At 73.8% G+C, this 54,881-nt stretch carries 55 protein-coding genes (2 of these 55 running past the window's edge); 25 read left to right on the forward strand and 30 right to left on the reverse strand.

What is annotated here, in order from left to right; all coding sequences use genetic code 11:
• The 3 genes from ACZ4TW_RS04205 to ACZ4TW_RS04215 form a co-directional block, all read left to right on the forward strand.
• Positions 1–284, forward strand: partial view of an SHOCT domain-containing protein gene (locus ACZ4TW_RS04205; protein WP_465540476.1) — the 3' portion only. 1 nt of this gene lie to the left of the window's left edge; 284 of the gene's 285 nt are visible here — the last part of the coding sequence; the start codon is cut by the window's left edge — 2 of its three bases fall inside, at positions 1–2; its stop codon occupies positions 282–284.
• Between the two features lie 79 nt (positions 285–363).
• A complete protein-coding gene (locus tag ACZ4TW_RS04210; protein WP_465540477.1) occupies positions 364–1,338 on the forward strand; it encodes an arginase family protein in 975 nt (324 codons plus the stop codon).
• A 37-nt stretch (positions 1,339–1,375) separates the two neighbouring features.
• Positions 1,376–1,858 (forward strand): SixA phosphatase family protein, encoded by a 483-nt coding sequence (locus ACZ4TW_RS04215; protein WP_465540479.1) that lies wholly within the window; start codon positions 1,376–1,378, stop codon positions 1,856–1,858.
• 30 nt (positions 1,859–1,888) lie between these two features.
• Here ACZ4TW_RS04215 and ACZ4TW_RS04220 read toward each other — a convergent pair whose 3' ends face one another.
• The 5 genes from ACZ4TW_RS04220 to ACZ4TW_RS04240 are packed head-to-tail and all read right to left on the reverse strand — an operon-like array spanning position 1,889 to position 5,380.
• Positions 1,889–2,626, reverse strand: a complete 738-nt coding sequence (locus ACZ4TW_RS04220; protein WP_465540482.1) for an ABC transporter ATP-binding protein — start codon at positions 2,624–2,626, stop codon at positions 1,889–1,891.
• Positions 2,623–3,447, reverse strand: coding sequence for an ABC transporter permease (locus ACZ4TW_RS04225; RefSeq protein WP_465540484.1), 825 nt, complete (start codon positions 3,445–3,447; stop codon positions 2,623–2,625). The genes ACZ4TW_RS04220 and ACZ4TW_RS04225 overlap by 4 nt, the downstream gene beginning before the upstream one ends.
• Positions 3,447–4,238, reverse strand: a complete 792-nt coding sequence (modA, locus tag ACZ4TW_RS04230; RefSeq protein WP_465540486.1) for a molybdate ABC transporter substrate-binding protein — start codon at positions 4,236–4,238, stop codon at positions 3,447–3,449. Before modA ends, ACZ4TW_RS04225 begins: the two co-directional genes overlap by 1 nt.
• A gap of 5 nt (positions 4,239–4,243) precedes the next feature.
• On the reverse strand, positions 4,244–4,660 hold the full coding sequence (locus ACZ4TW_RS04235) for a TOBE domain-containing protein (protein WP_465540488.1): 417 nt from the start codon (positions 4,658–4,660) through the stop codon (positions 4,244–4,246).
• A gap of 60 nt (positions 4,661–4,720) precedes the next feature.
• Positions 4,721–5,380, reverse strand: coding sequence for a GNAT family N-acetyltransferase (locus ACZ4TW_RS04240; protein ID WP_465540490.1), 660 nt, complete (start codon positions 5,378–5,380; stop codon positions 4,721–4,723).
• Between the two features lie 217 nt (positions 5,381–5,597).
• Here ACZ4TW_RS04240 and ACZ4TW_RS04245 point away from each other — a divergent pair, with 217 nt between their 5' ends.
• From ACZ4TW_RS04245 to ACZ4TW_RS04260, 4 genes are read left to right on the forward strand one after another with little or no spacing between them, the layout of a single operon-like run.
• Positions 5,598–6,686: a ThiF family adenylyltransferase gene (locus tag ACZ4TW_RS04245; RefSeq protein WP_465540493.1), complete on the forward strand. Its 1,089-nt coding sequence runs from the start codon at positions 5,598–5,600 to the stop codon at positions 6,684–6,686.
• Entirely contained in the window at positions 6,686–7,888 is a 1,203-nt protein-coding gene (locus tag ACZ4TW_RS04250) for a molybdopterin molybdotransferase MoeA (protein WP_465540494.1), read from the forward strand. Before ACZ4TW_RS04245 ends, ACZ4TW_RS04250 begins: the two co-directional genes overlap by 1 nt.
• Positions 7,885–9,015 (forward strand): bifunctional molybdenum cofactor biosynthesis protein MoaC/MoaB, encoded by a 1,131-nt coding sequence (gene moaCB / locus ACZ4TW_RS04255; RefSeq protein WP_465540496.1) that lies wholly within the window; start codon positions 7,885–7,887, stop codon positions 9,013–9,015. The genes ACZ4TW_RS04250 and moaCB overlap by 4 nt, the downstream gene beginning before the upstream one ends.
• On the forward strand, positions 9,008–9,439 hold the full coding sequence (locus ACZ4TW_RS04260) for a molybdenum cofactor biosynthesis protein MoaE (protein ID WP_465540498.1): 432 nt from the start codon (positions 9,008–9,010) through the stop codon (positions 9,437–9,439). The genes moaCB and ACZ4TW_RS04260 overlap by 8 nt, the downstream gene beginning before the upstream one ends.
• A gap of 450 nt (positions 9,440–9,889) precedes the next feature.
• On the opposite strand, the gene ACZ4TW_RS04265 is transcribed toward ACZ4TW_RS04260, so the two are convergent.
• From ACZ4TW_RS04265 to ACZ4TW_RS04285, 5 genes are read right to left on the reverse strand one after another with little or no spacing between them, the layout of a single operon-like run.
• The gene (locus ACZ4TW_RS04265; RefSeq protein WP_465540500.1) at positions 9,890–10,198 is read right to left on the reverse strand and encodes a MoaD/ThiS family protein; all 309 of its coding nucleotides are present in this window, start codon (positions 10,196–10,198) and stop codon (positions 9,890–9,892) included.
• A complete protein-coding gene (moaA, locus tag ACZ4TW_RS04270; protein ID WP_465540501.1) occupies positions 10,191–11,258 on the reverse strand; it encodes a GTP 3',8-cyclase MoaA in 1,068 nt (355 codons plus the stop codon). Before moaA ends, ACZ4TW_RS04265 begins: the two co-directional genes overlap by 8 nt.
• A 43-nt stretch (positions 11,259–11,301) precedes the next feature.
• Positions 11,302–11,577 (reverse strand): DUF6457 domain-containing protein, encoded by a 276-nt coding sequence (locus ACZ4TW_RS04275; RefSeq protein WP_465540503.1) that lies wholly within the window; start codon positions 11,575–11,577, stop codon positions 11,302–11,304.
• Positions 11,574–12,239: a molybdenum cofactor guanylyltransferase gene (gene mobA, locus ACZ4TW_RS04280; RefSeq protein ID WP_465540505.1), complete on the reverse strand. Its 666-nt coding sequence runs from the start codon at positions 12,237–12,239 to the stop codon at positions 11,574–11,576. Before mobA ends, ACZ4TW_RS04275 begins: the two co-directional genes overlap by 4 nt.
• Entirely contained in the window at positions 12,236–13,489 is a 1,254-nt protein-coding gene (locus ACZ4TW_RS04285) for a molybdopterin molybdotransferase MoeA (protein ID WP_465540508.1), read from the reverse strand. Before ACZ4TW_RS04285 ends, mobA begins: the two co-directional genes overlap by 4 nt.
• Positions 13,490–13,582: 93 nt before the next feature.
• On the opposite strand from ACZ4TW_RS04285, the gene ACZ4TW_RS04290 reads away from it, so the two are divergent.
• From ACZ4TW_RS04290 to ACZ4TW_RS04310, 5 genes are all read left to right on the forward strand, one after another.
• Positions 13,583–14,176: a sulfite oxidase-like oxidoreductase gene (locus ACZ4TW_RS04290; RefSeq protein ID WP_465540510.1), complete on the forward strand. Its 594-nt coding sequence runs from the start codon at positions 13,583–13,585 to the stop codon at positions 14,174–14,176.
• Positions 14,173–14,982, forward strand: a complete 810-nt coding sequence (locus ACZ4TW_RS04295; protein ID WP_465540512.1) for an FAD-binding oxidoreductase — start codon at positions 14,173–14,175, stop codon at positions 14,980–14,982. The genes ACZ4TW_RS04290 and ACZ4TW_RS04295 overlap by 4 nt, the downstream gene beginning before the upstream one ends.
• On the forward strand, positions 14,982–15,239 hold the full coding sequence (locus ACZ4TW_RS04300) for a DUF6510 family protein (protein WP_465540515.1): 258 nt from the start codon (positions 14,982–14,984) through the stop codon (positions 15,237–15,239). Before ACZ4TW_RS04295 ends, ACZ4TW_RS04300 begins: the two co-directional genes overlap by 1 nt.
• A gap of 92 nt (positions 15,240–15,331) precedes the next feature.
• Positions 15,332–15,553: an amphi-Trp domain-containing protein gene (locus tag ACZ4TW_RS04305; protein WP_465540516.1), complete on the forward strand. Its 222-nt coding sequence runs from the start codon at positions 15,332–15,334 to the stop codon at positions 15,551–15,553.
• A 93-nt stretch (positions 15,554–15,646) separates the two neighbouring features.
• Positions 15,647–15,943, forward strand: coding sequence for a DUF503 domain-containing protein (locus ACZ4TW_RS04310; protein WP_465540519.1), 297 nt, complete (start codon positions 15,647–15,649; stop codon positions 15,941–15,943).
• A gap of 16 nt (positions 15,944–15,959) precedes the next feature.
• On the opposite strand, the gene hutI is transcribed toward ACZ4TW_RS04310, so the two are convergent.
• From hutI to hutH, 4 genes are all read right to left on the reverse strand, one after another.
• Entirely contained in the window at positions 15,960–17,213 is a 1,254-nt protein-coding gene (hutI, locus tag ACZ4TW_RS04315; protein ID WP_465540521.1) for an imidazolonepropionase, read from the reverse strand.
• An 18-nt stretch (positions 17,214–17,231) separates the two neighbouring features.
• Positions 17,232–18,920, reverse strand: a complete 1,689-nt coding sequence (gene hutU, locus ACZ4TW_RS04320; RefSeq protein WP_465540523.1) for a urocanate hydratase — start codon at positions 18,918–18,920, stop codon at positions 17,232–17,234.
• Positions 18,921–19,041: 121 nt separating this feature from the next.
• Positions 19,042–20,565, reverse strand: a complete 1,524-nt coding sequence (locus tag ACZ4TW_RS04325) for a M23 family metallopeptidase (RefSeq protein WP_465540525.1) — start codon at positions 20,563–20,565, stop codon at positions 19,042–19,044.
• Positions 20,566–20,688: 123 nt separating this feature from the next.
• On the reverse strand, positions 20,689–22,284 hold the full coding sequence (gene hutH, locus ACZ4TW_RS04330; protein WP_465540528.1) for a histidine ammonia-lyase: 1,596 nt from the start codon (positions 22,282–22,284) through the stop codon (positions 20,689–20,691).
• Between the two features lie 82 nt (positions 22,285–22,366).
• On the opposite strand from hutH, the gene ACZ4TW_RS04335 reads away from it, so the two are divergent.
• Positions 22,367–23,143, forward strand: coding sequence for an IclR family transcriptional regulator (locus ACZ4TW_RS04335; RefSeq protein ID WP_465540530.1), 777 nt, complete (start codon positions 22,367–22,369; stop codon positions 23,141–23,143).
• 15 nt (positions 23,144–23,158) lie between these two features.
• Here ACZ4TW_RS04335 and ACZ4TW_RS04340 read toward each other — a convergent pair whose 3' ends face one another.
• The 6 genes from ACZ4TW_RS04340 to ACZ4TW_RS04365 form a co-directional block, all read right to left on the reverse strand.
• Positions 23,159–24,976, reverse strand: a complete 1,818-nt coding sequence (locus ACZ4TW_RS04340; protein ID WP_465540532.1) for a glycosyltransferase — start codon at positions 24,974–24,976, stop codon at positions 23,159–23,161.
• On the reverse strand, positions 24,955–25,545 hold the full coding sequence (locus ACZ4TW_RS04345) for an antibiotic biosynthesis monooxygenase (RefSeq protein WP_465540535.1): 591 nt from the start codon (positions 25,543–25,545) through the stop codon (positions 24,955–24,957). Before ACZ4TW_RS04345 ends, ACZ4TW_RS04340 begins: the two co-directional genes overlap by 22 nt.
• A gap of 72 nt (positions 25,546–25,617) precedes the next feature.
• Positions 25,618–26,637: a YihY/virulence factor BrkB family protein gene (locus tag ACZ4TW_RS04350; RefSeq protein ID WP_465540537.1), complete on the reverse strand. Its 1,020-nt coding sequence runs from the start codon at positions 26,635–26,637 to the stop codon at positions 25,618–25,620.
• 44 nt (positions 26,638–26,681) lie between these two features.
• Positions 26,682–27,698, reverse strand: a complete 1,017-nt coding sequence (locus tag ACZ4TW_RS04355) for an alpha/beta hydrolase fold domain-containing protein (protein WP_465540539.1) — start codon at positions 27,696–27,698, stop codon at positions 26,682–26,684.
• Positions 27,699–27,793: 95 nt separating this feature from the next.
• Positions 27,794–28,936, reverse strand: a complete 1,143-nt coding sequence (locus ACZ4TW_RS04360; RefSeq protein ID WP_465540541.1) for a hypothetical protein — start codon at positions 28,934–28,936, stop codon at positions 27,794–27,796.
• A 93-nt stretch (positions 28,937–29,029) separates the two neighbouring features.
• Positions 29,030–29,548, reverse strand: a complete 519-nt coding sequence (locus ACZ4TW_RS04365) for a GNAT family N-acetyltransferase (protein WP_465540543.1) — start codon at positions 29,546–29,548, stop codon at positions 29,030–29,032.
• Between the two features lie 289 nt (positions 29,549–29,837).
• Here ACZ4TW_RS04365 and ACZ4TW_RS04370 point away from each other — a divergent pair, with 289 nt between their 5' ends.
• The 6 genes from ACZ4TW_RS04370 to paaZ all read left to right on the forward strand — a co-directional run bounded on the left by ACZ4TW_RS04370 (position 29,838) and on the right by paaZ (position 37,927).
• Complete coding sequence (locus ACZ4TW_RS04370; protein ID WP_465540545.1) at positions 29,838–31,820, forward strand: DEAD/DEAH box helicase; 1,983 nt, start codon at positions 29,838–29,840, stop codon at positions 31,818–31,820.
• A 188-nt stretch (positions 31,821–32,008) separates the two neighbouring features.
• Positions 32,009–32,752: a hypothetical protein gene (locus ACZ4TW_RS04375; RefSeq protein WP_465540546.1), complete on the forward strand. Its 744-nt coding sequence runs from the start codon at positions 32,009–32,011 to the stop codon at positions 32,750–32,752.
• Positions 32,753–32,917: 165 nt separating this feature from the next.
• A complete protein-coding gene (locus tag ACZ4TW_RS04380) occupies positions 32,918–34,120 on the forward strand; it encodes an acetyl-CoA C-acyltransferase (RefSeq protein ID WP_465540548.1) in 1,203 nt (400 codons plus the stop codon).
• Positions 34,117–34,887, forward strand: a complete 771-nt coding sequence (locus ACZ4TW_RS04385) for an enoyl-CoA hydratase/isomerase family protein (protein ID WP_465540550.1) — start codon at positions 34,117–34,119, stop codon at positions 34,885–34,887. The genes ACZ4TW_RS04380 and ACZ4TW_RS04385 overlap by 4 nt, the downstream gene beginning before the upstream one ends.
• Before the next feature lie 83 nt (positions 34,888–34,970).
• On the forward strand, positions 34,971–35,783 hold the full coding sequence (locus ACZ4TW_RS04390) for a 3-hydroxyacyl-CoA dehydrogenase family protein (protein ID WP_465540898.1): 813 nt from the start codon (positions 34,971–34,973) through the stop codon (positions 35,781–35,783).
• 62 nt (positions 35,784–35,845) lie between these two features.
• On the forward strand, positions 35,846–37,927 hold the full coding sequence (gene paaZ / locus ACZ4TW_RS04395) for a phenylacetic acid degradation bifunctional protein PaaZ (RefSeq protein WP_465540551.1): 2,082 nt from the start codon (positions 35,846–35,848) through the stop codon (positions 37,925–37,927).
• Between the two features lie 9 nt (positions 37,928–37,936).
• Here the strand turns inward: paaZ and ACZ4TW_RS04400 are convergent, their stop codons facing one another.
• From ACZ4TW_RS04400 to ACZ4TW_RS04420, 5 genes are read right to left on the reverse strand one after another with little or no spacing between them, the layout of a single operon-like run.
• Entirely contained in the window at positions 37,937–38,335 is a 399-nt protein-coding gene (locus ACZ4TW_RS04400; protein ID WP_465540553.1) for an allophanate hydrolase-related protein, read from the reverse strand.
• The gene (atzF, locus tag ACZ4TW_RS04405) at positions 38,332–39,621 is read right to left on the reverse strand and encodes an allophanate hydrolase (protein WP_465540555.1); all 1,290 of its coding nucleotides are present in this window, start codon (positions 39,619–39,621) and stop codon (positions 38,332–38,334) included. Before atzF ends, ACZ4TW_RS04400 begins: the two co-directional genes overlap by 4 nt.
• Complete coding sequence (gene uca / locus ACZ4TW_RS04410) at positions 39,618–43,229, reverse strand: urea carboxylase (protein ID WP_465540558.1); 3,612 nt, start codon at positions 43,227–43,229, stop codon at positions 39,618–39,620. The genes atzF and uca overlap by 4 nt, the downstream gene beginning before the upstream one ends.
• The gene (locus tag ACZ4TW_RS04415; RefSeq protein ID WP_465540559.1) at positions 43,226–43,876 is read right to left on the reverse strand and encodes an urea amidolyase associated protein UAAP2; all 651 of its coding nucleotides are present in this window, start codon (positions 43,874–43,876) and stop codon (positions 43,226–43,228) included. The genes uca and ACZ4TW_RS04415 overlap by 4 nt, the downstream gene beginning before the upstream one ends.
• Complete coding sequence (locus ACZ4TW_RS04420) at positions 43,873–44,718, reverse strand: urea amidolyase associated protein UAAP1 (RefSeq protein ID WP_465540560.1); 846 nt, start codon at positions 44,716–44,718, stop codon at positions 43,873–43,875. Before ACZ4TW_RS04420 ends, ACZ4TW_RS04415 begins: the two co-directional genes overlap by 4 nt.
• Before the next feature lie 144 nt (positions 44,719–44,862).
• Here ACZ4TW_RS04420 and ACZ4TW_RS04425 point away from each other — a divergent pair, with 144 nt between their 5' ends.
• Both ACZ4TW_RS04425 and ACZ4TW_RS04430 read left to right on the forward strand, forming a co-directional pair.
• A complete protein-coding gene (locus ACZ4TW_RS04425; protein WP_465540561.1) occupies positions 44,863–45,540 on the forward strand; it encodes a TetR/AcrR family transcriptional regulator in 678 nt (225 codons plus the stop codon).
• Between the two features lie 108 nt (positions 45,541–45,648).
• On the forward strand, positions 45,649–47,169 hold the full coding sequence (locus ACZ4TW_RS04430; protein WP_465540563.1) for a high affinity choline transporter 1: 1,521 nt from the start codon (positions 45,649–45,651) through the stop codon (positions 47,167–47,169).
• A gap of 55 nt (positions 47,170–47,224) precedes the next feature.
• On the opposite strand, the gene ACZ4TW_RS04435 is transcribed toward ACZ4TW_RS04430, so the two are convergent.
• Positions 47,225–49,327 (reverse strand): RecQ family ATP-dependent DNA helicase, encoded by a 2,103-nt coding sequence (locus ACZ4TW_RS04435; RefSeq protein WP_465540565.1) that lies wholly within the window; start codon positions 49,325–49,327, stop codon positions 47,225–47,227.
• A 141-nt stretch (positions 49,328–49,468) separates the two neighbouring features.
• On the opposite strand from ACZ4TW_RS04435, the gene ACZ4TW_RS04440 reads away from it, so the two are divergent.
• Complete coding sequence (locus ACZ4TW_RS04440) at positions 49,469–49,702, forward strand: hypothetical protein (protein WP_465540566.1); 234 nt, start codon at positions 49,469–49,471, stop codon at positions 49,700–49,702.
• 27 nt (positions 49,703–49,729) lie between these two features.
• Here ACZ4TW_RS04440 and ACZ4TW_RS04445 read toward each other — a convergent pair whose 3' ends face one another.
• From ACZ4TW_RS04445 to paaI, 4 genes are all read right to left on the reverse strand, one after another.
• Entirely contained in the window at positions 49,730–50,110 is a 381-nt protein-coding gene (locus tag ACZ4TW_RS04445) for a SpoIIAA family protein (RefSeq protein WP_465540568.1), read from the reverse strand.
• A gap of 57 nt (positions 50,111–50,167) precedes the next feature.
• Positions 50,168–50,788 (reverse strand): TetR/AcrR family transcriptional regulator, encoded by a 621-nt coding sequence (locus ACZ4TW_RS04450; protein ID WP_465540570.1) that lies wholly within the window; start codon positions 50,786–50,788, stop codon positions 50,168–50,170.
• Between the two features lie 16 nt (positions 50,789–50,804).
• A complete protein-coding gene (gene paaK / locus ACZ4TW_RS04455) occupies positions 50,805–52,067 on the reverse strand; it encodes a phenylacetate--CoA ligase PaaK (protein WP_465540899.1) in 1,263 nt (420 codons plus the stop codon).
• 136 nt (positions 52,068–52,203) lie between these two features.
• Positions 52,204–52,671: a hydroxyphenylacetyl-CoA thioesterase PaaI gene (gene paaI, locus ACZ4TW_RS04460; RefSeq protein ID WP_465540572.1), complete on the reverse strand. Its 468-nt coding sequence runs from the start codon at positions 52,669–52,671 to the stop codon at positions 52,204–52,206.
• Between the two features lie 145 nt (positions 52,672–52,816).
• Here paaI and paaA point away from each other — a divergent pair, with 145 nt between their 5' ends.
• The 3 genes in view from paaA to paaC are tightly spaced (each overlapping or abutting the next) and all read left to right on the forward strand, a layout consistent with a single transcriptional unit that may run on beyond the window.
• A complete protein-coding gene (gene paaA, locus ACZ4TW_RS04465; RefSeq protein ID WP_465540574.1) occupies positions 52,817–53,788 on the forward strand; it encodes a 1,2-phenylacetyl-CoA epoxidase subunit PaaA in 972 nt (323 codons plus the stop codon).
• Positions 53,788–54,093, forward strand: coding sequence for a 1,2-phenylacetyl-CoA epoxidase subunit PaaB (gene paaB / locus ACZ4TW_RS04470; protein WP_067948099.1), 306 nt, complete (start codon positions 53,788–53,790; stop codon positions 54,091–54,093). Before paaA ends, paaB begins: the two co-directional genes overlap by 1 nt.
• Positions 54,090–54,881, forward strand: partial view of a 1,2-phenylacetyl-CoA epoxidase subunit PaaC gene (gene paaC / locus ACZ4TW_RS04475; RefSeq protein WP_465540575.1) — the 5' portion only. It continues 63 nt past the right edge of the window; 792 of the gene's 855 nt are visible here — the first part of the coding sequence; its start codon is at positions 54,090–54,092; the stop codon falls past the right edge of the window. The genes paaB and paaC overlap by 4 nt, the downstream gene beginning before the upstream one ends.

A 54,881-nucleotide genomic window follows, 5' to 3' on the forward strand; every position in this document is an offset into this window, starting at 1 on the left:
TGTTCTGGGATCACTACGGGATGGGGTGGGGCTGGAGCTGGGTCTGGCTGCTCCTGCCGATCCTGCTCGTCGTCGCGGCGGTGGTCGTCGTGATCGTGCTGCTGACGAACCGGTCCGACGCCGCGCACCATCCCGGGCCGCCGCCCGGGCATCGCGCCGCGCCCCACGTGGGCACCGCACGAGCCATCGCCGCGGAGCGACTCGCGCGCGGTGAGATCACGCCCGACGAGTACCGGGAGATCGTGCGCGCGCTCGACGAGACGCCGAGGCCACCGGGCGGGTGATCCACTTGGGTCCGGGATCGCAGACGCGACGCCGACGGCGACGCACGCGCCGCGGCATGCGCCTCAGTAGCGTCGTGGCATGACCCTCTCGCACGACCCGCTCTGGCCCCGCGCGGGCGACTGGCCGCGCCTCGAGGAACTGGCCCCGGGTGCGCGGGTCGACCTGGCCCTGCTCGGCGTGCCCGCCTGGCGCACCTCGCTCTCGCCCACGAACGCGCACGCGACCCCGGCCGCCGTCCGCGACGCGCTGCGGCGCTACAGCGCGGCGCTCATGCCCGACCGGTCGGCGGCGGTGGCGACGGCGACGGACGGCCCGGCGCCCGCCGCCCGTCCGGCAGGCATCGTCGACCTCGGCGCGCTCGCCCACGCCGACGCGGGCGACGTCGAGGAGCCCGACGGAGCGGCCGGCGAGGAGCGCACGCGCGCGCGGGTCGCCGAGGTGCTCGCGCGCTCGGCCGCGCTCGTGGCGCTCGGCGGCGACAACTCGGTGACGTACGCGACCGCGCTCGGCGCGTGGGGCGACGACCTCGGGCGCGCGGGCCTCGTCACGATCGACGCCCACTACGACCTGCGCGACGGCGTCTCCAACGGCTCGCCCGTGCGGCGACTCGTCGAGGCGGGCCTCGATCCGACCCGGATCGTGCAGGTCGGCATCCAGGACTTCGCGAACTCGGCCGCCTACGCGCGCCGGGCGGCCGAGCTCGGCATCACGGTGATCCACCGCGACGAGCTGCACCGCCGTGCACCTGCCGACGTGATGGCCGAGGCGCTCGACGTGGCGGGCGCCGCGGGCGGTCCGGTGCACCTCGACGTCGACGTCGATGCGTGCGACCGCTCCGTCGCCCCCGGCTGCCACGCGTCGGTCCCGGGCGGGCTCGCGGCATGGGAGCTGCGCGCCCTCGTCCGTGCCGCGGCATCCGATCGGCGCGTGCGCAGTGCCGACCTGGTCGAGATCGACGCGACGGCCGACGCGCCCGACGGCCGCACGGTGCGCCTCGCCGCGCTGTGCGTGCTCGAGCTCGCCGCGGGGATCGCGACACGGGTCACCGCCTGAGGGTGCCGCCGCCGGCGAGCGGTGGCAGACTCGGCGCATGAAGACGCTGGTGCTCGTCCGCCACGCCAAGTCCGCGTGGGGTGATCCGACGCTCGCCGACCACGACCGTCCGCTCAACGACCGCGGTCGCCACGATGCGCCCGAGATGGGCCGTCGCATCCGAGAACGCGGCATCGTGCCCGGCGCGATCCTGTCGAGCACGGCGGTGCGTGCGCGGAGCACTGCGGAGGCGATCGCGGAGCAGCTCGGCGTCGCGCCCGGCACGCTCACGCTCGACGAGCGGCTCTACGGCTCGTCGCCCGAGACGATCCTCGATGTCGTCGCGGGGCTCGACGACGAGGTGACGACCGCGCTCGTGGTCGCGCACGACCCCGGCATGTCCGACCTGGCGTTCCGGCTCTCGGGCGAGATCGACCACATGCCCACGTGCGCGGTCGCGGAGTTCCGGTTCGCCGCGTGGTCGTGGGCCGAGATCGCGGACGCCGAGCCGGTCGAGGTGCACCTCGACACGCCCCGCTGAGCGCGGCCGCGGCAGAGCGGCCGGGGGCGTTCAGTCCGCGGATGCCGCGAGCATCCGCCGCACGTAGGGCGTCGCCGGCTCGGCGGCGAGCTCGGCGAGCGTGCCCCGCTGCGTGACGCGGCCGCCCTCGAGCACGAGCACGGCGTCGGCGAGCGCCGCAGCGTCGGCCGGGCTGTGCGTCACGAGCACGGTCGCGCCCCCGAACTCGCGGACGTGCGCGGCGAGCTCGGCGCGCATGTCGTCGCGCAGCTCGACGTCGAGCGCCGCCATGGGCTCGTCGAGCAGCAGCACGTCGGGCTCCGCGGCGAGGGCCCGCGCGAGGGCCACGCGCTGCGCCTGGCCCCCCGAGAGCTCGCCCGGCAGGCGGTCGGCGAGTGCCGTGAGCCCGTACCGCTCGAGCCACGGCTCGGTCGCCGCGCGCGCCGCCGCCCGCGACCCGCGCATGCGCGCCGCGAACGCCACGTTGTCGCGCACCGTGAGGTGCGGGAACAGCACGTAGTCCTGGAACACGACGCCCACGCGACGCCGCTCGGGAGGCAGCCCGTCGACGACGCGTTCGCCGATGCGCACGCCGCCGGCCTCGACGGGCACGAGGCCCGCCACCGCGGCGAGCAGCGTCGTCTTGCCCGCGCCGTTCGGGCCGATCACGGCGAGCGGATGTCCCGGCGCGACGTCGAACGCGGCGGTGACCGTGTGGGCGGCGCGCGTGACGGTCACATCGGCGTGGAGCACCGGATGCCCCGGCGAGGAGGCGGTCGCGGGCGTCATCCGCGAACCCCCGGCGTCCATCGGTCGCGAAGCAGCAGCAGCACGCCGACCGAGACGGCGAGCAGCAGCAGCGCGAGCGCGACCGCCTCGTCGGGGTCGGTCTGCATCGCGAGGTAGCTCGCGATCGGCAGCGTGCGGGTCACGCCCGGCAGCGAGCCCGCGAACGTGATCGTGGCGCCGAACTCGCCGAGTGCGCGCGTGAAGCAGAGGATCGCGCCCGCCGCGACGCCGGGTGCGACGAGCGGGAGCGTGACGTGCCGGAACACCTGCGCCCGCGAGGCGCCGAGCGTGGCGGCGGCGAGCTCGGTGCGGCGGTCGGCCGAGCGCAGCGCGCCCTCGACCGCGAACACGAGGAAGGGGAGGGCGACGAAGACCTGGGCGAGCACGACGGCGCCGGTCGTGAACGGCACCGTGATGCCGAACCGGTCCGCGAGCACGCCGCCGACGAGTCCGCGGCGCCCGAGCAGCAGGAGCAGGGCGATGCCGCCGACGACCGGGGGCAGCACGAGCGGCACGGTCACGACGGCGCGCAGCAGCCGGCGGGGGAGCACCGCCCAGCCGGCCGACCTGGCGAGCAGCGCCGCGAGCGGCACACCGAGCACGAGGCACGCGGCGGTGGCGAGCACTGCCGTCACGAGGGAGAGCACGAGCGCCTCGACCACGGATTCGCGCGTGACGAGCTCGGCCAGCTCGCCCCACGGCGCGCGCACGACGAGCGCGACGAGCGGAAGGACGAGGAAGGCCAGGCCGACCGCCGCGAGCACGGCGACCGGCCACGCGAGCCGACCGATGGCGCGCGGGGCGGCGCCGGGGCCGGTCATCACGGCGCCCCGAACCCGAGCCGTTCGAGCACCTCGCGCGCCTCGGTGCCGGTCGCGAAGGCGACGAACGCCTGCGCGGCCTCGGGATCGCGCGCGTCGGCGAGCGCCGCGACCGGGTAGCGGTTGACGACGGATGCCGCGCCCGGCACCTCGATGCCCTCGACCGCGTCGCCCGCCGCGAGCACGTCGGTGCGGTACACGAGGGCCGCGTCGATCTCGCCGAGCGACACCTTCGTGAGCACCGCCTTCACGTCGGACTCGAGCGTGTCGGGCTGCGCGACGACGCCCTCCGCGTCGAGCAGCGTCGCCGACGCCGCGCCGCACGGGACGGACTCGTCGCACAGTGCGACGCGCAGCTCGCTGCGCGCGAGGTCGTCGAGCCCCGCCACCGCACCCGGGTTGCCGGCCGGCACGACGAGTTCGAGCGTGTTCGTCGCGAACACGGCCGGGTCGGCCGCGAGGCCCGCGTCGACGAGCGTCTGCATCGGCGGTTCGGCCGCCGCGGCGAGCACGTCGGCGGGCGCGCCCTCGACGACCTGCTGCGCGAGCGCCGCGCTGCCGCCGAGGTTCAGGACCACCTCGATCGACGGATGGCGCGCCTCGAAGCGGTCGGCGAGCTCCGCGAACGGCTCGGTGAGGGATGCCGCGGCGAACACCGTGAGCGTGCCGGCTCGGAGTTCGTCGGACGACACGGGTGCGCCGCCGCCGGCGGCGCCGCCCGCGGGCGCGCACGCGGCCAGCGAGAGGGCGACGCCCGCGACGCCCGCGAGTGCGGCCGCGCGCCGAGGCATCCGCGTCACGCGTCGGCCCCCGGCGGCAGCTCGATCGAGACGACGGTGGCCTTGGCGCTCGCCGCAGCGAGCACACCGGGCTCGAGGCCCAGCTCGTCGGCGGCCTCGCGGCTCATGAGCGAGACGATGCGGAACGGGCCGGCGCGCAGCTCGACCTGCGCCATGACGCCGTCGCGGTGCACGGCCGTCACGATCCCGACGAAGCGGTTGCGCGCCGACGCGCGCGCGAGCGGGAACGCGTCGGCGAGGGCCCCGCCCTCGGGCTGGTCGGCGAGCAGCCGCACGAGCTCGGCGCCCTCGACGACCTGCATGCCGTTGGCCGCGCGGCCGAGCGCCAGGCGGCCCTGGTCGGCCCAGCGGCGAACGGTGTCGTCGCTCACGCCGAGCAGGGCGGCGGCTTCGCTGATGCGGAAGCGCGTCACGGTCGCCGCCGCGGATGCGTCGTCATTCCCCGATCATAGCCGCAGATGCGGCGCACGGGCTCAGCTGCGGGGGTGGAGCTCGCGCCAGCGATCGGCGGTGAGCACCATGATGCGCTCCGCCCCGCCGGTCGGCCCCTCCTCGAAGCCGAGCCGCTCGGCGAGCGCCTTCGACGCCGAGTTCGCCCACGCCATGTGCGCCTCGCAGCGAGCCGAGCCGAGCCGGTCGAACGCGAGCTCGAGCATCGCCTCGGCGGCCTCGCGGGCATACCCCCGGCCCTGCCACTGCGGACCGATGACCCAGCCCACGTCGACGCGCCGGTCGGCGCGATCGAGCGAGCGCAGGTGCAGCGAGGCGTCGCCGATGAGCCGGCCGTCGAGCACGACCGCCAGCGCGAGGAAGTCGTCGAGCTGCTCGAGCCGCGTGTGCCGCGTGCGATGCGCGAGGTGCACCAACGACTCCGCGCGTGTGCGGAGCGGCCACGACAGGTGCTCGACCACGCGCGGGTCGGACTGCAGCGCGTACCACTCGTCGGCGTCGGAGAGCCGGTGGGGCCGGAGGAGCAGCCGTTCAGTGCGGATGACCGGCGACCGGACGCCGTCGGGGATCCGCGGCCCGCGCATGAACCGGGGGCGCTGCGGCACCATCGAGCGCAGCAGCCTCGCGACGGAATGCCCCTCGTGGTCGCCCACCTCGGGAGGCCCCTCGCTCGTGCGGCTCATGCTCGACCCTTCGTGACGCTGGCGCGGTACGGGCCTCGGTCGCGACCCGTTTCGGTCAGGCGCCCGGCGCGGAGCCTCGGCGTGTCGCCGACACCCGGTCCGTGGGCCATGGGATAACGCTACGCCCGGATGCTGAGAAAGCGTCAGGCGTTGCGCGGATATCATCGCGCGCGATATGCGGGGCGCCGCCGCCGACCGCTCCTGCGAGAATCGAGGGATGGCGGCCATCGACCCCGGCGCACCCCGATACGCCCGGCAGCGCGTGCTGCCGGGATTCGGCACCGCCGGCCAGCAACGCCTCGCCGACGCCCACGTGGTGGTTTTGGGAGCGGGCGGGCTCGGCAGCGCGGTCATCCCGCCGCTCGCCGCGTCCGGCGTCGGCCGGATCACGATCGTCGACGACGACCGGGTCGACGTCACCAACCTCCACCGCCAGACGCTGCACGCCGACGCCGACATCGGGCGTCGCAAGGTCGACTCGGCGACGGAGTCGGCCGCCCTCGTCGCGCCCGACGCCGAGCTGCTCGGAGTGCCCGTCCGATTCGACGAGGGCAATGCCGACGAGCTGATCGACGGTGCCGACCTCGTGATCGACGGCACCGACGACATCCGTACCCGGTACGTCGCCGACGCGGCGGCGGCGCGGGCGGGCATCCCGCTCGTGTGGGGCTCGGCCGCCCGGTTCTCCGGGCAGGTCGGGGTCTCGTGGGAGGCGCGCGGCGTCTCCTACCGCGACCTGTTCCCCGAGCCGCCCGCCGACGCCGGCCTCAGTTGCGAGGTCGACGGGATCCTCCCGAGCGTGTGCACCGTGACCGGCGGACTCATGGCGGGCGAGGCGCTCAAGCTGCTCACCGGCCTCGGCGAGCCGCTCATCGGCCGGGTCGCGGTCTACGACGCGCTCACTGGCCGCACCCGCGAGATCGCGTACGCGCGCGCCGAGGGCGGACACGACGCGCCGGTCTTGACGCCCGCGCACCCCCCTGCCGTCATCCCCGAGGTGGACGCCGCCGCGCTCGCGGCCGAGCTGGCCGCCGGGACGCCGCTGCTGCTGCTCGACGTGCGCGAGCCGTGGGAAGCCGACCTCGTCGCGCTTCCCGGCTCGACGCTCATCCCGCTGCACGAGCTCGGCGGCCGGGCGGGCGAGCTCGACCCCGCGGCATCCGTCGTCGTCTACTGCCACCTCGGCGTGCGGTCGCGACTGGCCGCCGAGCACCTCGCGGGGCTCGGGTTCGCGCGCGTGCGCAACCTCGCCGGCGGGATCGATGCCTGGTCGCGAACGGTCGACGCGAGCCTGGAGCGCTACTGATGCCCGATCGCGTTCCCGTCGAGGAGCACGCGCGGTTCGTGCGGTCGCTGCTCGCCCCGCTCGGCGCCCGGCCGACCGAGCGCATCGCGACCGACGCCGCGCTCGGCCGCATCACCGCCTCGCCCGTGGAGTCGCCGATCGCGCTGCCGCCGTTCCGCAACGCGCAGATGGACGGATTCGCGGTCCGAGCCGCGGATGTCGCGCACGCCCCGATCGTGCTGCCCGTCGCCGGCGAGGTGGCCGCAGCGCCGGGGGCACCCGCGGCGCTCGTGGCCGGCACGGTGGTGCGCATCATGACCGGCGCACCCGTCCCCGCGGGCGCCGACGCGATCGTGCCCGTCGAGGACACCGAGCCCGACGGTCGCGGGGGCGGCGCCGTGCGCATCCTGCGGGCCCGCGCGGCGGGGGAGTACGTGCGCGAGGCCGGGTCCGACCTCCGGGCCGGGGCCGACGTGCTGCCGGCCGGCATCCGGCTCGCGCCCCGCCACCTCGCGGCCGCCGCGGCGTCCGGCCTCACCGAGCTGCTGGTGCGCGAGCGCGTCCGCGTCGCCGTCGTCAGCACCGGCAGCGAGCTGGTGGCTCCGGGCGGCGCTCTCGGACCGGGCGAGATCCCCGACGCGAACGGCATCGCACTGGTCGCGGGCGTCGAGGCCGCGGGCGCGGTGGTCGTGCACACGGCGCGCGTGCGCGACGACGTCGGGCGGCTGCGCGACGAGCTCGACGCGGCGGTCGACGCCGGGGCCGAGCTCGTCTTGACGAGCGGCGGCATCTCGAAGGGCGCGTACGAGGTCGTGCGCGAGCTCATCGAGCCGCTCGGCGCGTGGGTGGGGTCGGTCGCGATGCAGCCGGGCGGTCCGCAGGCCACGGGGGTCTTCCGCGGCGTGCCCCTCATCGGCTTCCCCGGCAACCCGGTGAGCGCGCAGCTCTCGTTCGCGCTGTTCGTCGCGCCGACGCTGCGTGCCATCGCGGGGCTGGCGCCGGTTCGCGCCGAGCGGATGCCGCTGGCCGAGGCCGTGACGTCCATCCCGGGTCGCCGGCAGTACCTGCGCGGGCGGCGCCTGCCGACCGGGCAGGCCGCTCCGGTCGGCGGACCCGGTTCGCACCTGGTCGCCGCGCTCGCGGCATCCGACCTGCTCATCGTCGTGCCCGAGAGCGTCACGTCGCTCGATGCCGGCGATCTCGTGGATACCGTGGACCTATGAGCTCGCTCACGCACCTCGACGACGACGGCCGCGCGCGCATGGTCGACGTCGGCGGCAAGCCGGTCACGCACCGCGTCGCGATCGCCGAGGGACGACTCGACACGACGCCCGAGGTGGTCGGCCTCGTCCGCAGCGACCGCCTGAGGAAGGCCGACGTGCTGCCGACCGCGCGCATCGCGGGCATCTCGGGCGCCAAGAGGACCAGCGAACTGATCCCGCTCGCGCACATCGTGCCGCTCGACGCGGTGTCGATCGAGTTCGGCTTCGAGGAGGCGGCCGTCACGATCCGGGCGACGGTCTCGACCACCGCCCGCACGGGCATCGAGATGGAGGCGCTCACGGCGGTCGCGATCGCAGGGCTCACGCTGCACGACATGGTCAAGGCCGTCGACCCCGCGGCGCGGCTCGGCGACATCCGCCTGGTCGAGAAGCGCGGCGGCAAGCGCGGCGTCTGGCGGGCCGATGAGGAGGCCCCCGGTGCTGCAGTCGGACGGGAAACGCCCGTACCGGGACCCGACGCGGATGCCGCGCCCTCGCGTCGCGCGATCGTGCTCGTCGCCTCGACCCGCGCCGCCGCCGGCACCGCCGCCGACGCGACCGGACCCGTGATCGCGCACTGGCTCGCCGAGCACGGCCTCGAGTCCGGTGCCCCCCGCGTGGTCGCCGACGCCGACATCGCCGACGCGCTGCGCGCCGCGGTCGACGAGCGGCCCGCCGTCGTCCTCACCACAGGTGGCACCGGGGTCAACCCGCACGACCGCACGCCCGAGGCCACGCGCGCGGTGCTCGACCAGGAGCTGCCTGGCGTGGCCGACGCGATCCGCGCCGCGGGGCGCACCACGACGCCGACCGCGGCGCTGAGCCGCGCGCTCGCCGGCGTGGCCGGCCGCACGATCGTCGTCAACCTGCCGGGCTCGCGCGGCGGCGTCGCCGACGGCCTCGCGGTGCTCGACGACCTGCTGCCGCACCTGCTCGACCAGGTCGCGGGCGGGGACCACGCACCGCGCGGCCGTCACCCGCGAGGTGACGCGGCCGAGCACGGGCACGAGGCGCACGGCGCAGCCGTCGCGCCGGCCGGCAGCGGCGAGGCCGATCGCCTCGAGCACGGAGGCGCCCCGCATGCCTGAGTCCGACCGGCCGGCCGAGGTCTTCGCACGCGTCACGACCGATCAGCTCGACCGTGCCGCGATCGAGGCGTTCGTGCTGAAGCGACAGGATGGCGCCCTGGTCACGTTCGAGGGCGTCATCCGCGACCACGACCATGGCGACGCCGTGACGGCCCTCGACTACGAGGCGCACCCCGAGGCCGAGCGGTTCCTCCGCGAGACCTGCGCCGAGGTCGCGAGCGAGACCGGCCTGAGGGTCGCCGCGGCCCATCGAGTGGGCTCGCTCGCGATCGGCGACGTCGCGCTCGTGGCCTCCGTCGCCGCCCCGCACCGCGCCGAGGCCTTCGCGGCGTGCGCGCTGCTCGTCGACCGCATCAAGGAGCGCACGCCGATCTGGAAGCGCCAGCACCTCGAGGGCGGCACGACGGAGTGGGTCAACCTCTGACGCGTGGTCGCCTACGCGCCCGCCCGCGCCGCGACGTCCGTCGGCACGCAGCCGGGTTGCGGCACGATCGGTCGTCTCGCGGTGCCGACCGGCGCTCCGAAGACCATCCCCTCGTAAGATCCCCGGTACTCCGGTACTTCCCTACTCCGGTACTCCGGTACTCCGGTACTCCGGTACATCCCTACCCCGGTACTCCAGTACGCCGGTACTCCGGTACCTCCCTGCCTCGGTACTTCGGTACTCCGGTACTCCGGTACTCCGGTACTCCGGTACTCCGGTACCCCAGTACTCCGGTACGTCGATAGTCCGGTACTTCGGTACTTCGGTACGTCGATAGTCCGGTACTTCGGTACTTCGGTACTTCGGTACTCCGGTACCGGGAAGTGAGAAGGGAACGTTTCCTCCGAGCGGGAGGCGTGTCGATGGCGGCGACCGGCGAGCGGCGAGCGATCAGCCGCCCGCGAAGGGCGGCAGCACGTCGACCTGCGCGCCGATGGGCGCGGCGGGGTCGCGGCGGACGACGCCGTCGACGAGGAACGACCCGTTCGCGACGACGCGCGCCATCGCCGGGCCGTAGCGGCCGACGAGCAGGTCGCGCAGGGCGCCGACCGTCGGCGCGAGCCCGCCCGGCCCGCCGAGGTCGAGCCGCTCCTCCTCGACGCCCGCCGCCTCGGCGGCCGATGCGAAGTACCGGACGAGCACCGTTCGCGTCGCGCTCCCCGTGCCCGTCGCGCTCGCCGTGGTCGCGACCTCACCCACCGATTCCTCCCATCGTCCGGACGGGGCGGACGAAGTCGAGGTCGTCGATGCCGTGCCCGGCCTTCTTGCCCCACATCGCGGCGCGCCAGCGGTCGGCGAGCTCGGCATCGGACGCGCCCGAGCGGAGCAGCCCGCGCAGGTCGGTCTCGTCGTCGCCGAACAGGCACGAGCGCACGGAGCCCTCGGCGGTCAGCCGGGTGCGATCGCACGCCCCGCAGAACGGCCTCGTGACCGACGCGATGACGCCGACCGTGTCGGGGCCTCCGTCGACGAGCCACTCCTCGGCCGGTGCCGCCGGGTCCTCGCGGCCGACAGGCGCGAGCGTGAAGCGCGAGCGGAGCACCGCGAGCAGCTCGGCGGCGTCGACCATGTTGTCGCGCTTCCACGCCTCGTCGGCGTCGAGCGGCATCTGCTCGATGAAGCGGAGGCGGCAGCCGTGTTCGATCGCCCAGGCGAGCAGGTCGGGAGCGTCATGCAGCGTCTCGCGCATGAGCACGGCGTTGACCTTGAGCGGGCCGAGACCGGCGCGGTGGGCACCCGCGATGCCCGCCAGCACGGCGGGAAGCCGGTCGCGCCGCGTCAGCCGGGTGAAATGCTCCCGGTCGAGCGTGTCGAGCGACACGTTGACGCGGGAGAGACCGGCATCGCGGAGCGCCTCGGCCTTGCGATCGAGTCCGATGCCGTTCGTGGTCATCGACAGCGGCGTGCCCGGAGCGGCCTCCGCGCTGAGCCGCACGATCTCGACGAGGTCGGGCCGCGTGAGCGGCTCGCCGCCCGTGAAGCGCACCTCGCGGACGCCGAGGTCGCGTACCGCGATGCCGACGAGTCGCGCGATCTCGGCGGGCGAGAGCAGCTCGTCACGCGGGATCACCGGGAGCCCCTCGGCGGGCATGCAGTAGGTGCAGCGCAGCGAACAGGCCGACGTGATCGAGATGCGCAAATCGTGCGCGACCCGCCCGAAGCGGTCGACGAGCGCCGGCGTGTCGGGGCGGCCGTCGACCGACGGCGCCTCGGAGGGCGACCGCCGCACCGTCGGCATCCCGAGCGCGAGCGTCGTCATGCACCCACCCTAAGCGTCGCCCGGGTGCGTGCGACCCCGGATGTCACATCGCCGACCCGCCCGAGCCGCCGCGCTGCTCGGCGAGCGCGCCGAGCCGGTCGGCGAGCGCCTCGAGATCGTCGGTGGACCGCCCCGACCCGACCGCGAGGCCGAGCAGGAACGTCGTCACCGGCGCCGCCGGGCGGGCGACGCCGTGCGCGGCGCGGCGGGCGAGCTCGAGCACGGTGCCGATCGGCACCTCCGACGGGTCGATGCCGAGCTGCGGGGCGGCCTCGGCGACCCACTCGTCGAGGACCTCGGGGTGCTGCGATCCGGTCATGGCGATGCCTCCTGTCGTGCGGCGCGTGCCTCGGCGAGGTCGTGCCACGTGTCGATGTCGCGGGTCGTGCCGTCGTCGGCGACGATGGTGAGGTGGAGGGATGCGGCGAGCCGGCGCATCGCGGCGCCATGCACGGCCGCGGGGTCGCCGTCGGCCCCGCGCAGCGCCTCGAACGCGCCGGTGAGCGCCGCACGGGAGTACACGGCCGCGAGCCACTGGGTGCGACCGGACGCGTCGACGAGGCAGACGCCGTCGGCGGATGGCGCGGTCGCGCGCGCCGCGACGAGCCGGGCGACCGCGGCCTCGGCGTCGGGCATGTCGCACGCGAGCACGAGGACGTCGGCGGCAGAGGGGCCCGGCGCGCGCCCTTCGGGGGCTCCTCGAGCCCCGAGGGTGACGAGGGCGTCGAGCCCTGCGGCGAGCGCCGCCACTGGGCCGCCGAACGGCGGGTCTTCGCGCACCACGAGGCAGCCGGGCGCCTCGAGCTCGGGCGGCCCGACGACCACGATCCGCTCGCACCCGGCCGCGCGGGCGGCAGCGATCGAGGTCGCGAGCAGGCTGCGCGCGCCCACCACGAGCCCGGGCTTGCTCTCACCGTCGAGCCGCTCGGCGCGCCCGCCGGCGAGGATGACGGCGTCGAGCCGCTCGGCTCGCCCGCTCATCGAGTGATCGCCACCTCGACGAGGTCGCCCGCGGCGACGTGCTCGACATCCTCAGGTACGATCGCGAACCCGTCGGCCGCGGCGAGCCCCGCGGCCAGGTGGGAGCCGGCGCCGCCCGCAGTGGCCCGGCGCACTGCCGGGCGCCCGTCTCGGGCCGAGAGCGCGACGGGCATGTACTGGCGGCGTCCGCCGGGGGAGCGCCATCCGTCGTCGACGACCGCAAGCCAGGTCGCGCGCCGAACGTCGTCGCGGCCGAGCATCCGCTGCAGGGCCGGCCGCACGAACGCCTCGAACGACACCGCGACGCTGACGGGGTTCCCGGGCAGGCCGAACACGGGCGTGCCACCGGGCAGCGCGCCGAACGCCTGCGGCTTGCCCGGCAGCATCGCGACGCGCGCGAAGCCGACCGTGCCGAGCTCGCCGAGCACGTGCCGCACGACATCGTGCGCGCCCACGCTCACGCCGCCGGCGAAGACGATGAGGTCGCACGGCCGCCGCGTGTCGAGCCAGCCGAGCAGCGCCTCCGGATCGTCGGGCATCCGCAGCGCCTCGCTGACGACGCCACCGGCCTCGGCGACCAGCGTCGTGAGCAGCAGGGAGTTCGAGTCGTGGATGCGGCCCGGCCCGAGCGGCGCACCCGGCTCGACGAGTTCGCTGCCGGTCGCGACGACGGCCACGCGCGGCGCCGCCGCGACGGGGAGCTCGGCGAGTCCGGCGGCGGCGGCGGCCGCGATCCGGCGCGCGTCGAGCACGACCCCGGCGCCGAGCACGCGATCGCCCGCGTGCAGGTCCTCGCCGCGGCGCCGGATGTGGTGCGCGGGCAGCGGGGCCGTGAGGATCGCGACTCGGGCGGTCCCGCCATCCGTCCGCTCGACCGGCACGACCGCATCGGCGCCCTCGGGGATCGGCGCGCCCGTCATGATGCGCGCCGCCTCTCCGGCGACCACGGTCACGTCGCCGGTCGCGCCGGCGGGCAGGTCGGCGACGACGTCGAGCACGACCGGAGCGTCGGGGGTCGCCGCCGCGACATCCGCGAACCGCACGGCGTAGCCGTCCATGGCCGAGTTGTCGAAGCCCGGCAGGTCGACGCGCGCGTCGACCGGAATCGCGAGCGTCCGGCCCGCGGCATCCGCGAGCCGCACCCCCTCGACGCGGGCGATCGGCGCGACGCCGGCGAGGACGCGCTCGAGGTGCGCGTCCACCGACACGACTGCGGTGACTCCGCCGGACGCCGGCGTGAAGGTCGGCATGAGCCAACGGTATCCCCGCGACCGGTGACATGACGCGCCCGCGTGGATATGGTCGATCCCGACGGCATCCGATCCGAGCGGGAGGAGACGGCCATGTCGTTCATCACGAGGGGCTTCACCGGGCGAGGGCGAGAGCGCGATGACCGGCTGCCGCCCGGGCAGACGCTCGTCGGGGACTTCCCGGTGCTGTCGGCCGGGCCCACGCCCGACATCGACACGGCCGATTGGGCGTTCACGATCCGCACGGAATCGGGCGTCGACCACACCTGGTCGTGGGACGAGTTCATGGAGCTGCCGATCGAGGACGTCAGCACCGACATCCACTGCGTCACGCACTGGTCGAAGCTGGGGACGAGCTGGCGAGGCGTCTCGCTCGACACGCTCTTCGACGGCGTCGACACCGACTACGGCTACACCATGGCGCACAGCTACGGCGGCTACACCACGAACGTGCCGCTCGAGGACCTGCTCGACGGCAAGGCGTGGGTCGCGTTCGAGTTCGACGGAGAGCCGCTCGACCCCGAGCACGGCGGACCGGCGCGCCTGCTCGTGCCGCACCTCTACTTCTGGAAGAGCGCGAAGTGGGTGCGCGGGCTCGAGATGATGGCCGAGGACGAGCCCGGATTCTGGGAGCAGAACGGGTACCACCTGCGGGGCGACCCGTGGAAGGAGGAGCGGTACTGGTGAGCGGCGACGGCGTGGCGGCACCGGTGGCGTCGGCCGGTGCCTCGCCGGTCTCGGCGCTGCGCGCGGTGCCGCGGGCCGGATGGCACGTCGCCACCGTCGCGGCGACGCACCGTGAGACGCCCAATGCCGCCCGCATCGAGCTCGAGGTCGACGGGTGGCCCGGCAACGCCGCCGGCCAGCACCTCGACGTGCGGCTCACCGCGCCCGACGGCTACACCGCCACGCGCTCGTACTCGATCGCGTCGTCGGGCTCGTCGACGCGGGTCGTGCTCGCCGTCGACAAGCTGCCCGACGGCGAGGTGTCGCCGTACCTCGTCGACGAGCTGCGGGCCGGCGATCAGCTCGAGGTGCACGGACCCCTCGGCGCGTTCTTCGTGTGGCGGCCCGCGGCAGCGACGGATGACGCGCGGCCGGTGCAGCTCATCGCCGGCGGCTCGGGCGTGGTCCCGCTGTACGCCATGGCCCAGGCGCACGCCGACACCGGCGATCCGACGCCGTTCCGGCTCCTGTACTCGGTGCGAACCCCCGACGACGTGTACTTCGCCGACGAGTGGCGCGCGCTCGCCGAGGCATCCGCCCCGCTCGATCTCTCCCTCGTCTACACGAGACGCGTGCCCGACCGCTGGCCGACGCCGCCCGGACGCATCACCCGCGACGCACTGGCCGCGGCCGTGATCCCGGCGGCCGATCGCCCGCGCGTCTTCGTGTGCGGCTCGACCGGCTTCGTCGAGCTCGTCGCCGGATGGCTCGTGGAGCTCGGGCACGATCCCCGAGACATCCGCACCGAACGCTACGGAGGCACGTGATGACCGGCCACCTCGACGGCAACGCCCTCGCCGGGCCGCTCGCCGACTTCTTCTCGTTCGACATCACGACCACGACCGGCCGGTGCAACGGCTGCGGCACGGTCGCCGAGTTCGCCCGGGCGATGGTCTACATGAGCGGCGCCGGCACGGTCGTGCGCTGCGCGACCTGCGACAACGTGCTCGCGGTGCTCGTCGACACGGGCGACCGCGCCTGGATCGACCTCGCCGGCGTGAGCGCGATCGAGGTGCGCCGGTAGTCGGGTCCCCGCGGAGGTTCGCGGATGCGGGGCGCTGGTGCGGGCGGGTGGAGGTCGATACGTTCGAGAACACGCCACCAGGAGGAGACACCATGGACCTGTTCGACATCGACGACGCCCAGCACATGAGCCGCGAGGAGGCAGCCGCCAAGCTCCGCACACTCGCCGACGCCCTGGCGAGCAACAACTCGGTCCAGTTCGACCGCGCCGGACGGCGGATCACCGTGCGGATCCCCGACCAGGTCAACCTCAAGGTCGAGGTGGAGCTCGGCGACGAGGGCGAGAACGAGCTCGAGGTCGAGCTCACCTGGTGACCCCCGGCGCCCAGCCTCGATAGGCCGGTCGCGCCTCGTCCGCCGCCGCCGCCGACGATCCCGCACGGAGAGACCGTATGGGAGGCTGGCCGCGTGTGGATCGGGTGGATCGAGTTCGACCTGCTGCTCGGCGACGTGCACTCGCTCAAGCAGAAGCGCGGGGTGCTGAGGCCGCTCATCGCCGAGCTGCGGCGCGCGACCGAGTCGTCCGTCGCCGAGGTCGGAGATCAGGAACTGCATCGCCGGGCCGCGGTCGGGGTCGCGGTGGTCGCGGGTGGTGCCGATCGGGTGACCGAGGTGCTCGACCGCGCCGAGCGGCTCGTCGCCGCGCATCCCGAGTTCACCCTGCTGTCGGCGCGACGGCGCCTGAGGCGCAGCGACGACGACTGATCGCCGGGTGCCGCGGTCAGGCCACGCGCTGGCCGTCCTTCCACGTCTCGGCCACGAGCGGCACGCCCGGCCGGTAGGCGAGGTGCACGTGCGAGGGCGCATCGAGCAGCACCAGGTCGGCGCGCGCGCCGACGCGCAGCATGCCGACATCCGCCCGGCGAAGCGCCGCCGCACCGCCCGCGGTCGCCGCCCACACCGCCTCGGCCGGCGTCATGCCCATGTCGCGCACGGCCACCGCGATGCAGAACGGCATCGAGCTCGTGAAGCTCGACCCCGGGTTGCAGTCGCTCGCGAGCGCGACGGTGACGCCTGCGTCGATCAGGCGCCGCGCGTCGGGGTACGGCTGGCGCGTCGAGAACTCGACGCCCGGCAGCAGCGTCGCGACGGTGGTCGAACCCGCGAGCGCCGCGACATCCGCGTCGGTCAGGTAGGTGCAGTGGTCGACGGATGCCGCGTCGACCTCGACCGCGAGACGGACCCCGTCGCCCGGCCCGAGCTGGTTGCCGTGCACGCGCACGCCCAGGCCCGCTGCGGCGCCCGCCTCGAGGACGCGCCGGGACTGTTCGGCCGTGAACGCGCCCCGCTCGCAGAACGCGTCGACCCAGCGCGCATGCGGCGCGCAGGCAGCGAGCATCTCGCCGGCGACGAGCTCGACGTAGGCGTCGGCACCCGGTCCGTCGGGCTCGGCGAACTCGGCCGGCACGACGTGCGCGCCGAGGAACGTCACCTCGTCGGTGACCTCGCGTGCGAGCCGGGCGAGCCGCTCCTCGTCGGCCACGCTCAGGCCGTACCCGGTCTTGACCTCGAACGTCGTCGTGCCCTGCCGGTGCAGCTCCCGGACGAACTCGGCGAGCCGGGCGCGCAGCTCGTCGTCGCTCGCCGAGCGGGTCGCGGCCACGGTCGAGCGGATGCCGCCCGCCTCGTAGGCGCGCCCCGCCATCCGAGCCGCGAACTCCTCGGCGCGGTCGCCGCCGAACACGAGGTGCGTGTGCGAGTCGACGAAGCCGGGGATGACGGCCCGCCCGGCCGCGTCGACGACCTCGATACGGTGCGGATGCGGCGCGTCGTCGGCGTCTGCCCCCGGTGCGGGCGTCTCGCTTTCGACCCGACCGGCGAGCTGCGCGTCAGCCGACGGCCCGATCCACGTGATCACGCCGTCCTCGGCGAGCAGCGTCGCGTCGCGCACGATGCCGAGCGCGCCGCCCTCGCGGCCGGGCGCCGGGTCGTTCGTGACGAGCTCGCCGATGCCCGTGATCAGCAGTCGCGACACGGGGGGACCCGACATCCGTCAGCCCTCGAGCATCGGCACGCGCAGGCCGCGCTCGTGCGCGACCTCGATGGCCCGCTCGTAGCCGGCGTCGACGTGGCGCATGACGCCGGTGCCCGGGTCGTTCACGAGCACGCGCGCGATCTTCTCGGCCGCGAGGTCGGTGCCGTCGGCGACCACGACCTGCCCGGCGTGGATGGACCGGCCGATGCCGACGCCGCCGCCGTGGTGGATCGACACCCAGGTCGCGCCCGACGCGGTGTTCAGCAGCGCGTTGAGCAGCGGCCAGTCGGCGATCGCGTCGGACCCGTCGGCCATCGACTCGGTCTCGCGGTACGGCGAGGCGACGGAGCCGGAGTCGAGGTGGTCGCGGCCGATCACGACCGGTGCCGAGAGCTCGCCCGAGGCGACCATCTCGTTGAACTTGAGGCCGGCGAGGTGGCGCTCCTGGTAGCCGAGCCAGCAGATGCGCGCCGGGAGCCCCTCGAAGTGCACCTTCTCGCCCGCCTGCTCGATCCAGCGGCGCAGGTGCGCGTCGTCGGGGAACAGCTCGAGGATGGCGCGGTCGGTCGCCGCGATGTCGGCCGGGTCGCCCGAGAGCGCCGCCCAGCGGAACGGTCCCTTGCCCTCGGCGAACAGCGGCCGGATGTACGCCGGCACGAAACCGGGGAAGTCGAAGGCGTGCTCGTATCCGCCGAGCTCGGCCTCGCGGCGGATCGAGTTGCCGTAGTCGAACACCTCGGCGCCGCAGGCCTGGAAGCCCACCATCGCCTCGACCTGCCTGGCCATCGAACGGCGGGCGAGCTCGGTGAACTCGTGCGGGTCGCTCTCGGCGAGCGCGTGCCACTCGCCGACGGAGACGCCCTCGGGCAGGTACGACAGCGGGTCGTGCGCGCTCGTCTGGTCGGTGACGATGTCGATCGGCACGCGACGCTCGAGCAGCTCGGCGAACACCGTGGCGGCGTTGCCGACGAGGCCGACGCTGAGGGGTGTACGCGACGCCTTCGCGGCGAGCACGCGCTCGACCGCCGCGTCGAGGTCGGTCGTCACCTCGTCGAGGTACCCGTGCTCGACGCGCCGGACCAGTCGGGACTCGTCGACGTCGACGATGAGCACGACGCCCTCGTTCATCGTGACCGCCAGGGGCTGGGCCCCGCCCATGCCCCCGCAGCCGCCGGTCAGCGTCAGGGTGCCGGCGAGCGTGCCGCCGAACCGCTTGCGCGCGACCGCGCCGAACGTCTCGTACGTGCCCTGCAGGATCCCCTGCGTGCCGATGTAGATCCACGAGCCGGCCGTCATCTGGCCGTACATCGTGAGGCCGAGCTGCTCGAGCCGGCGGAACTCGGGCCAGGTCGCCCAGTCGCCGACGAGGTTGGAGTTGGCGATGAGCACGCGCGGGGCCCACTCGTGCGTGCGGAACACGCCGACGGGCTTGCCCGACTGCACGAGCAGCGTCTCGTCGGCCTCGAGGTCGCGGAGCGTGCGCACGATCGCGTCGTACGCCTCCCACGAGCGGGCCGCCTTGCCGGTGCCGCCGTAGACGATGAGGTCCTCGGGGCGCTCGGCGACCTCGGGGTCGAGGTTGTTCATGAGCATGCGCAGCGGCGCCTCGGTCTGCCAGCTCTTCGCGCTGAGATCGGTGCCGTGCGCGGCGCGGACGGTGCGGGGACCGGTGACGGCGCCGGTCGAGGTGGGTGCAGCGGTGGTCATGTTCCGATCCCACACCCTCGAGGGGCCGGGCTCAACGGATGTCGCGGCGCGCGCGTCCGGGATACCGGACGCGCCGTCGGGGCCGCGGGTCGTCGCTGCCGGGGCCCGTCGTCGGTCGCGGTCAGCCGAGCTGCACGCCGCGAGCGGCCATGAACGGCACCGCGTCGACGGCCGATCCGTCGATCCGGACCTCGAAGTGCAGGTGGCACCCCGTGGACGCTCCGGTGCTGCCGACGGCGCCGATCAACTCGCCGGCGGTGACGATCTGGCCCTCGGAGACGAGGATGCCGCCGTCGCGCAGGTGCGCATAGCCCGTCGCCACGCCGAAGCCGTGGTCGATCAGCACCCAGTTGCCGTACGTGCCGTTCGGCCCGGCCTGGATCACGACGCCATCGGTGGCCGCGAAGATGCCCGTGCCGCACTGCGCGGCGATGTCGGTGCCGCGGTGGAACTCGTTGACCCCGGCGAGCGGCTTGATGGGGCGCGGCCCGTACCCGTCGGTCAGGCTCCCGGCGACGGGCGAGGCCCAGCCCTGCGTGCTCAGCTGGCCGGAATCGGAGGGCAGGTTCTCGAACGTGGCGACGCCCGCGGCGGCGAGCCTCGTCTGCGCGCCGTTCAGCTCGGCTCGCGCGGCCGAGACGGCGCCCTCGGCCTCGGTGACCGCGTTCTCGAGCTCGTCGATGGGGATGGCGTCGACGGCGACCCACGCGGCCGCCGCGCTCGCCTCGGCCTGGTCGGCATCGAGGTCGCGCAGCTCGGCGATCTCGCGCAGGCGGCTGGAGTCGCCGGAGAGCTTCTGCACGCGCTCCATGCCGCCGAGGCCGGCGAGCAGGTCGTGGCCGGCGCCGAAGGCGGCGCTCATCGACGAGAGCGCTGCGCCGTCGCCCTCGACCGCGTCGAGGTAGACGCCCGCGGCGACCTCGGCCGTGTGGCGGGCCTTGACCGCGCGCTCGTCGAGCCGTTCGGCGACCGCCATCGCCACCAACCTGGTGCTGCGCGCCGCCTCGAGCGCCGACTCGGCGGAGCGGAGCTCGGTCGTCGCCAGGTCGAGCTTCGCGAGCAGGCCGGCCATCGAGGCGGCCTCGGCGCCCTCGGCCGACACCGTCGAGCTCGTGATCATCTGCGCGACGGGTCCGTCGCCGACCAGCACGAACGGCGCCTGCACACCCGACGTCGCGGTCGGGGTCGGCGTGGCGGTCGGGCTGGGGGTCTCGGTCGGGGTCTCGGTCGGCGTCGGCGTCGGAGTGGGTTCCGGCGTCGGCGTCGGAGTGGGCGTCGGGGTCGGGGTCGGCGTCGGGGTGGGCGTCGGCTCGGGAGTGGGCGTCGGCGTCGGCTCGGGAGTCGGCGTGGGCGTCGGCTCGGGTGACGGCGCCGGCTCGGTGGTGGGAGTGGGTTCCGGCGCGGGTGCTGGCGCCGGATCCGTCGTGGGCGCGGGGGCCTCGCTGGGCGCCGGCTCGACCGTGGGCTCGGCCGTCGTGGTCTCGGTCGTGACCGCGGTCTGGTCGGTCTCGCTCGCGTAGGCGGGCGTCACGGAGGAGATGGCGAGGAGGAGTCCGCCGGCGACGGCCGCGAGCGCAACAGAGCACCTCCGAGCGGGCCTCACTCGGAACGGGTCGCGCTGGTCGATGTCTCGGGTTGGGAACATAGGGCTTCCGGCTGACCGGCTGCAGCGCCGGCACCCCCCAAGTCTGCACCGATCCACGACGGGGCCACAAGTTGACGAGCGCAAAGTCGCGGTCCCCCCGTTCGGGGCGCCGCGCGCCGCCGGTCAGCCGAGCGCGACGACGGATGCCGCGGTGCGGGCCACCGCACCCGTGGCGACGGCTTCGGCGATCGCCTCGATCTCGGGCGAGAGGAACCGGTCCGCTCCGGGTACCGCCCCGGTCGACGCGACGAGCTCGACGACCGCCGCGGTCGCCCGGCCCGGGCGCAGCGGAGCGCGCAACTCGAGACCGCGCGCGGCCGTCATGACCTCGATCGCGAGCACGCGCGCGAGCCCGTCGATGGCCCGCCGGAGCTTGCGGGCGGCGGCCCACCCCATCGAGACGTGGTCCTCCTGCATCGCCGACGACGGGATCGAGTCGGCCGACGCGGGAACGGCGAGGCGCTTGAGCTCCGACACGATCCCGGCGGCGGTGTACTGCGCGATCATGAGGCCGGAGTCGACGCCGACCTCGTGGGCGAGGAAGGGCGGCAGCCCCTGGTTGCGCGCGCGGTCGAGGAACCGGTCGGTCCGGCGCTCCGACATCGACGCGACATCCGCCACCGCGATCGCCAGGAAGTCGAGCACGTAGGCGACTGGCGCGCCGTGGAAGTTGCCGTTCGACTCGACGCGACCGTCGGGCGTGAGCACGGGATTGTCGATCGCGCTCGCGAACTCCGCATCGGCGACGGATGCCGCGTGCGTGAGCGTGTCGCGGGCGGCGCCATGCACCTGCGGAGCGCAGCGCAGCGAGTAGGCGTCCTGCACGCGCGTGCACTCGGGGCCCTTGTGGCTGGCGACGATGGCCGAGCCGGCGAGGAGCTCGCGCAGGTTCGCCGCCGAGACCGCCTGCCCGCGCTGCGGGCGCAGGGCGTGCAGGTCGGCGGCGAACACCGCGTCGGTGCCGAGCAGGCCCTCGACGCTCATCGCGGCGGCGACATCCGCGGTCGTCAGCAGCATCCGCAGGTCGTCGATGGCGAGCGCGAGCATGCCGAGCATGCCGTCGGTGCCGTTGATCAGCGCGAGGCCCTCCTTCTCGCCGAGCCGGAGGGGCGCGATGCCGGCGGCGGCGAGCGCAGTCGCGGCATCCGAGAGCTCCCCGGCACCGTCGGTCGAGCCGGTGCCGACCCGCACCTCGCCCTCGCCCATCGCGACGAGCGCGCAGTGCGCGAGCGGCGCGAGGTCGCCCGAGCAGCCGAGCGAGCCGTACTCGCGCACGACGGGCGTGATGCCGGCGTTCAGGATGGCCGCGTACGTCTCGGCGGTCTCCGGACGCACGCCCGTGCGCCCGGTCATGAGCGTCGAGAGGCGCAGCAGCATGAGCGCGCGCACGACCTCGCGTTCGACCTCGGGGCCCGAGCCGGCGGCGTGCGAGCGCACGAGGCTCGCCTGCAGCTGGGCTCTGCGGTCCTCCGCGATGAACGTCGTCGCGAGCGCCCCGAAGCCCGTCGAGATGCCGTAGTGCGGCTCGGGGTCGGCGGCGAGCCCGTCGATGACGCGACGGCTGCGCGCCACCTCGCGTAGTGCGGCGGGGTCGAGCACGACGGAGGCGTCGTACCGGGCCACGGCGACGACATCGTCGACGCCGACCGGCCCGGTGCCGACCGTGACGGTGGTGACGGATGCCGCGGCGCGGGCGTTCTCGGGCGCGATGGTGCTCATGCCACCGATTCCACACCGCGCGGGTGCGCGTCGGAACGCCGTGGAGTACGCTGGCGTCCGGGATTCCGGACAGGAGGGGCCGATGGCCGAGTCGAAGGTGCCGGCTGCCGACCAGGCGCTGGCGATCCTCGCCCACCTGGCCGCCCAGCGCGGGCCGGTTCCGGCCGCGGCCATCGCGCACGCGCTCGAGCTGCCGCGTTCCACGACCTACCACCTGCTCGCGGTCATGCAGGAGCGCGGCTTCGTCGTGCACCTTCCCGAGGAGCGCCGCTACGGGCTCGGCGTGGCCGCGTTCGAGCTCTCGAGCGGCTTCAGCCGCCAGCAGCCGCTCACCCGGCTCGGTCGGCCGCTCGTCGCCGGGCTCGTGGATCGGCTCGGCGAGTCGGGCCACCTCGCGGTGCTCCACGGACGCGACGTGCTCTACCTCGTCGAGGAGCGCGCGCCGCGCCGTCCGTCGCTGGTGTCCGACGTGGGCGTGCGCCTGCCAGCGCACCTCACCGCCTCGGGCAGGGCGATGCTCGCCGCGCTGCCACCCGCCCAGCTGCGCGCCCTCTACCCCGACCGCGAGGCGTTCAGCGAGCGCCATCCAGCGCCCGTCGGCGACCTGCAGTGGACGTACTCCCGGCTCAAGTCGGTGCTCGCCGAGGCGCGCGCCGCCGGCGTGGCCGCCGAGCACGGTGAGGTGACCGAGGGGCTCGCGTCGGTGGGTGCGGTCGTGCTCGACCACCTGGGCTGGCCCGCCGCGGCGATCGCGGCGACCTTCGCCGAGGGATCGCCCGGCGAACTGGTCGACGCGGCGAGCGACGCCGTGCGGGATGCGGCGACCACGCTGTCGCGCCGCATCCGCGGCACGCGCTGAGCCCGCCGGCCCGGCTCACCCCGGGCGGCGAGGCACGCGCCCGGCCATCCGGCGGACGAGCGAACGGGTGTCGGGTCGGACGGGGCCGATCTCGAGCGTGGTTCGCGCGCCGTCCGCTTCGACGAGCACGGCGAGCCGGATCGCGCCGTTCCCCAACAGCTCGGTCTCGGCGCGCGACAGCCGGAAGCGCGCCCGCCCGCCCGCGAGGACGGCCGAGCGACGCACGACCGCGCCCGTCCTCCGGCGCCGGAGATCCAGCGTCACGCGTGCGCCGTCGCGAACGCCGCCCAGCCGCAGCCGCACCCCGAGGCGCCGGCGGGGCCGACGGACCCGAAGGCGCTCGAGGTCGGCCGGCAGCCGGTCCGACGCGACGCGATGCCGCGCGACGGCCTCGCGTTGCACCTCGCCCCACCGCCCCACGATGCTCGCCTCGTCGAATCGGGCGGCGGTGTCGCGCGCCGCTTCGCGGAGCGCGACGCGTTCGGCCGGTGCCATCCGCGCCACGCGGGCGATGATGCCGGCCATCTTCCAGACCGCGCCGGCCGGCACGAGGAACCCGTTCACGCCGTCCTCGATCACGTCGGCCGGTCCGTACTCGATGTCGTACGCGATCGGGATGCAACCGCGACCCATCGCCTCGAGCAGGACCAGCGGGGCGCCCTCCGACGTGCTCGTGAGCAGCGCGACGGACGCCTCGGCGAATGCGGCCGCGCCGTCCGGGCGGTGCCCGGTGAACTCCACCGACCGGGCCACGTCCTCCTCGCGGGCGACCTCACGCAGCCGCTCGGCCAGCGGTCCGTCGCCGACCACGCGGAGCCGCGCCTCGGCGCCGCGGTCCCGCGCGAGCGCGACGGCGCGGATCGCATGGTCCACCCGTTTCCGGGCGGTGAGCCCCGCGACGACCGCCGCTGAGGCCGGATCGCGTGCCGCGTCGTCGGCGGCGGGGTCGGTCGGGCGTGCGTCCGGCAGCGCGGCCGGGTTGGGCACCACGGCGAAGTTCACGGGATCGCCCAGGAGCGCGGCGGCGTCCGCCCGTTGGCGCTCCGTCAGGAACACGATCGCGTCGAACCGCTCCGGATGCGAGAGCACGTCGCGTCGCGTCTCGCGCAGCAGGCCGACCGGGCTGCCGGGCGCGGCGAGGTGCGAGTTGTGCACGACGTGGACGGTGGCCAGTCGAGGCAGGCGCACGTGCGCCATGAAGGACGCGGCCGTCTTGCTGTCGACGATCGCGACCCCGTCGTCGTCGCCGATGATCTCGGCGATCCAGTCGGCATAGCAGTCGCGTGCCGACTGCCACTGCCGCACGGGGCGACCATCGGCGTCGAAGGCGGTGAGCAGCCGCCGCGGCCGGTCGGCGCGGTCGCGCTCGTCGAGCACCGCGAGCGAGCCGTCGGCCCGCAGGTGCGCGATGCGAACGCCGTCGCCGGGCGAGCCGAACTCGAGCCGCGCGGCACCGTCGGCCCCGGTCTGCCGGCGGCCCGCCCGGCCGGCATCGTCGAGCCCGGCGACATCCGGCTCGATGCCGACCTCGCCGGGGAGCACCGCCTCGGTGCGCAGGCGCTCGTAGAGGTTGCGCAGGCGCACGCCGTCGCCGAGCTCGCCGAGCTCCGTGAGCCGCGCGCGCACGGCCGGATAGTCCGGCCGCCCGTCGAAGGCGAGCACGTCGACCTCCGCGCCCGCGAGCCGGGCGAAGCTGCGCGACCGGCGCAGCATCGCCGCGGTCATGCCGCCGAAGCCGTCGGGGATCGACCACGTGATCGCGAGCTGGCGGCCGGGGGGCAGCAGGCGATCGTCGGCCGGCGCGCGGTCGGTCACGAGGCCGGCACCAGCCATCCGCGCAGCGCGCGCGTGACCCAGGGCAGCACCCAGTACGTCATGATCGGCGTCAGCACCAGCGTCGTGACGAGCACCCGCAGCGCGAGCGGCACGTCCTCCCACCCCGGCACGAGCGCCATGAGCAGCGCGAACGCGAGGTTCACCGGGAAGAAGCCGAGCCAGATGCTCACCGCCTGCTTCCATCGCGGCGGCGCGGGCGGCAGGGGCGCCGGGGCGCCCGCGCCATCCGCCACCGCCGGCACGGAGCCCGTGGCCGGCTCGTCGAACCAGCCCTCGATGCCGGTGCGGCGCCGTGCGCGCTCGGTCCGGACGAACCCGCGGCCCATCTCGAGCCACCACGCGCGCTCGGGCGAGCGCTCCCACGCCTCGAGCGTGTCCTCGTTCGCGAACCGGTACAGCATGTGCCATACGTCGGAGTCCTCGCCGGCTCGCACCCACCCCGAGCCGAGGAAGCCCGGGTAGCGGTTGGCGAGGTTCACGCCCGTCTGCACCCACACGGTGGCCTCCGCGATCCGGTCGGGGTCGACCTCGCGGCGGATCGACACGGTGATCGGTTCACTGCCCATGCGTCCATCGAAGCGCATGCCTGATGCGGGCACGTTGCGCGCACGTTGCGTCGGCGCGCAGCCGACGGCGCCTCACGCGGCGCCATCCGCCCCGGCACGCGAGAGCATCGCGGCGGAAGCTCGCACGTCGGACTCGCGCTGCTCGCGGTTCAGCCGCACCAGCCGGTCGTCGCGCAGGTCGAGCCGGAGCTGCTCCTGTGCGGCGACGCCAGCGCGCAGCTGGCGCGCCCGCTCCACCTCGGTGTCGAGCACCGCGCCGGCCAGCACGGCGAGGTTCGACAGCCACAGCCACAGCAGGAACGCCACGACGCCGCCGAGCACGCCGTACGTGCGGTCGTAGCTCGCGAAGTTCCATACGTACACCGCGAACGCCGCGGTCGTCAGCATCCACGCGACCAGCGCGACCGCCGCCCCGACCGAGAGCCAGCGCAGGCTCGGGCGCCGGACGTTCGGGGTCGCCCAGTAGAGGATCGCGATGATCAGGGCGGCCAGCACCGCGAGCACCGGCAGCTTGCCCAGGTCCCAGGCGAGCGTCAGGTCGTCGTCGAGGCCGAGCGAACGGCCGACGGATGTCGCGACCGCGCCGCTCACGACGAGCCCGCCGATCACCAGCGAGCCGAGCACCACGATCACGCCCGCCGCGGCGAGCATCGCCGGGCGCGACTTCCAGAACGGCCTGCCCTCGGGGACCCCGAGGATCCGGTTCATGCCGCGACCGAACGTGCCGAGGTACCCCGACACCGTCCAGAGGGTGATGAGCAGGCCCGTGACCAGCGCGAGACCCGCCTGCGACGCGCCGAGCAGCTGGTCGACCGGCTCGATCAGCGCCGCGACCGTGTCGTCGCCGCCGAGGTCGCGCACCACGGCCAGCGCACCCTTGGCCACCGGCTCGGCGCTGCCGAACAGGCCGATGAACGCGGTCGCGGCCAGCAGGGCCGGGCACACCGAGAGCACCGCGTGGTAGGTGAGCGCGGCGGCCATGTCCCAGCACTGGTGGATGCGGAACTCGTGCACCGCGCGCGTGACCACGACCCGCCATTCGGGCTGCGGTCGCGCAGCGCCATCCGTCGTGCCATCCGTCGATTCCCCCATGCGCCGAGCCTAGGCAGGCGTCGCCCACCGCGCAGGGGATTGCGTCAGCCGAGCCGCGCGTGCAGGAACCCGGCGACCCGCTCGCGCAGGGGCGCATCGAGGATGCCGATCGAGTGCGCGTCGCCCGGGACCACGACCAACTCGACGGGCACCGCGGAGGCGCCGAGCGTCTCGGCCAGCCGTTCGGACTGCGCGACGGGCACGACCTCGGCGGCCGCGTGCCCGATGAAGAACGGCGGATCGCTCGGGTCGACGTGCGCCGTCGCGGACGCGTCGATGGCCTGCGGGCAGTCGAGGTCGGTCGCCCCGGGTTCGCACTTCAGGAACTCGCCGACGATGCCGCGCAGCCAGTCGGATGCCCCGTCGGCGGCGAGCTCGGCCTCGCCGAGTCCGACCGGCCCCGAGAACTCGACGACGGCGGCCACGCGGGAGCCTTCGTCGAGCGGGCCGTCGCCGAGCGTGCCGAGCAGCGCCGCGAGGTGCCCGCCCGCCGAACCGCCGAGCGCCGCGATCCGCGCCGGGTCGATGCCGAACCGGTCGACCTGCTCGGGCTCGCGCAGCCAGGCGACGGCCGCCCCCACGTCGTCGATCTGCGCCGGGAAGCGCGCCTCGGGCACGAGGCGGTAGTTGACGGATGCCGCGACGAAGCCCTCGCTCGCCAGCCACAGGCACACCTTCCGCCAGTCGGCGTTGGCCTTGTCGCCGCGGGCCCAGCTGCCGCCGTGGACCGATACGACGGTCGGCATCGCGTCGCCGAGCGCGTCGTCGGCCGCCGGGCGGCACACGTCGAGCGTGAGCAGCGTGCCGTCGTCGGCCACGCCGTACTCGAGGTCGCCGTCGACGCGGAGCCCCGCGGGGGGCGCGAACGTGCGGATGCCGATGACCTCGGTGCCCGCGACTTCGCTCGACGCCTGCGCGGCGGTCGGGTCGATCTCGCGCAGCGGCTGGTGGAACGCCGAGACGGCGGCCGCGATGGCGAGCGCCGCGGAGACGGCGAGGGCGACCCGGAGGGACCGGCGGCGCCGGCCTCCGTGACCGCCGGAGAGTCGGGTGGGGGTCACGGGGGCTCCGGGTCTGGGGGTGTGGCGATGCTATCCCAGGATCGGCTCGCTGCAACCATCCGGAGCGGTGTCGCGGCGCCGGTGCTCTGCGAGTGTCAGCCGACGACCTCCCCCGTCGCGGCGTCGATCTGCACCGACGCGTCCTCGTAGGCCGAATCCAGCGAGACGAGCACCCGCACCGGGCGGGCGCCGGCCGCGTCGACGACGAGCGCCCGCGACACCGAGACGATGACCGACGTGGGATCGGCGATGCCGGAGTGCTCCTTCGCCGTGGCGATGTGCTCGGGGATGGCCGACCAGTCGACGTCGCCCGCGTCGAACAGCGCGGCGGCCGGGTCGTCGGGCTGGATGAGCTCGGGCCCCTGGTGCTCGGTCCGGTCGTACCGGTACTGGTAGCTGTCGATCGTCAGCGCGCCCGGGGCGCTCGGTGCCGCCGCGAGCGCGTAGCCGTCGTAGAAGCCGATCCGGATGAACTGCGTGCCGCCGGTCTCGGCCGCGAGTGCGTCGACGATCTCCTGGTGCCGGTCGCCCAGGACGACGCCGGCCGAATCGGGGTCGCCCGACGCGAACGCCCGCACGGTCCGTCCGATCGTGTCGTAGGCGGGGATCAGCACGATCGCGGCGGTCGCGACGGTGACCCCCGCCAGCAGCACGGTGCGCCAGGGCCGCCGCGGCCGCCGGGGACCGCCGAGCAGGGTCTGCGGTTCCGACGCCCACGCGGGCGCCTGCGAGGCCAGGGGCACCGTGCGATCGCTGCCCGTGCGCAACCGCTCGGCGTCGCGCGCGCGGGCCCAGTCCTCGGGTGGGGCCGGCTCGAGCACCACGTTCGCCTTCGCGTCATCCGGCCGGCGCACCACGATGATCGAGCCCGGCTGCACCTGGGGCAGCGTGACGATGTCGACGACCTGCCGGTGCACGGTCGTGTACGCGGCCCGGAACCGCGGCGCGACCGTGAGCGTGATCTCGACCTGCGGCTGGTCGTTCACGGTCAGGCCGGTGCGGCTGATGCGCTCCACGCGGGCGAGCGCGAGCTCGCCCGTCGGTGGGGCGGTCGGCTCACCGGACCGGCCGCGGCCGAACAGCCCGGCCGCCCCGAGTGCGGCGAACGTGCCCGCGAGGACCGCGACGGTCAGCGAGATGCTCCACAGGACGGTGTAGCGCGGGTCGCCCGTCGCGATGGCGCCGATCGCGCCGCCGATGGTGATCCCGAACGCGACGGCCGAGATGAATGCGAGCATGTGCCACCCTCCGAGACGATCCGCTGCTCCGAGGATGCCGCGTCGGGGACCGTTCCGTACAGGTCGGCGTCGCTCAGCGCGGCGCGGGCCCGCTCACTCGCCGACCGCGAGCGGGCGCTCGCCGAGGGCGTCGCCGGTGAAGCCGACGAGCGACTTCGCCATGCACACGCTCGAGGGCTCGCCGACGTCGCGGCCGAACCGCTCGACGCGGTGGTACCCGTGCTTGGCGTACAGCGCGAGCGCCGGGTGCTGCAGGCGCCCGGCCTCGAGCACGATCTCGCGCAGCCCGCGCGCCGCGGCGTCGGTCTCGATTCGCTCGATCAGCGCGCTCGCGACGCCCGCCCCCCGCGCGCCGGCGTCGACGAACATGCGCTTGAGCTCGCCGCGGCCCTCGCCGACGTCGTCGCCCTCGACGATCGCCGCCACGCCGAGCGCCGTGCCGTCGGCGGCGCGCGCGACGTAGACGAGCGTGCCCGGCGCCTCGAGCTGCGCCATGTCGGCCGGCTCGTCGCCCGGGTACAGCGAGCGCGCGTGGGCGCTGCCGGCGTCGAGCAGCGGCTCGATTCCGGGCGCGCGAGGCGACTCGACGGAGATCGACGGCGGTGTGGTCACGACGAGAGCGTACGCGAGCCGGATTACCGGGTCGTTACGTTCCGATCGAGCGGATGCCGCGCCGGGCGGATTCACAGGAGGGTGTCCGGTACCATCGTGAGGTCGGTTCTGGACACCGCGCCGTGCGCGGATGGGTTTGTGAGTCCTGAGGGCCGGTTCCGCGTGCGGTTCGCGCGCGGGAAGTCACCGTATGTGAACGGCCCCGGTCGAGGAAGCACCCGGGTTCCCAGTTGCGCCGCGCGTTCGCGCGGCCGCTGCCATGTACACGAATACAACCCGGAAAGCAGCCATGCCGAAGAACAAGAAGCCCGCCGGCGGTCGCCCCGCCCGCAACTTCGACCCGTCGTACGCCTCGGGCGCGAAGAACAAGCCCGGCTCGCGAAGCCCGGGCCACCGCGGCTACCGTCCCGAGGAGCCGGCCGGCGACCGGGCACCGCGCTGGTCGCGCGAGGAGCGGGTCGCGTCGGGCCGTACCCCGCACCGCTCGGAGCGCCCGGGTCGCGACGAGCGCCCCGCGCGGTCGTACGACCGTGACGACCGCCCCAGCGGTGGTCGAGCGGCACCGCGCAGCGGCGCGTACCGAGACCGCGACGACCGCGCCCCCCGCCGGTTCGACCGCGACGAGCGCCCCGCGCGTTCCCACGACCGTGATGACCGCGCCCCGCGTCGTTTCGACCGTGATGACCGCGCCCCGCGCCGGTTCGCCCGCGACGACCGTCCCACCGGTGGTCGAGGAGCACCGCGCAGCGGCGCATACCGAGACCGCGACGACCGCGCCCCCCGCCGGTTCGACCGCGACGACCGCCCCGCGCGTTCGTTCGACCGTGATGACCGTGCCCCGCGCCGCTTCGATCGCGACGACCGCGCCCCCCGCCGCGACCGCGAGTTCGACCGACCGGGTTTCCGCGACTCCGAGCGCCGCCCGTCCTCCTTCTCCCCGCAGGACGAGCGCCGCGAGCGCTTCCAGCCGGCCGACGACGTCGTGCTCGAGCGCCTCGAGGCCGACGCCATCCAGGCCGAGGAGGTCGACGGCATCGGCTTCGCCGACCTCGGCCTCGGCGGCAACATCGTCCGTGCGCTGAAGGAGCTCGGCGCCGAGTCGCCGTTCCCGATCCAGGCAGCGACCATCCCGGTCGTGCTCGAGGGTCGCGACGTGCTCGGCCGCGGCCGCACCGGCTCGGGCAAGACCATCGCGTTCGGTGCGCCCACCGTCGAGCGGCTCATGAAGCTGTGGGCCGAGTCCGGCAAGTCGGGCGGCAAGCGCCAGATGGGCCGCAACCCGCGTGCGCTGATCCTCGCGCCGACTCGCGAGCTCGCCCTGCAGATCGACCGAACGGTGCAGCCGATCGCGCAGAGCGTCGGCCTCTTCACGACGCAGATCTACGGCGGCGTCCCGCAGGGCCGCCAGGTCGGCGCGCTCCAGCGCGGCGTCGACATCGTGATCGGCACGCCGGGTCGCGTCGAGGACCTCATCGAGCAGGGCCGCCTCGACCTCAGCGAGATCGCGATCACGATCCTCGACGAGGCCGACCACATGTGCGACCTCGGGTTCCTCGAGCCGGTGCAGCGGATCCTGCGCCGCACGGCCGAGGGCGGCCAGAAGCTGCTGTTCTCGGCGACGCTCGACTCGGGCGTGGCCACGCTCGTCGACGAGTTCCTCGTCGACCCGGCCGTGCACGAGGTCGCGGGCGAAGACCAGGCGTCGGGCACGATCGAGCACCGCGTGTTCGTCATCGACAACCGCGACAAGCGCGACATCGTCGCGCAGCTCGCCGACCGCGAGGGCAAGACCCTCGTCTTCTCGCGCACGCGCGCATTCGCCGAGGACCTCACGGACCACCTCGCCGACGCCGGCATCCTGGCGGTCGCCCTGCACGGCGACCTGAACCAGGCCCGCCGCACGCGCAACCTGCAGCAGCTCACGAGCGGCCGGGTCGACGTGCTCGTCGCGACGGATGTCGCGGCCCGCGGCATCCACGTCGACGACATCGACCTGGTGATCCAGGCCGATGCGCCCGACGAGTACAAGACGTACCTGCACCGTTCGGGCCGCACGGGCCGCGCGGGTCGCGCGGGTCGCGTCGTCACGCTGATCCCGCGCAACCGGCAGCGCCGCCTCGCGGAGCTGCTCGGCCGCGCCGAGATCGAGGTCGACTTCGAGGATGTGCGCCTCGGCGACGAGCTCCTCGCCGACCTCGGGCCGGTCGAGGTGCCGGGCGAGACGTCGGCGGATGTCGCGGCGCGCGAGTCCGACGGCGAGCTCGTCGCGTAGCACGTCGCCCCGCGGCATCCGCCCGCCTCACCTACGAAGGGTCCCGACCACCGGTCGGGACCCTTCGTCGTCATCGAAGTCCGCGGGACCAAAGACGCATGCCCGGTGGGGGTACGAGGTCGTACCATCCTCGCGACGCATCGACGCGACCATTCAGGGCGGCGGGGCACCGACAAAGGGGACGAGGCATGAGCAGTGTGCAGCCGCCGGCCGGGGGACGACCGGACGACACGGGGCCGACCGGGCCGGACGACGCAGGGATGAGCGGAACGCCTCCGGCCGCGCCGGTCAGCCGCGGGTGGCTCATCGGGTTCGGCGTCGCCATCGTGGTCCTCTCGTTCGTCGCGGCATTCCTCGGGGGATGGCTCGCGCGCTCGGGATCGACGGAGCCCGTGGCGACTCCGGTGCCCACCGAGACTGCCGCGTCCGTGGATTACGAGGAGGCGCTCGAGGACATCCTTCCCGCGGGCTCCGCCGTGAGGGCGGGAACCGGCGTGCCGGAATCCGGAAAGGGCTACGAAGGCGATGTCTACATCGATATCACCACGGCCGATGTCTACCTGTTCCAGGACGACTGGGTGCTCGTGGGGAACATCCGGGAGTCGGCCGCGGAGAACCTGACGGGCGAGACCGGGCCGCAGGGGGAGCAGGGCGCGCAAGGCGAGCAGGGGGAGCAGGGCGCACAGGGCGAGCAGGGCGCACAGGGCGAGCAGGGTGCCCCCGGCACCCAGGTCACCCTCGGCGTCGGCGCCCCCGAGCAGGACCGCTGCACGACCGACGGTGACGTGTACATCGACACCGAGACGATCGAGTTCTACGAGTGCACCGACGGCGAGTGGGCCCTGTTCGGCCCGGCCGCCGAAACGGTCCCCGCTGAGCCGGAGTCTTCACCGTCGGAGACGCCGGAGCCGACCGCGGACACCGAAGGTTGACGGCTCCGCCGAATCCGTCGAGCGGCGCCCGACTGGCGGATGCGTCATCCGTTCGGCATACTTACTGACTGAACGGTCGGTTTTGAAATCGACGACAGAGACCCCGGATGCCGCGACCCGCCAACGCTGCGGGCGAGGTTCCAGACGACGCAGTCAGGAGTGACCATGGCCGAGGCCTACCTCGTCGGCGGAGTGCGGACCCCCGTGGGACGGTACGGCGGCGCGCTCTCGAGCGTGCGGCCCGACGATCTCGCGAGCCTCGTCGTGGGCGAGCTGATCCGGCGCGCCGGCGTCGACGAGGAGGCCATCGAGGCGGGCGCCGTCGACGAGGTGATCCTCGGCGCGGCGAACCAGGCAGGCGAGGACAACCGCAACGTCGCCCGCATGTCGGTGCTGCTGGCCGGACTGCCCGACTCGGTGCCCGGCATCACCGTGAACCGGCTGTGCGCGTCGGGGATGTCGGCGATCATCATGGCATCGCAGGCGATCCGCGCGGGCGACGCCGACCTGATCATCGCGGGCGGCGTCGAGTCGATGACGCGCGCCCCCTGGGTGCAGGCCAAGCCCGAGAAGCCGTGGGCCAAGCCCGGCGACACGTACGACACCTCGATCGGCTGGCGCTTCCCGAACCCCGAGCTGCTCGCGCGCGAGAAGGCCACCTACTCGATGCCCGAGACCGCCGAGGAGGTCGCTCGCGTCGACGGCATCACGCGGGAGGACGCCGACGCGTTCGCCCTCCGCAGCCAGCAGCGCGCCGCTGCCGCGATCGACGCGGGCCGGTTCGAGGCCGAGATCGTCGGCGTGCCGACCGCGAAGGGCGAGGTGCTCGTCGACGAGGGGCCGCGCCGTGACACCTCGCTCGAGGTGCTCGCGGGCCTGCGGCCCGTGGTGCGCGGCGGCTCGGTCGTGACGGCCGGCAACTCGAGCTCGCTCAACGACGGCGCCAGTGCGATCATCGTCGCGAGCGCGTCCGCGGTCGAGCGCTACGGGCTCACGCCGCGCGCACGGGTCGTGACCGGCGCGTCCGCCGGGCTCGCGCCCGAGATCATGGGCCTGGGGCCCGTGCCCGCCACCGAGAAGGCGCTCGAGCGATCGGGGGTCCACCTCGACGAGATCGGATCGATCGAGCTCAACGAGGCGTTCGCGACGCAGTCGCTCGCGAGCATGCGGCGGCTCGGCCTCGACCCCGAGCTCGTCAACGCCGACGGCGGAGCGATCGCCCTTGGCCATCCGCTCGGCTCGTCGGGCACGCGCCTCGTCGTCACGCTGCTCGGCCGCATGGAGCGCGAGGGCTCGCGCTACGGGCTCGCGACCATGTGCGTCGGCGTCGGGCAGGGCACCGCGCTGATCGTGGAGGGGGTCCGGTGAGCGTGCCGGATGTCGCGGTATCACCGGAGGTCCCGTCGCCGCTGCTCGTCGAACGGCGCGACGACCGAATCGTCGCGACCCTGAACCGGCCCGAGAAGCGCAACGCGATCGACCAGGCGACCGTCGACGCGCTGCACGCGCTGTGCGCCGAGCTCGAGGAGGAGCCGCGCACGCTGATCCTCACGGGCACGGGCGGCGTCTTCGCGTCGGGCGCCGACATCGCGCAGCTGCGCGAGCGCCGGGCCGCCGACGCGCTCGCGGGCATCAACGCGAACGCGTTCGTGCGCATCAACGAGTTGCCCATGCCGGTGATCGCGGCCGTCGACGGCTGGGCGCTCGGCGGCGGTGCCGAACTCGCGTTCGCCGCCGACATCCGCATCGCCACGCCCGACGCGCGGTTCGGCAATCCCGAGACCGGCCTCGGCATCATCCCCGCAGCCGGCGCGACCTGGCGGCTGAAGGAGATCGTCGGCGAGGCGCGGGCCGCCGAGCTGCTCCTCACGGGCCGGATCGTCGACGCCGCCGAGGCGCTCTCGATCGGGCTCGTCACGGGCGTGCACCCTGCCGGCGACCTGCTCGCCGAGGCCCACGCGATCGCCGATCGCATCGGGCGGAACGATCGCGACGCGACCATCGCGACCAAGCGGGTGCTGCGCGCCCCGCGCGCCGATCACCCGCGGGTCGACCTCGAGTCGCAGGCCGTGCTGTTCGAGAGCCCCGAGAAGCACCGACGCATGACCGAGTTCCTGGAGAGGCGGAAGAAGTGAGCGAGTCCCGATACGGCACCGGCGCGCCTGCTCGACCCACGGGTGGTGCACCCGAGCGGGTCGGCGTGCTCGGCGGAGGACGCATGGGCGCGGGCATCGCGCACGCGTTCCTCGTCGCCGGCTCGAACGTGACGGTCGTCGAACGCGACGACGACGCCGCCAAGGCCGCGCGCGACCGCGTGCTCGACTCGGTCGCGGCATCCGTCGCGCGCGGCACGACCGATGAGACCGCCGAGGCGATCGGCGGACGGCTCGCCGTCGCGACCGCCGTCGACGGGTTCGCCGGCGCCGGCCTCGTCATCGAGGCCGTGCCCGAGGACCCCGACCTCAAGCTCGACGCGCTGACCCGCGTGGAGGCGGTGCTCGAGGCGGATGCCGCGCTCGCGACCAACACGTCGTCGATCTCGATCGACGCGCTCGCCGAGCGGCTCGACCGCCCGGGCCGGTTCCTCGGACTGCACTTCTTCAACCCGGTGCCGGCCTCGGCACTCGTCGAGGTCGTGCGCGGGACCGGCACCGACGGCGCCCTCGTCGAGGAGGCGCGCGGCTGGGTGCAGGCGATCGACAAGACGCCCATCGTCGTGCACGACGCGCCGGGCTTCGCATCGAGCCGTCTCGGGCTGGCGCTCGGACTCGAGGCCATCCGCATGCTCGAGGAGGGCGTGGCCTCCGCCGAGGACATCGACGCGGCCATGACGCTCGGCTACAAGCACCCGGTGGGCCCGCTGAAGCTCACCGATCTCGTCGGGCTCGACGTGCGGCTCGGCATCGCCGAGTACCTCGCGGGCGAGCTCGGCGACCGATTCGCCCCGCCCGCCCTGCTCCGCCGCATGGTGGAGGAGGGCAGGCTCGGCCGCAAGAGCGGCGAGGGCTTCTACCTGTGGGACGCGCAGTGATGCGCGTGCCGCGACCGGCCGCGCCACGCGCGACGTGACGAGTTGAAGAGGAGAGAGACACGATGACGGAGATCCTGCCCAGCTACGTGCGCGACGGCTGGTGGACGCCGGGCGACGACGCCGCGGCATCCGCGACCGAGGTGCGCGACGCGTCGACGGGCGAGCTCGTCACGCGCGTCTCGACCGCGGGCCTCGACCTCGGCGGCGCGCTCGAGCACGCCCGCACCGTCGGGCAGCGCTCGCTCGGCGAGCTGACCTTCCACCAGCGCGCGGTGCTGCTCAAGCAGATGGCGCTCGCGCTCACCGACCGCAAGGCCGAGCTGTACGAGCTCTCGGCCCGAACCGGCGCCACCCAGCGCGACTCGTGGGTCGACATCGACGGCGGCATCGGCGTGCTCTTCACCTACTCGTCGAAGGGTCGCCGCGAGCTGCCCAACGCCAAGGTGCTCGTCGACGGCCCCGTCGAGCCGCTCTCGAAGGACGGCTCGTTCATCGGCCGCCACGTCTACACGCGCCTGCCCGGCGTCGCCGTGCAGATCAACGCGTTCAACTTCCCCGTGTGGGGATCGCTCGAGAAGTTCGCGCCGGCGTTCCTCGCGGGCGTGCCCACGGTGGTCAAGCCCGCGACCCCGACCGGCTACCTCGCCGAGGCGTACGTGCGCATCCTCGTCGAGTCGGGGCTGCTGCCCGCCGGCTCGCTGCAGCTCGTGTCGGGCAGCGTGCCCGACCTGTTCGATCACCTGAAGCTCGGCGACCTCGTCGCGTTCACCGGCTCGGCCTCGACGGCCGAGCGGCTGCGCGCGCACGACTCGGTGCAGACCGGCGGCGTGCGGTTCTCGAGCGAGACCGACTCGATCAACGCCTCCGTGCTGGGCACGGATGCCACGCCCGAGACGCCCGAGTTCGACGCGTACGTCAAGCAGCTCGTCGTCGAGATGACGTCGAAGGCGGGGCAGAAGTGCACGGCCATCCGCCGCGCGATCGTGCCCGCGGCATCCGTCGACGCGCTCGTCGACGCGGTGCGCGAGCGCCTCGCCGAGCGCGTGGTCGTGGGCGACCCGCGCACCGAGGGCACGACCATGGGCCCGCTCGCCTCGACCGGGCAGCGCGACGAGGTGCTGCGCCAGGTGCGCAAGCTGCAGGACGCGGGCGGCGAGCTCGTCGTCGGCTCACTCGAAGCGGCCCAGGGCGTCGACACCGAGGGGGCGTTCCTGCAGCCCATGCTGCTGAAGTTCACGGATGCCACGGCGTCGGCGGTGCACGAGGTCGAGGCGTTCGGCCCCGTGGCATCCGTCATCGCCTACGACTCGCTCGACGAGGCCGTCGACCTCGTCGCACGCGGCGGCGGCTCGCTCGTGACGAGCGTCGCCACGCACGACCCCGAGGTAGCGGTCGCGCTGGCCACCGGCATCGCGCCCATGAACGGGCGCCTGCTGTTCCTCGACCGCGACGACGCACGCTCGTCGACCGGCCACGGCTCGCCCGTGCCGCACCTCGTGCACGGCGGACCGGGGCGCGCGGGCGGCGGCGAGGAGCTCGGCGGCATCCGTGCCGTGAAGCACCACATGCAGCGCACGGCGGTGCAGGGCTCGCCGGCGATGCTCACGGCGCTGACCGGCGTCTGGCACTCGGGGGCCGAAGCGCGCCCGTACCAGGCCGCGGGGGAGCCGCACCCGTTCCGCAAGTCGCTCGCCGAACTGCGCATCGGCGACCAGGTCGCGTCGGCGCCGCGCACCGTGACGCTCGAGGACATCGAGACGTTCGCGAACTTCACGGGCGACACGTTCTACGCGCACATGGACGAGGAGGCCGCCGCCGCGAACCCGTTCTTCCCGGGTCGCGTCGCGCACGGCTACCTGCTCGTGTCGTGGGCCGCGGGCCTGTTCGTGGATGCCGCGCCCGGACCGGTGCTCGCCAACTACGGCCTCGAGAACCTGCGCTTCATCACGCCGGTGTCGCCGGGCGACTCGATCCGCGTCGAGCTCACGGCGAAGGAGATCTCACCGCGCGAGACCGACGAGTACGGCGAGGTGCGCTGGGATGCGGTGCTGAAGAACCAGGACGACGAGATCGTGGCGACGTACGACGTGCTCACGCTCGTGGCGAAGGAGCCGGTGCCGGCGCCCGCGCCGCAGCCGGCCTGAGGTCCGGCCTCAACTCCGCTCCGCGGCGAGGAAGGCGCGCCATCCGCCGAACCGGCTGATGTCGGCGGCGCCCTCGACGGCGATGGGTTCGACGAGGAAGCCGCTCACGAGCTCGCCGTCGGCGAGTTCGACCTTGCCGATCGCCATCGGCTGCGGCAGGTCTGCGACGAATCCTCCGAACGCGGCGGCGTCGAGGCGCCACACCTCGACCTCGAGGGCCACGCCGTCCTCCGCGACGCGCACGACGCCGGGCTTGGGCGGTCGCGTCGCGAGGGCGAAGAGGCGGTACCGGGCCGCCGTCGTGGTCGTCCGCACCAGCACCGCGCCGCGATCGGCCAACTGGTGGTTCAGCGGCTGGCCGCGGAGGTGCGCGCCCGCGACCGCGAGCAGGATCCCGTGCTCGCTCATCGGACGGACCTCGCGATCTCGCCGAGGAGCCGGTCGCTGAAGGCCGGGCCGACGAGCTGGACCCCGAACGGCAGCCCGTCGACCTCGCCCGCCGGCAGTGCGAGCGCCGCGAGGTCGAGCAGGTTCGCGAAGTTCGTGAACCGCCCGAGCCGCGAGTTCACCCCGACCGGGTCGGCGGCGACGGCCTCGAGGGTCGGGTGCTCGACGGTCGTGGGCAGGAGGAGCGCGTCGACGCCGGCGAACGTCTCGTCGGCGGTGCGCCGCACCCGGTCGAGCCGCTCGAAGTCCTGGTACAGCCGCCATGCCGGGATGTCGCGCGACCGCGAGATGATCCCCCCGACGGTCGGATCGACGTCGTCGGGGTGCGCATCGACGAACTCGCCGACGGCCGCATACCGCTCGGCCACGAACGCGCCCTCGTAGAGCATCCGCGCGACCTCGAGGAACGGGCGGATGTCGACGTCGACGAGCGTCGCTCCGGATGCCGCGTACCGCCCGACCGTCGCGGCGAACGCGTCGGCCCAGCCCGGCGCGAGATCGCCGAGCTGCCCGGGCGTGGGCACGCCGATGCGAGGCGCGCGCCTCAGCGGCGGCATGGGATCGGGAATCACGCGCGACAGCGGATCGCGCTCGTCGAGCCCCGAGATGACCGTGACGGCGAGCTCCGCGAGCGCGAGGTCGGTGGACATGACGGTCACCACGTCGAGGCTGCGGCAGGCCGGCACGACGCCCGTGGCGGGCACCGAGCCCTTGGTCGGCTTCACGCCGTACAGGCCGTGGAATGCCGCGGGCACCCGCCCCGAGCCGGCGGTGTCGGTCCCGAGCGCGAAGTCGGCCACGCCGAGGGCGACCGCCACCGCCGAGCCGCTGCTCGAGCCGCCCGAGACACGAGCGGCATCCGTCGCATGGCGCACGGCGCCGTAGGGGCTGCGGCTGCCGACGAGCCCGGTGGCGAACTGGTCGAGGTTCGTCGAGCCGAGGACCACCGCGCCCGCCTCCCGGAGCCGCTCGACCACTGTCGCGTCGCGGCGGGGCCGGTACGCGAATGCCGGGCAGGCGGCGGTGGTGTCGAGCCCCGCGACGTCGATGTTGCCCTTCACCGCGACCAGCGCGCCGGCCAGCGGCAGGTCGTCGCCGCCCACGGCACGAGCGCACGTCCGAGCGAACTCGTCGGCGAGCTCGGCCTCGGGTCGGAGCGCGATCCACGCCTCCGGCCGAGCCGCCGCGCGGGCGAGCCGGGATGCGACGTGCGCACGGGGGTCGGCCGGGATGTCGATGCGGGTCACGCGGCCTCCTCCGACTCGACGAGCGCCGATGCCGGGTCGATGACCGCGAGCACCGTGCCCGGTGCCACCTGCGCGCCGAGCTCCGTCTCGATCGACACGACACGGCCGGAGACGGGCGCGGTCACGCCGGCCTCCATCTTCATGGCCTCGACGGCCATGAGGGTCTGCCCCTCGGCGACCATGTCGCCGACGGCGACCTCGATGCGGAAGACGTTGGCGACGAACGGCGCCTCGACCCCCTCGCACCCGTCGGGCACCTCGATCGCGGAGCTGCGCGCGACCGTCGGCTCGGGCTCGACCCGGTCGAACTCGCCGGCCAGCCGCCACGCATCGCGCTCATCGGAGAACGCCGCGGCCTGCCGTGCGCGGAACGCCGCGATGGAGTCGGCGTGCTCAGCGAGGAAGGCCTCGTACTCGGCCATCTCGAACTCGCCGTGCTCGACGCGCGGCGAGAACCGGCCGGCCGCCATGTCGGCGCGCATCTCGAGCAGTTCCTCGGGCTCGACGGGGTACCAGCGGATGCGGTCGAAGAACCGCAGCAGCCACGGCACCTCGGGCTCGAACGCCCCCTCCTGCCGGTGCGTCGACCAGACCTGGACGGTCCGACCGACGAACTGGTACCCGCCCGGTCCTTCCATGCCGTAGATGCAGAGGTACGCGCCGCCGATGCCGACCGCGTTCTGCGGCGTCCAGGTCCGCGCCGGGTTGTACTTCGTGGTCACCAGGCGATGCCGAGGATCGAGCGGTGTCGCGACCGGCGCGCCGAGGTAGACGTCGCCGAGGCCCATCACGAGGTACTCGGCGTCGAACACGGTGCGGTACACGTCGTCCACGTGGTCGAGGCCGTTGATGCGGCGGATGAACTCGATGTTCCACGGGCACCACGGGGCGTCGTCGCGGACCCCGTTCATGTAGCGGCGGATCGCCTCGCGCGTCGCCGGGTCGTCCCAGGACAGCGGCAGCCACACCGTTCGGCTCGGCACGCGGATGTCGCCGGTCGCCGGCAGCTCGGACTCGGCCCGGAGCACCGCGGCGGCGATCGCCGCGACGTCCGTCCGGCTGCAGTCCAGGTGCACCTGGAGCGAACGGATGCCGGGCGTGAGCTCGATCACACCCGGGAGCTCGCCGGCGTCGGCCTCGGCCTGCACGGCCTCCATGAGGGCGTGCACGCGCATGCGGGACGCGAGCTCCAGGGCCTGCTCGCCGAACTCGACGAGCACGTTCGCGTCGCCGCTGCGCCGGACCGTCACGGCGGGGGATCCGGCTCGCGCGGGAGCCGTGGCGAGGATTCCGCCGTCCACCACGGCCGCCCGTCCGGGCGCGACCGGGTCGAGCGGCGCCTGCCGCGCGGCATCCGCCTGCTCGGCCGTGACCGGGACGAACCGCACGGTGTCGCCCGGGCGGAGCTGGCCGAGCTTCCAGAGGTGCCCGCTCGCGACGGTCGCGGGGCACGTGAACCCGCCGAGGCTCGGACCGTCGGGGCCGAGCAGGATGGGCAGGTCGCCCGTGTAGTCGACCGCGCCCACGGCGTACGGGGTGTCGTGGATGTTCGACGGGTGCAGGCCGGCCTCGCCGCCGTCGCCGCGCGCCCACTCGGGCTTCGGTCCGACGAGCCGAACGCCGGTCCGCGCGGAGTTGAAGTGGACCTCCCAGTCCACGGCGTAGAAGGTCGCCATGTCGGCGGGCGTGAAGAACTCCGGCGCGGCGTGCGGGCCCTCGAGCGCCGCGAGCTCCCAGGCGCCCGTGAACACCGGCCGATCCTCGACCGCGACGGGACGCACGCGCTGCGGCGCCGCCGGTGCGGCGATCGCCACGACGTCGCCCGACCGGAGCGGCCGGCCGGCCGGCCCGCCGATCTCGCCGAGGTCGAATGTGGCGGCCGAGCCCATGACGGCGGTCACGTCCAGTCCGCCCTCGACCAGGAGGTAGGCGCGCATGCCCTGCTCGGCGGTTCCGATCTCCAGCGTCGACCCGGCCGGCACGACGATCGGCTCCCACTGGGGCACGACCGACCCGTCGACGGTGACCGGCACCGGTGCGCCCGTCACGACGACGCGCGTCTCGCGGTGGAACCGCAGCGTCGGTCCGGTCATGGTGCACTCGAGACCGGGCGCGCCCTCGGCGTTGCCGAGCGCCCGGTTGCCGAGCCGGAACGAGTGCGCGTCCATCGGGCCCGACGGCGGAATCCCGACGGGCCAGTAGCCCACCCGCCCGGGCCAGTCCTGCACGGTCGTGAGCATGCCGGGCTTCAGCACCTCCACGCGCGGTGAGCGGTCGCGCACGTGCTCGAGCGTGCTCGTCGAGTGCCGTGCGTCGAGCACGTCGCCGTGCCGCGCGATCGCACGCAGCATGCCGAGGTTCGTGGCGATGCCGTCGATCCGCGTGTCGTCGAGCGCGTCGCGCAGCGCCGCCCACGCGGCATCCCGGTCGGAGCCGTGGACGACGACCTTGGCGAGCATCGGGTCGTAGTTCGCGGAGACCTCGGTCCCGGGGCGGAGCCACGTGTCGACGCGCACGCCCTTCGGCAGCACGAGGCCGGTGACGGTGCCGGAGCTGGGGACGTTGCCGAGGTCGGGGTTCTCGGCGTAGACGCGGGCCTCGACCGCGGCGCCGGTCGGCGCGAGGGGCGTGCGCACCACGTCGACGTCGCCCTGCGCGAGCCGCAGCATCCATTCGACCAGGTCGATGCCGTAGCGCGCCTCGGTCACCGGGTGCTCGACCTGCAGCCGTGTGTTGACCTCGAGGAACGCGGCCTCGCGCCGCACCGGGTCGTAGATGAATTCCACGGTGCCGGCCGATCGGTACGCCACGGATGCCGCGAGCCGTCGGGCCGCCTCGGTGATCTCGGTGCGCACCTCGTCGGGCAGGTCCGGGCTCGGCGATTCCTCGACGACCTTCTGGTTGCGCCGCTGCAGCGAGCAGTCACGATCGCCGATCGCGACGACCTCGCCGAGGCCGTCGCCGAAGACCTGCACCTCGACGTGGCGCGCCCCCTCGACGAGGCGTTCGAGGAACACGTCGGACGACGAGAAGCTCGCGCCCGCGAGCCGGCGCACGTCGTCCCATGACGCGGCCAGCTCGGCCGCGTCGCTGCAGCCTCGCATGCCGATCCCGCCGCCGCCGGCCGTGGCCTTGAGCATCACGGGGTAACCGATGACGTCGGCGGCGGCGATCGCCTCGTCGAGCGAGCCCAGCAGCCCCGTGCCCCGGAGCATGGGCACGCCCGCCGCTTCGGCGGCCTGGCGGGCGGTGTGCTTGGCGCCGAAGACCTCGAGCTGATCGGGCGTGGGGCCGACGAACGCGATGCCGGCCTCCGCGCAGGCGCGCGCGAAGTCGGCGTTCTCCGACAGGAAGCCGTACCCGGGGTGGATCGCGCCGGCCCCCGTCGCCAGGGCGGCCGCGATGATGCGGTCGATGCGCAGGTAGCTCTCGGCGGCCGCAGCCGGCCCGATGAGCACGGCCTCGTCGGCCAGCGCCGTGTGCAGCGCGCCGCGATCCGCCTCGGAGAAGACCGCGACGGTGCGCAGTCCCATCCGCCTCGCCGTGCGGATGATGCGGACGGCGATCTCCCCGCGGTTGGCGATCAGGACGGTGTCGAACGCGCTCACGAGAGGTCCGTCCCGGTGGAGACGATCATCTCGGCGCGGGTCGGGTCGAAGCCGTTGCAGGGGTTGTTGACCTGCGGGCAGTTCGAGACCACGACGAGCACGTCGCGCTCGGCGCGCAGGCTGACGCTGAGCCCGGGCGACGAGATGCCGTCGACGATGCCGAGCGCGCCGTCGGGGTCGACGGGCACGTTCATGAACCAGTTCACGTTCGACACCTGGTCGCGCTTGCCCATGCCGTACCGCCCGAGCTCGGCGAGGAAGTTGTCGGCGCAGGCGTGCTGCGCGGCCGTGTGGTACCCGTAGCGCAGCGTGTTGCTCTCCTTGGAACAGGCGCCGCCCAGCGTGTCGTGGCGCTCGACGTCGGTCGCGACCACGGTGAGCAGCGGCTCGTACTCGTTGGTGCGCAGCACCGATCCGGTGGCGAGGAAGACGGAGTCCTGCCCCTGCAGCGTCGCCTGCGCGCTGTAGGCCCTCGCCGTGTCGTGCGCGTCGTAGGCGAGGAAGTCGACGGCCTGGTTGCCGTCGACGTCGACGATGGTGAGCACCTGCCCCCGGCTCAGCACCGTCGACCACGGGCCGCGCGGGGCCACGAGCTCGCGACGGAGCTCGGTGCCGAAGGTCTCGGTGCGGACGTCTGCGGCGGTCATGCGATTCCCCTTGCGTCGAGGTGGTCCTGGGTGTTGAGGAAGGCCCTGCGGCCCTCGGGGGTGGCATCCCAGAGCGGATCGCCGGGGCGCGTCGGCCGGTCGCTCCAGGCCCGGATGTCCAGCGGGCCGCTCACGTACTCGGGCCGGGGGTCGAGCGGGTGGGCGGCGTTGGCGATGAGCACGATCGCGGGCATCTCGATGCGCAGCGTGATCGAGGCGCCGGCGCCGGCGGATCCGAGGAATTCGGGGCGGCCGGCGTCGTCGATGCGCACACCCTGGAAGAAGGAGATGCACGGCGGGATGTCGCGACGCCCGAGCCCGTGCTTCGCGGCGGCGAGCGCGAACAGCTCGCGACCGGCGGGGCTGGGGCCGTGCGCGGTGCCGTCGCCGTAACGCTCGGCGTTGCGCGCGAGGGAGCTCGCGCCGTAGATCGCGTCGTGCCGGCCGGAGCCGTCCTCGACCACGGATGCCAGGACCCGGCCCTGGTCGGAGAGCAGCAGCTGACCCGCTCCGGTGTAGACCTGCCACTGCACCTTGACGGTATCGGCGATGTTGAGCCGCTCGAACGGCGCGTCGGCGTTGTAGAGGAGCACGGACGCGCACGCATCGCCCGTGACGTCCGTGAGCCGCAGGGCCGTGCCGCGTGCCAGGCGCCGATGCGCGTAGTTGCCGCCCGCCACGCGCTCCGCCCAGCGAAGGCGCTCCACGGCGATGCCGGCGGGCGGTCGGGCGGAGGTCGCCGGGACGATGGGCTGCGCGTCGACGACGGTGCCCTCCTGGGCGCGCGCGTGGGCCCTCGCGCCGGCGGTCGTCGCGGTCGACGGCGTCTCGGTCGTGGTCATGCGCCTGCCTTTCTACTGGTTGATAGAAAGCAGGCAATCGGATGGCGGTATCGCCGCTGTGCCGACGAGGTTTCGGTCGTGTAACAGAAATCGAAGGCGGCAGCCGGCGAGCCGTGCCGCAGGTGCCTGATAGCGTGAACCGTCATGGCGCGCCCCACTGGTCGACCCCGTGCATCGGGCGAGTCGCTTACCGGACTCGGCACTCGCCAGGACATCCTCGCGGCCGGAGCGAGGCTCTTCTGCACCGAGGGGTACGGCAGCACGAGCACGCATGCGCTGGCGAAGGCGGCCGGCATCCGGCAGGCCAGCCTCTACCACTACTTCGCAGGCAAGCACGAGGTGCTGCTCGAACTGCTGCTCGGCACCGTGCGACCCTCGCTCGACGCCGCCGCACGGCTGCTCGCACGCCCCGAGCCGCCCGAGCAGCGGATCTGGGCGCTCTGCGTCGCCGACGTCCGCGTGCTCGTGGGCGGCGAGGAGAACGTCGGGTCGCTCTACCTGCTGCCAGAGCTCGGCGACGAGCGGTTCGCGACGTTCCACGAGCGGCGCTCCGACCTCGAGCAGGCGTACCGCACGCTGGTGGCCGCGTGCGGAGCGGCCGACGTGCCGCGTGCCACGGCACTCGTGCTCGGTCTCGTCGAGAGCGTGATCCTGCAGCGGCGGCGTGCGCCCGAGTCGATCGACGAGACGACCGCCGTCGGCATCGCCGACGCCGCGCTGCGGGTGCTCCAGGTCGACGCCGACGCCGTGGCACGCGCGAACGAGGCCGGCGCGGCCCTGCTCGACGAGATCGCGGCCGACGCGGTTCCGCCCGTGATTTAACGCGATCGTTTCATTCCCGAATCACGGGTGGCACGTCGGGCGACCAAGTTACCTGTCAACCGATAGAAAACCTGTCGGCGCCATCCCTCACCCCCTCGGGAGCACGCCATGATCATCCTCGGAGTGGGACTCACCGTCCTGGTGGTCCTCATCGTCGGCATCGCCGTCGCCCGCAAGATCGACGGCGACAGTGCGAACTACCTCGTCGCCGGGCGACGGCTCGGAGTGCCGCTCGTCGCCGTCTCGCTCACCGCCGCCGCCGTCGACGCCAACGCGACGGTGGGCAACACCGACCTCACCTCGCAGTTCGGCTTCTGGGCGGGCGCCTCGCTCGCCATCGGACTGGCCGTCTGCCTCCTGCTCACCGGGCTGTTCCTCGCCAAGCCCATGAACCGCATGAAGCTGTTCACACTCGCCGACTACTTCCGGATCCGCTACGGACGCACGACCGAGGTGCTCGCATCGGTCATCATGCTGCTCTCGTTCACCACGCTCCTCGCCGGCAACCTCGTCGCGTGCGGCTACCTGCTCGAACGGTTCGCGAACGTCCCCTACGAGTGGGGCGTCGTCGTCTCCGTGTCGCTCGTGCTCGCCTACACCATCGCCGGCGGGCTCTTCTCCGACGCCTACACGGCGGTCATCCAGACGGCCATCACCGTCGTCGCTGCGATCGCGCTGTTCGCCTGGGTGGCGGTCTCCTTCGGGATCGTGGTTCCGCCCGGGATGGGGCCCTTCGACTTCGGACAGCTCACCGACCCCGCCCAGGGCGCGCCCATCAACTGGGCCACGCTGATCGCGCTCGGCATCGGCGACATCGTCGCGATCGACTTCATGCAGCGCATCTTCGGCGCGAAGTCGCCCGAGACCGCGCGGCGCGCGTGCTTTATCGGCGCCGCCGGCACCGCCGTGATCGGCACGCTCTTCGCGCTCGTCGCGCTCAGTGCGAGCGCGGTGCTGGGCATCACGGTCGAGGACGGACCCATCCTCTTCACGCTCCTCGACGAGTACGCGCCGCCGCTCCTGGCGATCCTCGTCCTCTCGGGCATCGTGGCCGCGTCGTTCTCGACCGCATCCGGAGCCATCCTCGCCACCTCGGCGATCGCCGTGCGCAACATCTTCAACGTGCGCCGCGTGGTCTCGGGGGCGGCGGACCCGCTCCTGCGCTGGACGCGCCTCGCGATGCTCCCGATCGTCGCGATCGGCGTCTTCCTCGCCATCCGGGTCAGCCAGACCGGCATCCTGCTCACCCTGGCGTTCGACCTGATGCTCGCGTGCCTCGCAGCGCCGTTCATCCTCGGCATCTTCTGGAAGCGCCCCGGCGTGGTCGCGGCGCTCGCAGCGGTCGTGGTCGGCTTCGTCGTCCGGATGGCGCTGCTCGCCCTCACGCCGACCCTGTACGGCGTGCCGAACGACCTGGTCTACATCGAGAACGACCTCGTCGGTCCGGAGTTCGACGGTTGGGCGACCCTCGTCGCCGCGCTCGTCGGATTCGGCACCTACGCGCTCGTCGGGCTCCTGCGCCGGCGGTCTCCCTCGGAGGAGCTCGGCGAGCTCGCCGAGCTCGAGGCGCTCGAGCACGAGCGGTCGCAACGCGAGGACCGCGAGGACCTCGAGCCCGTCGCCGTCTGAGGCCCCGCCGGCGGTCGAGCGGCGTCGGCCGTCTCGACCGCCGGCCGGCTCGATCTCAGGCCCGCAACGCGAGCACGAACGGCAGCACGTCGGTCGCGCCCGCCTGACGGAGCGCGCGGGCGGCGACGGTCAGGGTCCACCGGCTGTCGGCCTGGTCGTCGACGAGCAGCACGGGGGCGGATGGCACGTCGAGCCCACCGGCGGCGAACCGATCCCAGACACCCGCCAGGCGGAACGCGCTGTTCCCGCCGGGCGCGCCCGTCGGGCCGCCGTCGACGGGGGCGAGGGCGCCGAGGTAGGGAAGCCGGCCGATCTCGGCGAGCCCGCGGGCGAGCGAGTCGACGAGTCGCGGTCGCGAACGCGACGGCACCGAGGCGACCGCGACCGGCCGTTCGGCCCAGTCCCAGTCGGCGAGCACTCGCACGCAGGCCGCGAGGACCTGTGGCGGCACCGGCCCGTCGGGCGTTCCCGCCGCGAACAGCTCGCGCAGCGTTCCGCCCCACCCGAGGTCGGTGAGCCGCGCGAGCGCGCGGCCCTCGCCGGCCTGCTCGCTCGGCGCGATGCGACCCTTCACGGGCACGCCGAGCCGGTCGGCGCCCGTGGGCCAGGCCCGGCGCGGCTCGATCGGCACGCCGACCCGGTCGAGCGCGCCCGCGGCGGCGTCGGCGGCGCCCGCCGCGAGGCCGGTGGCGTACCACGCGCCGGCGCAGTTGTCGCAGCGGCCGCAGGGCTTCGCCGTGTCGTCGTCGAGGGAGCGCTGGAGGAACTCCATGCGGCACCCGTCGGTCGTCTCGTAGTCGATCATGTGCTGCTGCTCGGCCTCGCGCTCGGCGGCGATCCGACCGTAGCGGTCGGCGTCGTAGGACCACGGCTCGCCGGTCGCGACCCAGCCGCCCTGCACCCGCCGGACGGCCCCGTCGACGTCGAGCACCTTGAGCAGGAGTTCGAGCGGGGTGCGCCGGAGGTCGACCCGCGCCTCGAGTGCGGGCGTCGAGAGCGGTACGTCGGAGAGCTCGTCGATGACGCGTCGGGCCCGCTCCTCGTCGGGCATCGACGCCGTGGCGAAATAGTGCCAGATCGCGCGGTCCTCCGGTCCGGGCAGCAGCAGCACGTCGGCGCTCTCGCTCGCACGGCCGGCACGACCGACCTGCTGGTAGTAGGCGACGGGCGACGACGGCGCGCCGAGGTGCACCACGAACCCCAGGTCGGGCTTGTCGAACCCCATGCCGAGCGCGCTCGTCGCGACGAGCGCCTTGACCTCGTTGCGCTTGAGCAGCGCCTCGGATTCCTCTCGCTCGTCGGGATCGGTCTGCCCCGTGTAGGCGCGCACGTCGTGGCCCCGTTCGCGCAGCAGCCGCGCCGTGTCGTTCGCGGCCGACACCGTGAGCGCGTAGATGATGCCCGAGCCGGGCAGGTCGTCGAGGTGGCTGAGCAGCCACGCCAGGCGCGTCGGCGCATCGGGCAGCCGGAGCACCCCGAGCCGCAGGGAGGTGCGCGCGAGCGGCCCGCGGATCGTCAGGACGCCGTCGCCGTGCCCGAGCTGCTCGGCCACATCGGACACCACGCGGCTGTTCGCGGTCGCGGTGGTGGCCAGCACCGGCACGCCGGCCGGGATCTCGGCGATGAGGTCGCGCAGTCGCCGGTAGTCGGGGCGGAAGTCGTGCCCCCAGTCGCTGATGCAGTGCGCCTCGTCGACGACCAGCAGGCCGACGCGCCGTACGAGCGCGGGAAGCTGCTGCTCGCGGAACGACGGGTTGTTGAGCCGCTCGGGCGAGACGAGGAGCACGTCGACGTCATCGTCGGCGAGCCGCTGCTGCACGTCGGCCCACTCGTGCGGGTTCGTCGAGTTGATCGCGACCGCGCGCACCCCGGCCCGCTCGGCGGCCGCGATCTGGTCGCGCATGAGCGCGAGCAGCGGCGAGACGAGCACCGTCGGCCCGGAACCCCGGCGTCGGAGCAGCAGCGTCGCGACGAAGTAGACGGCCGACTTGCCCCAGCCGGTGCGCTGCACCACGAGCGCTCGACGGCGCCCGTCGACGAGCGCCTCGATCGCCTCGAACTGGCCCTCGTGGAAGGCCGCGTCACCGCGGCCGACGAGCTCGCGCAGCGCGGCGAGCGCCTCGGCCCGGGTGTCGGACGGCGCGGGGGTCGTGGTCATGGTTCCACTCTGGTCGATCCCGCCGACACCGCCTCAGTTCGCCCATCGCCGCGAATACGGCATCTGCCCGATCCCGGGTCCGTACCTCAGGGAGGAGCGTGGTCGTACCTCATCAGGAGACGGACCAAGGAGACGGACGTCATGCAGATCTCGGAGTTCAGCTTCCCGCACCTCCACACGGCGCACGACGAGCGGCTGGCGGTCGAGCTCGAACGTCAGCGCGTCGCGGCCGAGCGCCGTGCGGAGACGACCACCGCCGGCTCGACCGTGCGAGCAGAGCGCCGTGGCATCCGCTCGTGGTGGGCGACTCGATCGGCGCACACGCCGCTGATCGCGCGGGGCCCGGCGAACGAGCCCTGCCCGACCTGCCCGTGAGTCGCGACGTCACGTCGTGGCGCCGGGTCACGTCGTGGCGCCGGCGCCCTCCGCGACCCAGGCGATCGCCTCGTCCTTCCGGCCCAACGGGAACACCCTGAACTCGCCGGGAACGAGGCCGCCGAAGGCCACCGCGAGACCGGTCAGCACGTCGCGATCGGTGACGAACGCCGCCCGATCCCACACCCCGAGCGGACGTCCGAGGAGCTTCGCGTCCTCGAGCATCGCTCCCAGCGAGTAGTGGTCGAACTCGTCGTCGATGACGATCACGAAGTCGAGCGTGCCGCGCTCCTCGAGGGCGGCGTCGATCGCGGGATCGAGCACCTCACGGTAGTCGGCGGCGCTCACCGTGCCGACGGCGCGGAACCCGATGACTCCGGGCGGCAGGTCCTGCAGCGGTTCGATCATGATCTCCCCCTCGGCCGCCAGTCTGCCAGCGGTCGGCGCCGGATGTCACGAGCGAGCTCAGGCGCGTGCGCTCGCCGGCACGCGGAGCCCGTCGAGCGCGACGGCGATGACGTCGTCGGCCAGCCGCGCGGCATCCTCGCGACCGCCCGGCCGGTACCACTCGACGATCGAGTTGATCATGCCGAACAGGAGCCGCTCGACGACCCGCACGTCGATGTCGCTCCGCAGCGTTCCCTCGGCCTGCGCCGCCGACACCAGCTCGGTCACGCGCTTGTCGAACGCACGGCGCCGGGCGAGCGCGCGGCGCTCGACCTCGGTGTTGCCGCGCACCCGCAGCAGCAGCGTCACCGACGGCAGTTCGGCCACGAGCACGTGCACCGCACCGCGCAGCACGTGGTCGAGCCGGTCGGCCGCGTTGCCGCCGGATGCCTCGGCGTCGTCGATCACGCGCTCGAGCGACCCCAGCGCCTGGTCGAGGGCGCGCTCGAGGATCTCGTCCTTCGAGGCGAAGTGGTGGTAGATCGCGGATTTCGACAGGCCGAGCCGCTCGGCGAGGACGCCCATCGAGGTCGCGTCGTAGCCGAACTCGTTGAACGCGGCGACGGCGACCTCGAGGATGCCGCGCTGGTCGTACCCCGGGCGGCCGCGCCGCTGCGATCCGTTCGAGTTCTCCGACATTCCCCTCAGTCTCGCATCAGCGCGGCTCGCGCAGGTCGTAGACGCGCTTGTACTTGCCCTCGCTGCGCGGCAGCGCACCGGGCTCCTCGAGCTGGACGCGCACCGAGGAGCCGATGAACTCCTTGATCTTGCCGGCGAGCACGACCGTCGCCGCCTGGCACGCGTCGACCGGCAGGTCGGGGTGCCGCTCGATGCGCACGGTCATGTCGTCCATGTGCCCGGTACGCGTGAGCTCGAGGATGAAGTGCGGCGTGAGGTGCTCGATCTCGAGCACGAGCTCCTCGATCTGGGTGGGGAAGAGGTTCACGCCGCGCAGGATGATCATGTCGTCGTTGCGTCCGGTGATCTTCTCGATGCGGCGCATGCCGGGCCGGGCCGTGCCGGGCAGGAGGCGCGTGAGGTCGCGCGTGCGGTAGCGAATGACCGGGAACGCCTCCTTGGTCAGCGACGTGAACACGAGCTCGCCCATCTCGCCGTCGGGCAGCGGCTCGCCGCGCTCGCCGTCGATGATCTCGGGCAGGAAGTGGTCCTCCCAGACGTGCGGGCCGTCCTTCACCTCGATGCACTCGTTGGCGACTCCGGGGCCCATCACCTCGCTGAGGCCGAAGATGTCGACCGCGTCGAGGCCCATGCGCTCCTCGATGCGGCGGCGCATCTCGTTGGTCCACGGCTCGGCGCCGAGGATCGCGACCTTGAGCGACGTCGAGCGCGGGTCGATGCCGGCCTCCTCCATCGCGTCGGCGATCGTGAGCAGGTAGCTCGGCGTGCACATGATCGCGTCGGGCTCGAAGTCGCGGATGAGCTGCACCTGGCGCGCGGTCTGCCCGCCCGACATCGGGATGACGGTCGCGCCGAGCTTCTCGATGCCGGCGTGCGCGCCCAGCCCGCCCGTGAAGAGGCCGTACCCGTACGCGTTGTGGACCTTCATGCCCGGACGCACGCCCGACGCGCGGAGGGAGCGGGCGATCAGCGAGGCCCAGCGGTCGAGGTCGTCGCGGGTGTAGCCGACCACGGTGGGCCGACCGGTCGTGCCCGACGACGCGTGGATGCGGGCGACCCGCTCCATCGGCACGGCGAACATGCCGAACGGGTACGTCTCGCGGAGGTCGGCCTTGGTCGTGAAGGGCAGCTTCGCGACATCGGCGAGGGTCCGGATGTCGTCGGGGTGCACGCCGTGCTCGTCGAACTTCGTGCGGTACAGGGGTACGTTCTCGTACGCGTGGCGCACGGTCCACTGCAGGCGTTCGAGCTGGAGCGCCTCGATCTCGGCGCGCGACATGCGCTCCTCGGCGTCGAGCTCGTCGGGCGAGGCGGGCACGAGGCCCGAGACGGTGGGGCGGACGGCGGGCTCGGCGGTGGGCGAGCCGGCGGTGCTGCTGGGAATGGTCGTCGTCGACACGGTGGCTCCCGGGAGGTCAGAACGTGCGGTTGGTGGAGATCGAGCGGCCGCGGAACTCGGCGACGGCGTCGCCCTGCTCGTCGACGACCGTCACGTCGTAGAGGCCCGTGCGGCCGCTGCGGGCGCGGCGCACGGCCGTCGCGGTGAGCGTCTGCCCCGCGACCGTGGACTTCAGGAAGGTGATGTCGGCGCCCGCGGCGACGGTGACCCGGTGGTCCTCGTTGCAGGCGATCGCGAAGGCCGTGTCGGCCAGCGTGAAGACGAGCCCGCCGTGGGTGATGGCGAACCCGTTGGTCATGTCGTCCCGCACGCGCATCGACACCACGGCGTGGCCGGGCTCGTCGAGTTCGACGACCATGCCGAGCATCGCCGAGGCGAGGTCGCGCTGCATCATCGAGCGGTTCAGGCGGTCGGATGCCGCAGCATCGGTCGTCTCGCCGGCCGGCTGGGCCGCGTCGTGGCGTTCGGTCGCGACATCCGTCATGCGCTGCTCCTCATCGAGTGCGGGGACCGCCGACGGTCATGTTGCCGCGGCGCTTGACACGAGCCTATACTAACTGAACGATCGGTTGGTAATACGGATGCCGCCACATCCGTCCAACCCGGTCCCGAGAGCATTGGAGTCGACGATGACCGCACCCGCCGACCTGACGGTCGTGGAGGACGAGGCCGCCCGGGCCCGCTTCGACGACCTCATCGCCCAGGACTCGCGCATCGAGCCGCGCGACTGGATGCCCGACGCGTACCGCAAGACGCTGATCCGGCAGATCAGCCAGCACGCGCACTCCGAGATCATCGGCATGCAGCCCGAGTCCAACTGGATCTCGCGGGCGCCGAGCCTCAAGCGCAAGGCCATCCTCATGGCGAAGGTGCAGGACGAAGCCGGCCACGGCCTCTACCTCTACTCGGCCGCGCAGACCCTCGGCATCGGGCGCGAGGAGATGACGCAGCAGCTCATCGAGGGCAGGGCCAAGTACTCCTCGATCTTCAACTACACGACCCCGACCTGGGCCGACATGGGCGCGATCGGATGGCTCGTCGACGGCGCCGCGATCTGCAACCAGGTGCCGCTGTGCCGGGCCTCCTACGGCCCGTACGGGCGCGCGATGGTGCGCATTTGCAAGGAGGAGTCGTTCCACCAGCGGCAGGGCTTCGAGATCCTGCTCGAGCTCATGCAGGGCACCGAGGCGCAGCGGAAGATGGCGCAGGACGCAGTGAACCGCTGGTACTGGCCGAGCCTCATGATGTTCGGCCCGCCCGACGACCAGTCGCCGAACTCGGCGCAGTCGATGGCGTGGAACATCAAGCGCTTCTCGAACGACGAGCTGCGCCAGCGCTTCGTCGGCATGCTCGTGCCGCAGGCCGAGGTCATGGGCGTCACCCTGCCCGACCCGAACCTGAAGTGGAACGAGGCCGAGCAGCGCTACGACATGAGCGAGATCGACTGGACCGAGTTCCACGAGGTGCTCGCGGGCCGCGGCCCCGCCAACGCCGAGCGGCTGCGTCGCCGCCGCGAGGCCCACGAGGAGGGCGCCTGGGTGCGCGAGGCCGCTGCGGAGTACGCCCGCAAGCAGGCCCTGAAGCAGAAGGCGGTGGCGTGATGTCGACCCCGGGTGAGACGGGAACCGAGGCCTGGCCCCTCTGGGAGGTCTTCGTGCGGGCCAACCGCGGCCTGAGCCACGTGCACGTCGGCTCGCTGCACGCGCCCGACGCCGACATGGCCGTGCGCAACGCACGGGACCTCTACACGCGCCGCAACGAGGGCGTTTCGATCTGGGTCGTGCCCGCCGACGCGGTGACCACGAGCGACCCCGACGCCAAGGGCGCGTTCTTCGAGAGCCCCGCGGGCAAGAACTACCGGCACGCCGTCTACTACACGAAGTCCGAAGGGGTGAAGCACCTGTGAGCGCCGAGGACCTCGACCACCACGGCGACGTCACCGTCGACGGCGTCGCGCTCGCCGAGGAGCTCGCGGGCGCCGAGGCGACGGCCGGCCACGTGGCATCCGCCGACGTCGCGGAGTACGCGCTGCGACTCGGCGACGACGCACTCGTGCTGAGCCAGCGCCTCGGCGACTGGATCAGCCGGGCACCCGAGCTGGAGGAGGACGTCGCGCTCGCGAACATCGCGCTCGACCTGCTCGGCCACGCGCGGTCGCTGCTGCACTACGCCGGCACGCGCGACGGTCGCAGCGAGGACGACCTCGCGTACTTCCGCGACGAGCCCGACTTCCGCAACGCCTGGATCTTCGAGCAGCCCAACGGCGACTTCGCGCACACGATCGCTCGACAGCTGTTCGTCGCGACGTACCTGCTCGAGCTCTACCGCGCGCTCGAAGGGTCGACGGATGCCACGCTCGCGGCGATCGCGGCGAAGGCGTCGAAGGAGGTCGACTACCACCGCGACCACGCGATCCAGTGGACCCTCCGGCTCGCCGGCGGCACCGACGAGTCGCGCCGACGCATGGTCCGTGCGGTCGAGCAGACCTGGCCCTACGTCGACGAGCTGTTCCGCGACGACGAGCTCGCGGCTCGGCTGGCCGAGCAGGGCGTCGCGCCGCTGCCGTCATCGCTGCGGCCGGCATTCGACGAGGTGATCGACGCGGTCTTCGCCGAGGCCGGTCTCGCCCGGCCCGAGGGCCGGCTCGCGTTCGTCGTCGGCGGGCGCGGCCGCGAGGGGCAGCACACCGAGCAC

This window comes from Agromyces sp. NPDC029043 (genome assembly GCF_055564615.1).

Coding starts and splice junctions, on each gene's coding strand:
- paaB (WP_067948099.1), top strand. CDS start 53,788: ATGTCGACCCCGGGTGAGACGGGAACCGAGGCCTGGCCCCTCTGGGAG.
- ACZ4TW_RS04345 (WP_465540535.1), bottom strand. CDS start 25,545: ATGGGCAGTGAACCGATCACCGTGTCGATCCGCCGCGAGGTCGACCCC.
- ACZ4TW_RS04420 (WP_465540560.1), bottom strand. CDS start 44,718: ATGACCACGACCGAGACGCCGTCGACCGCGACGACCGCCGGCGCGAGG.
- ACZ4TW_RS04220 (WP_465540482.1), bottom strand. CDS start 2,626: ATGACGCCCGCGACCGCCTCCTCGCCGGGGCATCCGGTGCTCCACGCC.
- ACZ4TW_RS04425 (WP_465540561.1), top strand. CDS start 44,863: ATGGCGCGCCCCACTGGTCGACCCCGTGCATCGGGCGAGTCGCTTACC.
- ACZ4TW_RS04450 (WP_465540570.1), bottom strand. CDS start 50,788: ATGTCGGAGAACTCGAACGGATCGCAGCGGCGCGGCCGCCCGGGGTAC.
- ACZ4TW_RS04275 (WP_465540503.1), bottom strand. CDS start 11,577: ATGACCGGATCGCAGCACCCCGAGGTCCTCGACGAGTGGGTCGCCGAG.
- paaK (WP_465540899.1), bottom strand. CDS start 52,067: ATGTCGCGCGCCGAGATCGAGGCGCTCCAGCTCGAACGCCTGCAGTGG.
- ACZ4TW_RS04415 (WP_465540559.1), bottom strand. CDS start 43,876: ATGACCGCCGCAGACGTCCGCACCGAGACCTTCGGCACCGAGCTCCGT.
- moaCB (WP_465540496.1), top strand. CDS start 7,885: ATGAGCTCGCTCACGCACCTCGACGACGACGGCCGCGCGCGCATGGTC.
- ACZ4TW_RS04435 (WP_465540565.1), bottom strand. CDS start 49,327: ATGACCACGACCCCCGCGCCGTCCGACACCCGGGCCGAGGCGCTCGCC.
- ACZ4TW_RS04240 (WP_465540490.1), bottom strand. CDS start 5,380: ATGAGCCGCACGAGCGAGGGGCCTCCCGAGGTGGGCGACCACGAGGGG.
- ACZ4TW_RS04380 (WP_465540548.1), top strand. CDS start 32,918: ATGGCCGAGGCCTACCTCGTCGGCGGAGTGCGGACCCCCGTGGGACGG.
- ACZ4TW_RS04360 (WP_465540541.1), bottom strand. CDS start 28,936: ATGCTCGCATTCATCTCGGCCGTCGCGTTCGGGATCACCATCGGCGGC.
- ACZ4TW_RS04215 (WP_465540479.1), top strand. CDS start 1,376: ATGAAGACGCTGGTGCTCGTCCGCCACGCCAAGTCCGCGTGGGGTGAT.
- ACZ4TW_RS04305 (WP_465540516.1), top strand. CDS start 15,332: ATGGACCTGTTCGACATCGACGACGCCCAGCACATGAGCCGCGAGGAG.
- ACZ4TW_RS04245 (WP_465540493.1), top strand. CDS start 5,598: ATGGCGGCCATCGACCCCGGCGCACCCCGATACGCCCGGCAGCGCGTG.
- ACZ4TW_RS04290 (WP_465540510.1), top strand. CDS start 13,583: ATGTCGTTCATCACGAGGGGCTTCACCGGGCGAGGGCGAGAGCGCGAT.
- ACZ4TW_RS04300 (WP_465540515.1), top strand. CDS start 14,982: ATGACCGGCCACCTCGACGGCAACGCCCTCGCCGGGCCGCTCGCCGAC.
- ACZ4TW_RS04375 (WP_465540546.1), top strand. CDS start 32,009: ATGAGCAGTGTGCAGCCGCCGGCCGGGGGACGACCGGACGACACGGGG.
- ACZ4TW_RS04390 (WP_465540898.1), top strand. CDS start 34,971: ATGGGCGCGGGCATCGCGCACGCGTTCCTCGTCGCCGGCTCGAACGTG.
- modA (WP_465540486.1), bottom strand. CDS start 4,238: ATGCCTCGGCGCGCGGCCGCACTCGCGGGCGTCGCGGGCGTCGCCCTC.
- paaA (WP_465540574.1), top strand. CDS start 52,817: ATGACCGCACCCGCCGACCTGACGGTCGTGGAGGACGAGGCCGCCCGG.
- ACZ4TW_RS04250 (WP_465540494.1), top strand. CDS start 6,686: ATGCCCGATCGCGTTCCCGTCGAGGAGCACGCGCGGTTCGTGCGGTCG.
- ACZ4TW_RS04335 (WP_465540530.1), top strand. CDS start 22,367: ATGGCCGAGTCGAAGGTGCCGGCTGCCGACCAGGCGCTGGCGATCCTC.
- ACZ4TW_RS04430 (WP_465540563.1), top strand. CDS start 45,649: ATGATCATCCTCGGAGTGGGACTCACCGTCCTGGTGGTCCTCATCGTC.
- ACZ4TW_RS04260 (WP_465540498.1), top strand. CDS start 9,008: ATGCCTGAGTCCGACCGGCCGGCCGAGGTCTTCGCACGCGTCACGACC.
- ACZ4TW_RS04225 (WP_465540484.1), bottom strand. CDS start 3,447: ATGACCGGCCCCGGCGCCGCCCCGCGCGCCATCGGTCGGCTCGCGTGG.
- ACZ4TW_RS04445 (WP_465540568.1), bottom strand. CDS start 50,110: ATGATCGAACCGCTGCAGGACCTGCCGCCCGGAGTCATCGGGTTCCGC.
- hutU (WP_465540523.1), bottom strand. CDS start 18,920: ATGACCACCGCTGCACCCACCTCGACCGGCGCCGTCACCGGTCCCCGC.
- ACZ4TW_RS04325 (WP_465540525.1), bottom strand. CDS start 20,565: ATGTTCCCAACCCGAGACATCGACCAGCGCGACCCGTTCCGAGTGAGG.
- mobA (WP_465540505.1), bottom strand. CDS start 12,239: ATGAGCGGGCGAGCCGAGCGGCTCGACGCCGTCATCCTCGCCGGCGGG.
- moaA (WP_465540501.1), bottom strand. CDS start 11,258: ATGACGACGCTCGCGCTCGGGATGCCGACGGTGCGGCGGTCGCCCTCC.
- ACZ4TW_RS04400 (WP_465540553.1), bottom strand. CDS start 38,335: ATGAGCGAGCACGGGATCCTGCTCGCGGTCGCGGGCGCGCACCTCCGC.
- ACZ4TW_RS04285 (WP_465540508.1), bottom strand. CDS start 13,489: ATGCCGACCTTCACGCCGGCGTCCGGCGGAGTCACCGCAGTCGTGTCG.
- ACZ4TW_RS04440 (WP_465540566.1), top strand. CDS start 49,469: ATGCAGATCTCGGAGTTCAGCTTCCCGCACCTCCACACGGCGCACGAC.
- ACZ4TW_RS04210 (WP_465540477.1), top strand. CDS start 364: ATGACCCTCTCGCACGACCCGCTCTGGCCCCGCGCGGGCGACTGGCCG.
- paaZ (WP_465540551.1), top strand. CDS start 35,846: ATGACGGAGATCCTGCCCAGCTACGTGCGCGACGGCTGGTGGACGCCG.
- paaI (WP_465540572.1), bottom strand. CDS start 52,671: ATGACGGATGTCGCGACCGAACGCCACGACGCGGCCCAGCCGGCCGGC.
- ACZ4TW_RS04370 (WP_465540545.1), top strand. CDS start 29,838: ATGCCGAAGAACAAGAAGCCCGCCGGCGGTCGCCCCGCCCGCAACTTC.
- ACZ4TW_RS04340 (WP_465540532.1), bottom strand. CDS start 24,976: ATGGCTGGTGCCGGCCTCGTGACCGACCGCGCGCCGGCCGACGATCGC.
- ACZ4TW_RS04350 (WP_465540537.1), bottom strand. CDS start 26,637: ATGGGGGAATCGACGGATGGCACGACGGATGGCGCTGCGCGACCGCAG.
- hutH (WP_465540528.1), bottom strand. CDS start 22,284: ATGAGCACCATCGCGCCCGAGAACGCCCGCGCCGCGGCATCCGTCACC.